At 65.2% G+C, this 57,051-nt stretch carries 49 protein-coding genes (1 of these 49 running past the window's edge); 25 read left to right on the forward strand and 24 right to left on the reverse strand.

Translation table 11 applies throughout. From position 1 onward, the window contains the following. Window positions 1–119 precede the first annotated feature (119 nt). From M8J71_RS18905 to M8J71_RS18920, 4 genes are all read right to left on the reverse strand, one after another. Window positions 120–2,672, reverse strand: coding sequence for a rhamnogalacturonan lyase (locus M8J71_RS18905; protein WP_256249346.1), 2,553 nt, complete (start codon window positions 2,670–2,672; stop codon window positions 120–122). A 156-nt stretch (window positions 2,673–2,828) separates the two neighbouring features. Further along, entirely contained in the window at window positions 2,829–3,857 is a 1,029-nt protein-coding gene (locus tag M8J71_RS18910) for an NAD-dependent epimerase/dehydratase family protein (RefSeq protein WP_256249347.1), read from the reverse strand. Continuing rightward, window positions 3,851–4,822, reverse strand: coding sequence for an aldo/keto reductase (locus tag M8J71_RS18915; RefSeq protein ID WP_256249348.1), 972 nt, complete (start codon window positions 4,820–4,822; stop codon window positions 3,851–3,853). The genes M8J71_RS18910 and M8J71_RS18915 overlap by 7 nt, the downstream gene beginning before the upstream one ends. Before the next feature lie 68 nt (window positions 4,823–4,890). After that, window positions 4,891–5,712 carry an aldo/keto reductase gene (locus tag M8J71_RS18920; protein WP_256249349.1) on the reverse strand — a complete coding sequence of 274 codons (822 nt, stop codon included), beginning with the start codon at window positions 5,710–5,712 and terminating at the stop codon, window positions 4,891–4,893. A gap of 196 nt (window positions 5,713–5,908) precedes the next feature. On the opposite strand from M8J71_RS18920, the gene M8J71_RS18925 reads away from it, so the two are divergent. Both M8J71_RS18925 and M8J71_RS18930 read left to right on the forward strand, forming a co-directional pair. Beyond that, window positions 5,909–6,814, forward strand: coding sequence for a helix-turn-helix domain-containing protein (locus tag M8J71_RS18925; RefSeq protein ID WP_256249350.1), 906 nt, complete (start codon window positions 5,909–5,911; stop codon window positions 6,812–6,814). A gap of 133 nt (window positions 6,815–6,947) precedes the next feature. Next, window positions 6,948–7,166, forward strand: a complete 219-nt coding sequence (locus M8J71_RS18930) for a hypothetical protein (protein WP_163161497.1) — start codon at window positions 6,948–6,950, stop codon at window positions 7,164–7,166. A 78-nt stretch (window positions 7,167–7,244) separates the two neighbouring features. On the opposite strand, the gene M8J71_RS18935 is transcribed toward M8J71_RS18930, so the two are convergent. From M8J71_RS18935 to M8J71_RS18960, 6 genes are all read right to left on the reverse strand, one after another. Beyond that, window positions 7,245–7,457 carry a dodecin gene (locus tag M8J71_RS18935; RefSeq protein WP_256249351.1) on the reverse strand — a complete coding sequence of 71 codons (213 nt, stop codon included), beginning with the start codon at window positions 7,455–7,457 and terminating at the stop codon, window positions 7,245–7,247. Window positions 7,458–7,541: 84 nt separating this feature from the next. Next, window positions 7,542–9,005 (reverse strand): pectinesterase family protein, encoded by a 1,464-nt coding sequence (locus M8J71_RS18940; protein WP_256249352.1) that lies wholly within the window; start codon window positions 9,003–9,005, stop codon window positions 7,542–7,544. A gap of 19 nt (window positions 9,006–9,024) precedes the next feature. Then, complete coding sequence (locus tag M8J71_RS18945; protein ID WP_256249353.1) at window positions 9,025–11,040, reverse strand: pectinesterase family protein; 2,016 nt, start codon at window positions 11,038–11,040, stop codon at window positions 9,025–9,027. A 148-nt stretch (window positions 11,041–11,188) separates the two neighbouring features. After that, a complete protein-coding gene (locus M8J71_RS18950; protein WP_163161505.1) occupies window positions 11,189–12,085 on the reverse strand; it encodes a carbohydrate ABC transporter permease in 897 nt (298 codons plus the stop codon). A gap of 9 nt (window positions 12,086–12,094) precedes the next feature. Next, complete coding sequence (locus M8J71_RS18955; protein ID WP_256249354.1) at window positions 12,095–13,045, reverse strand: carbohydrate ABC transporter permease; 951 nt, start codon at window positions 13,043–13,045, stop codon at window positions 12,095–12,097. Between the two features lie 46 nt (window positions 13,046–13,091). After that, window positions 13,092–14,402 (reverse strand): ABC transporter substrate-binding protein, encoded by a 1,311-nt coding sequence (locus M8J71_RS18960; protein WP_256249355.1) that lies wholly within the window; start codon window positions 14,400–14,402, stop codon window positions 13,092–13,094. A 316-nt stretch (window positions 14,403–14,718) separates the two neighbouring features. Here M8J71_RS18960 and M8J71_RS18965 point away from each other — a divergent pair, with 316 nt between their 5' ends. The 3 genes from M8J71_RS18965 to M8J71_RS18975 are packed head-to-tail and all read left to right on the forward strand — an operon-like array spanning window position 14,719 to window position 18,214. Continuing rightward, window positions 14,719–15,606, forward strand: a complete 888-nt coding sequence (locus M8J71_RS18965; protein WP_256249356.1) for a DUF6807 family protein — start codon at window positions 14,719–14,721, stop codon at window positions 15,604–15,606. Then, window positions 15,603–17,180, forward strand: a complete 1,578-nt coding sequence (locus M8J71_RS18970; protein WP_256249357.1) for a glycoside hydrolase family 43 protein — start codon at window positions 15,603–15,605, stop codon at window positions 17,178–17,180. The genes M8J71_RS18965 and M8J71_RS18970 overlap by 4 nt, the downstream gene beginning before the upstream one ends. A gap of 17 nt (window positions 17,181–17,197) precedes the next feature. Continuing rightward, window positions 17,198–18,214 carry a LacI family DNA-binding transcriptional regulator gene (locus M8J71_RS18975; protein WP_256249358.1) on the forward strand — a complete coding sequence of 339 codons (1,017 nt, stop codon included), beginning with the start codon at window positions 17,198–17,200 and terminating at the stop codon, window positions 18,212–18,214. Between the two features lie 20 nt (window positions 18,215–18,234). Here M8J71_RS18975 and M8J71_RS18980 read toward each other — a convergent pair whose 3' ends face one another. After that, on the reverse strand, window positions 18,235–18,939 hold the full coding sequence (locus M8J71_RS18980; protein WP_256249359.1) for a FadR/GntR family transcriptional regulator: 705 nt from the start codon (window positions 18,937–18,939) through the stop codon (window positions 18,235–18,237). Window positions 18,940–19,096: 157 nt separating this feature from the next. On the opposite strand from M8J71_RS18980, the gene M8J71_RS18985 reads away from it, so the two are divergent. From M8J71_RS18985 to M8J71_RS19015, 7 genes are all read left to right on the forward strand, one after another. Then, window positions 19,097–20,602: a four-carbon acid sugar kinase family protein gene (locus tag M8J71_RS18985; protein WP_256249360.1), complete on the forward strand. Its 1,506-nt coding sequence runs from the start codon at window positions 19,097–19,099 to the stop codon at window positions 20,600–20,602. A 42-nt stretch (window positions 20,603–20,644) separates the two neighbouring features. Beyond that, on the forward strand, window positions 20,645–21,544 hold the full coding sequence (locus M8J71_RS18990; RefSeq protein WP_256249361.1) for an NAD(P)-dependent oxidoreductase: 900 nt from the start codon (window positions 20,645–20,647) through the stop codon (window positions 21,542–21,544). A gap of 106 nt (window positions 21,545–21,650) precedes the next feature. Beyond that, the gene (locus M8J71_RS18995; protein ID WP_256249362.1) at window positions 21,651–23,069 is read left to right on the forward strand and encodes a GntP family transporter; all 1,419 of its coding nucleotides are present in this window, start codon (window positions 21,651–21,653) and stop codon (window positions 23,067–23,069) included. Continuing rightward, entirely contained in the window at window positions 23,069–23,920 is an 852-nt protein-coding gene (locus tag M8J71_RS19000; RefSeq protein ID WP_256249363.1) for a class II fructose-bisphosphate aldolase, read from the forward strand. Before M8J71_RS18995 ends, M8J71_RS19000 begins: the two co-directional genes overlap by 1 nt. Before the next feature lie 102 nt (window positions 23,921–24,022). Further along, on the forward strand, window positions 24,023–24,169 hold the full coding sequence (locus tag M8J71_RS19005; protein WP_256249365.1) for a hypothetical protein: 147 nt from the start codon (window positions 24,023–24,025) through the stop codon (window positions 24,167–24,169). A gap of 125 nt (window positions 24,170–24,294) precedes the next feature. Further along, complete coding sequence (locus M8J71_RS19010; RefSeq protein WP_256249366.1) at window positions 24,295–24,648, forward strand: GNAT family N-acetyltransferase; 354 nt, start codon at window positions 24,295–24,297, stop codon at window positions 24,646–24,648. A 170-nt stretch (window positions 24,649–24,818) separates the two neighbouring features. Further along, window positions 24,819–25,781, forward strand: coding sequence for an NAD(P)/FAD-dependent oxidoreductase (locus M8J71_RS19015; protein WP_256249367.1), 963 nt, complete (start codon window positions 24,819–24,821; stop codon window positions 25,779–25,781). Between the two features lie 135 nt (window positions 25,782–25,916). Here M8J71_RS19015 and M8J71_RS19020 read toward each other — a convergent pair whose 3' ends face one another. Beyond that, window positions 25,917–26,228: a hypothetical protein gene (locus M8J71_RS19020; protein WP_256249368.1), complete on the reverse strand. Its 312-nt coding sequence runs from the start codon at window positions 26,226–26,228 to the stop codon at window positions 25,917–25,919. Window positions 26,229–26,453: 225 nt separating this feature from the next. Next, window positions 26,454–26,795, reverse strand: coding sequence for a hypothetical protein (locus tag M8J71_RS19025; protein ID WP_256249369.1), 342 nt, complete (start codon window positions 26,793–26,795; stop codon window positions 26,454–26,456). A 300-nt stretch (window positions 26,796–27,095) separates the two neighbouring features. On the opposite strand from M8J71_RS19025, the gene M8J71_RS19030 reads away from it, so the two are divergent. From M8J71_RS19030 to M8J71_RS19050, 5 genes are all read left to right on the forward strand, one after another. Further along, on the forward strand, window positions 27,096–28,658 hold the full coding sequence (locus tag M8J71_RS19030) for a pyridoxal phosphate-dependent decarboxylase family protein (RefSeq protein WP_308292968.1): 1,563 nt from the start codon (window positions 27,096–27,098) through the stop codon (window positions 28,656–28,658). Further along, the gene (locus M8J71_RS19035; RefSeq protein WP_256249370.1) at window positions 28,655–30,019 is read left to right on the forward strand and encodes a lysine N(6)-hydroxylase/L-ornithine N(5)-oxygenase family protein; all 1,365 of its coding nucleotides are present in this window, start codon (window positions 28,655–28,657) and stop codon (window positions 30,017–30,019) included. Before M8J71_RS19030 ends, M8J71_RS19035 begins: the two co-directional genes overlap by 4 nt. After that, window positions 30,016–30,585, forward strand: a complete 570-nt coding sequence (locus M8J71_RS19040; RefSeq protein ID WP_256249371.1) for a GNAT family N-acetyltransferase — start codon at window positions 30,016–30,018, stop codon at window positions 30,583–30,585. Before M8J71_RS19035 ends, M8J71_RS19040 begins: the two co-directional genes overlap by 4 nt. A gap of 47 nt (window positions 30,586–30,632) precedes the next feature. Next, window positions 30,633–32,492: an IucA/IucC family protein gene (locus tag M8J71_RS19045; RefSeq protein WP_256249621.1), complete on the forward strand. Its 1,860-nt coding sequence runs from the start codon at window positions 30,633–30,635 to the stop codon at window positions 32,490–32,492. 92 nt (window positions 32,493–32,584) lie between these two features. Continuing rightward, window positions 32,585–33,358, forward strand: coding sequence for an SDR family NAD(P)-dependent oxidoreductase (locus tag M8J71_RS19050; protein WP_256249372.1), 774 nt, complete (start codon window positions 32,585–32,587; stop codon window positions 33,356–33,358). Here the strand turns inward: M8J71_RS19050 and M8J71_RS19055 are convergent. Both M8J71_RS19055 and M8J71_RS19060 read right to left on the reverse strand, forming a co-directional pair. Beyond that, the gene (locus M8J71_RS19055; protein WP_256249373.1) at window positions 33,326–34,453 is read right to left on the reverse strand and encodes an FUSC family protein; all 1,128 of its coding nucleotides are present in this window, start codon (window positions 34,451–34,453) and stop codon (window positions 33,326–33,328) included. The two genes, M8J71_RS19050 and M8J71_RS19055, sit on opposite strands and share 33 nt — an antisense overlap. Window positions 34,454–34,700: 247 nt before the next feature. Next, the gene (locus M8J71_RS19060; RefSeq protein WP_256249374.1) at window positions 34,701–36,311 is read right to left on the reverse strand and encodes an MFS transporter; all 1,611 of its coding nucleotides are present in this window, start codon (window positions 36,309–36,311) and stop codon (window positions 34,701–34,703) included. 528 nt (window positions 36,312–36,839) lie between these two features. On the opposite strand from M8J71_RS19060, the gene M8J71_RS19065 reads away from it, so the two are divergent. Next, window positions 36,840–37,097 carry a hypothetical protein gene (locus M8J71_RS19065; RefSeq protein WP_256249375.1) on the forward strand — a complete coding sequence of 86 codons (258 nt, stop codon included), beginning with the start codon at window positions 36,840–36,842 and terminating at the stop codon, window positions 37,095–37,097. Window positions 37,098–37,225: 128 nt separating this feature from the next. Here the strand turns inward: M8J71_RS19065 and M8J71_RS19070 are convergent, their stop codons facing one another. The 3 genes from M8J71_RS19070 to M8J71_RS19080 form a co-directional block, all read right to left on the reverse strand. Next, window positions 37,226–38,473: an RNA polymerase sigma factor gene (locus M8J71_RS19070; RefSeq protein WP_256249376.1), complete on the reverse strand. Its 1,248-nt coding sequence runs from the start codon at window positions 38,471–38,473 to the stop codon at window positions 37,226–37,228. 4 nt (window positions 38,474–38,477) lie between these two features. Further along, a complete protein-coding gene (locus M8J71_RS19075; RefSeq protein ID WP_256249377.1) occupies window positions 38,478–38,903 on the reverse strand; it encodes a YciI family protein in 426 nt (141 codons plus the stop codon). A gap of 140 nt (window positions 38,904–39,043) precedes the next feature. Continuing rightward, complete coding sequence (locus M8J71_RS19080) at window positions 39,044–40,078, reverse strand: LacI family DNA-binding transcriptional regulator (RefSeq protein WP_256249378.1); 1,035 nt, start codon at window positions 40,076–40,078, stop codon at window positions 39,044–39,046. Between the two features lie 179 nt (window positions 40,079–40,257). Between M8J71_RS19080 and M8J71_RS19085 the strand changes: the two genes are divergently transcribed. Continuing rightward, entirely contained in the window at window positions 40,258–41,199 is a 942-nt protein-coding gene (locus M8J71_RS19085) for a dihydrodipicolinate synthase family protein (protein ID WP_256249379.1), read from the forward strand. A gap of 125 nt (window positions 41,200–41,324) precedes the next feature. Continuing rightward, window positions 41,325–42,623 (forward strand): Nramp family divalent metal transporter, encoded by a 1,299-nt coding sequence (locus M8J71_RS19090; protein ID WP_256249380.1) that lies wholly within the window; start codon window positions 41,325–41,327, stop codon window positions 42,621–42,623. Between the two features lie 66 nt (window positions 42,624–42,689). Here M8J71_RS19090 and M8J71_RS19095 read toward each other — a convergent pair whose 3' ends face one another. After that, on the reverse strand, window positions 42,690–45,257 hold the full coding sequence (locus tag M8J71_RS19095) for an ATP-dependent DNA ligase (RefSeq protein WP_256249381.1): 2,568 nt from the start codon (window positions 45,255–45,257) through the stop codon (window positions 42,690–42,692). Window positions 45,258–45,297: 40 nt separating this feature from the next. Between M8J71_RS19095 and ku the strand changes: the two genes are divergently transcribed. After that, the gene (gene ku / locus M8J71_RS19100; protein ID WP_256249382.1) at window positions 45,298–46,446 is read left to right on the forward strand and encodes a non-homologous end joining protein Ku; all 1,149 of its coding nucleotides are present in this window, start codon (window positions 45,298–45,300) and stop codon (window positions 46,444–46,446) included. Window positions 46,447–46,700: 254 nt separating this feature from the next. Beyond that, complete coding sequence (locus M8J71_RS19105) at window positions 46,701–47,558, forward strand: class I SAM-dependent methyltransferase (protein WP_256249383.1); 858 nt, start codon at window positions 46,701–46,703, stop codon at window positions 47,556–47,558. A 221-nt stretch (window positions 47,559–47,779) separates the two neighbouring features. On the opposite strand, the gene M8J71_RS19110 is transcribed toward M8J71_RS19105, so the two are convergent. From M8J71_RS19110 to M8J71_RS19130, 5 genes are all read right to left on the reverse strand, one after another. Next, a complete protein-coding gene (locus tag M8J71_RS19110; protein WP_013599585.1) occupies window positions 47,780–48,058 on the reverse strand; it encodes an HPr family phosphocarrier protein in 279 nt (92 codons plus the stop codon). Between the two features lie 63 nt (window positions 48,059–48,121). After that, window positions 48,122–50,197: a PTS fructose transporter subunit IIABC gene (locus M8J71_RS19115; RefSeq protein WP_256249384.1), complete on the reverse strand. Its 2,076-nt coding sequence runs from the start codon at window positions 50,195–50,197 to the stop codon at window positions 48,122–48,124. Between the two features lie 2 nt (window positions 50,198–50,199). Further along, a complete protein-coding gene (locus M8J71_RS19120; protein ID WP_256249385.1) occupies window positions 50,200–51,195 on the reverse strand; it encodes a 1-phosphofructokinase family hexose kinase in 996 nt (331 codons plus the stop codon). Then, window positions 51,192–51,998, reverse strand: coding sequence for a DeoR/GlpR family DNA-binding transcription regulator (locus M8J71_RS19125; protein ID WP_256249386.1), 807 nt, complete (start codon window positions 51,996–51,998; stop codon window positions 51,192–51,194). Before M8J71_RS19125 ends, M8J71_RS19120 begins: the two co-directional genes overlap by 4 nt. 307 nt (window positions 51,999–52,305) lie before the next feature. After that, entirely contained in the window at window positions 52,306–52,563 is a 258-nt protein-coding gene (locus tag M8J71_RS19130) for a DUF6458 family protein (RefSeq protein ID WP_256249387.1), read from the reverse strand. Window positions 52,564–52,778: 215 nt separating this feature from the next. On the opposite strand from M8J71_RS19130, the gene M8J71_RS19135 reads away from it, so the two are divergent. The 3 genes from M8J71_RS19135 to M8J71_RS19145 form a co-directional block, all read left to right on the forward strand. Further along, window positions 52,779–53,417: an alpha/beta hydrolase gene (locus tag M8J71_RS19135; RefSeq protein WP_256249388.1), complete on the forward strand. Its 639-nt coding sequence runs from the start codon at window positions 52,779–52,781 to the stop codon at window positions 53,415–53,417. Between the two features lie 420 nt (window positions 53,418–53,837). Then, window positions 53,838–54,587 carry an HAD family hydrolase gene (locus M8J71_RS19140; protein ID WP_256249389.1) on the forward strand — a complete coding sequence of 250 codons (750 nt, stop codon included), beginning with the start codon at window positions 53,838–53,840 and terminating at the stop codon, window positions 54,585–54,587. 156 nt (window positions 54,588–54,743) lie between these two features. Next, window positions 54,744–57,051, forward strand: partial view of a glycoside hydrolase family 65 protein gene (locus M8J71_RS19145; protein ID WP_256249390.1) — the 5' portion only. The gene runs 35 nt beyond the window's last position; only the first 2,308 of its 2,343 coding nucleotides appear in the window; the start codon lies at window positions 54,744–54,746; the stop codon falls past the right edge of the window.

Genomic DNA, 57,051 nt, shown 5'->3' on the forward strand with positions numbered 1-57,051 from the left:
CCGGCGTCCACCGCGGCAGACACCTCCATGATCTGCCCAAAACCTCATCCTCGGCCAGAGCCCGGGGCGAGGCAACCGCATACTTTCTCCCACCACGGCGCGTCAGCGACGCTGGACCGCTAGTCCCCAAACGCCCGCAGAATGTTTTCGGCGTTGTAGGTCAGGGCCACGCGGGCGGTGTCCGATACCTTGTCCGGGCCCTTCTGCTGACCCAGGAAGTCCGTAAAGCGCTGCAGTGCCTGGGCGGCCCTGGCTTCGTCGCCGTCCTCGACTGCCTTCGCCGCCTGCTGGATGCTCGCCGCCAGCTGGCTTCCTACCGGCCCTGCGACGTCCCCTGACTCGACCAGGTCTTCCAGGACGTGCTGCAGCGCCTTCACGCTGCCCGGCAGCCATGCCGCCCGCAGGGGCACGTCAGCGAAGTCCATGTCGGAGGCGAGGTAGAAGTCCGTGTAGGCCGGCTGGTTGTAGGCGGTGTTCTGCCGGGCAACCTCCGCGCGGTACTGGGGATCGTGCATCAGCGTGTGGAGCTTGTGGTTTGTCACTTCGGTGCTGAGGTACATCCGCAGGGCGGAGCTGTCCGCGGTCCTCACCAGCAGTTCTTCCCGCCAGTCACCCACCACGTCCGCCACCAGGCTCGGGTTGCCCTTGGTGGTGTTGTTGGTGCGGGTTCCCGTGGCCGTGAGGAGCCGGCCGCGCTTCCAGTCATCGATGGTTGGTGTCTGCTCGCCGGAACCGTTGACGAGCTGTGTGGTCATGTCCGCGGCCCACTTGATGCTCATGTTGGTGCCAGGTCCGGTGGAGGAGAGCTTGCGGCCATCGGCTGACTGCATGCCGATCGCCCAGTTCTCGATGCCTGGGACAGTCTTATCCACGTCACCGATCATGCCGCGGCCGGTGTCCCTGCCGGAGTAGGCGCCGAACAGCACCTCGCCGGTAGCGGCGTCGCGCATGGCGTAGCCGTAGGGGGCAAAGGTGCCGCCCTCGTGCACGCTGAAGATCTCCTTGCCCGGACGTGCGGGGTCAATGTCGGTGACGTGCATGGCGTCGCCGTGGCCCAGGCGGGCTTCCTCGCCGGGGGTGGCGCTGCCGGCCGGCATGGTGTCGAAGGAGCTGTAGAGAAGGGACCCGTCGTCGTCGATCGTGGCGGAGCCGTAGACGATCTCCTGCTTGCCGTCACCGTCCACGTCCGAGGCACTCAGGGAGTGGAAGCCCTGCGTAGTGAGCTTCCCGAACTCCGGATCGGTCCCGTCGCGGCCGTGGGGCGAATCGTTGAACGGGTTGGTCATAGGGGCCCAGCCTGAGTCCACATTCCACACGGGGGAGAGGTTGGAGCCGTCCCAGGTGTAGGCAGCCAGCGTGCTGCGTGTGTAGTAGCCGCGGGCGAACACGGCTGCCGGCTTCGTGCCGTCCAGGTAGGCGACGCCGGCGAGGAACCGGTCCACGCGGTTGCCGGGTTCAATGCGGGCCATGGCGTAATCGCCCCACATCAGGCCGTCGTCGTGCCTGCCGGGCTCGTAGGCTACCGTCTTCAGCTCCTTGCCCGTGGCGCCCTCAAAGACGGTGAGGTACTCCGGCCCGGAGAGAATGAAGCCCTCGAAGGCGCGCAGGTTGTTCCGGGCGCTGCGCGCCGGGGCGTAGACGTCCATGAAGTAGTCGGTCAGCGCTTGGGCGTCGGCCTGGGACAGAGGGTACTGGTACTTCGGGGCGATCCCAAACGCTTCCTCCAGGGTGGCTGGCCAGTTGCCGGCCTTCACTTCCGGATGTTCGGTCCAGCCCTGGAACGTCTTCACCATGTGCTGGTAGTAATCAGCGGCGCTCATCCGGTAGTCGTCAGAATTGGCGTAGCCGGCGTTGATATCCGATTGCAGCAGTGTGATGAAGCTTTCCGAGGCAATGCTGCCGTCGGCATTGAAGTTGGTGCTCTTGGTTCCCGGGGCGGTCTTCATCATCATCTCCGCACGGCCGTCGCCGTCGAAGTCGTTGACCAGGAGCTGGGTGTAGTGGGCGCCAGAGCGGATGTTCACGCCGAGGTCGATCCGGTGGAGGAGGGTGCCGTCCGCCTTGTAGGTGTCCACGTAGGTGTTGCCCGTGTAGCCCACCTGGGAGACGTCCTTGGAGTTGTTCGGGTCCCACTTGACGATGAACTCGTACTGGCCGTCGCCGTCCACATCCCCGATGGACGCGTCGTTCGCGGCGTATGTGTACGCCTGGCCCGTGGGGGTAACCCCGTCAGCGGGCTTCTTGAGCGGGATGTCCTTGAAATTGCCGCCCCAGGAGCTGGCGGTGGCGCTGCGGTCCAGTTCAACGCCGCCGACGACGGCCCGTACCTGGTATTCCGACGCGGTTGTCCCAGCGGGGTCGAGGAAGTTGGTGCTGTCCGTGACCGTGGCCAGCTTCTGGCCGTCGCGGTAGACGTTGAAGTCCGTGCCGGTCAGGCCCGTAGCGGATGATCCAGTAGCTTCGTGGCCCAGGAGGCGCCAGCTCAGGAAGACACCCTCGGAGGTTTTGGCGGCCACGAGGCCCCGGTCAAGGTAGTCCAGCTGGACGCCGGGGGTGCCGGGCTTAGGGGAACGTTCGACGGCGGATGCCGGGGCGGCAAGGCAGCCAAAGGTGAGGGCAAGGCCCAAGGCACCTGCTGAAAGGAGGCGGGCAGAGTTCCTGCTCGGATTCATCGGTGAATCCTTTCAATTTGAGATTGGGAAAACGCTTCCCCAGTAACCTAGTGGTGGGTGGTGGGTTAAACAAGCCCTTGCGGCGCGCTCGGAATGCGGCTATTTAGAACGTTGTAGAGGCCCCGCCCGGAAAAGCCGGGCGAGGCTCATTGAGGGTCAGGCGCCGCGGCGGGCCCAGCCGGTCAACCGGTCACTGAGGTCCATAAACTGCTGGTCAACAACCTGCAGTCCGGGATTGGCGTCGTACCAGTCCACAATTTCCCTGGCTCCGTCAGCAAACGGGATGGTGGCGCAGTAGTCCGGCACCAGGGACTTGATCTTGGTGTTGTCGAAAACCACTGAGTGGGAGCGGTCGCCCAGCAGGTTGGGTCCAAGTTCGTCACTGTGCGCGGCAATGGTTTCAGAAGCTACGTGCACCAGCTCCGGCTCCGGCACGCCTGCCGCCCGGGCAAACAGCTGGTAGATCTGGTTCCAGGGCAGGTATTCATCAGAGGTGATGGTGTAGCTCTCGCCAATCGCCTGGGGCCGGCCCAGCAGCCCTACGAAGGCCTTCGCGAAGTCCTTGCTGTGTGTAAGGGTCCAGAGGGACGTGCCGTCCCCATGCACCATGACGGGAAACCCGGCCCGCATTCGGTGGATGTCTGTCCAGCCGCCCACCATGGCAATCTTGGTGCGGTCGTAGGTATGCGAGGGGCGCACCACGGTGAGCGGGAAGTCCTGTTCCCGGTACGCCTGGTAGAACAGCTCCTCGCAGGCGATCTTGTCCCGGGAGTACTGCCAGAACGGATTCTTCAGCGGCGTGGACTCGCGGATCGGCAGCCGGGTTGGTGGCTTCTGGTACGCGGACGCGGAGCTGATGAACACATACTGGCCGGTATGTCCGGCGAACAGTTCCAGGCTGGCCTTGGCCTGGTCGGGCTTGTAGGTGATGAAGTCTGCGACAGCATCGAACTCGCGTCCCGCCAGCGCTTCCCGGACTGCGGAGACGTCCCGAACGTCCGCGCGCAAAGTCTCCACCCCTTCCGGGACCGGCCTCGTGGACCGGCCCCGGTTGAGGATTGTCAGCCGGCGCCCCATCGCGACGGCGCGTTCCGCCGCTGTCGCGCTGATGACCCCGGTGCCGCCGATGAAGAGGATGCTCCTCGGCGCCACCGTGTCGGCTTCGCGAACGAGTGGGTTTACCACGCGTAGTCTTCCGGCGCCGTCCGGTGGCCGGGGAAGATGTCGTCGAGGCGCTTAAGCGCATCGGCGTCCAGCGTGACGTCCGAAGCGCGGATGGCGGCGTCGAGCTGTTCCTGGGTCCTCGGCCCGATGATGGGCGCCGTAACGGCGGGCTGGTGCAGCAGCCAGGCGAGGGCGACGTCGCCGGGCTCCTGGCCCAGCTCCTCGGCGAAGTCCTCGTACTGCTGGATCTGGTCCTGGTGCTTCTTCAGGGTCTCGGCTGCCCGGCCCTCGGTCCGGCGGACGCCCTGCCGTTCCTTCTTTAGCACCCCGCCCAGGAGTCCGCCCTGCAGCGGCGACCAAGGGATGAGCCCCAGCCCGTACTGCTGGGCCGCCGGAATGACTTCCAGCTCCACCTGGCGCATAAAGAGGTTGTAGATGGACTGCTCGCTGACCAGCCCTGTGTAGTTGCGCCGCCGCGCGGCCTCCTGCGCCTGGGCGATGTGCCAGCCAGCGAAGTTGCTGCTGCCGGAATACAGGATCTTGCCCTGCTGGACAGCCACCTCGATGGCCTGCCAGATCTCGTCCCAGGGGGTGTCCCGGTCAATGTGGTGGAACTGGTAGATGTCGATGTAGTCCGTCTGCAGGCGCTTCAGGCTCGCATCCAGGGCGCGGCGGATGTTCAGCGCGGACAGCTTTGATTCGTTGGGCCGGTCCGTCATGGTTCCGTAAAGCTTGGTGGCCAGCACCGTGTGCTCGCGGCGCTCGCCGCCCTTAGCGAACCAGCGGCCGATGATCTCCTCGGTCCAGCCGCGGTGCCCGGCGCCGCCATACACGTTGGCAGTGTCAAAGAAGTTGATGCCGTGGTCCAGTGCGGAGTCCATGATGCTGTGGGCGTCGGACTCCTCCGTCTGCGGGCCGAAGTTCATGGTGCCCAGGCAGAGCCGGGAAACCTTCAGGCCGGAGCGGCCCAGATGGGTGTACTGCATTGGTGGATCCTTTCGTGGCAGAGCCTGTCGGGGACCTGGCTCAGCTGGGTGGGCTACAGCTGGATGGACTACATCTGGGTGAAGGAGGCGACGGCGGGATCCGAGCCCTGCCGCGCTCCGGACTCAAGCGCGGTGACGGCCGCAAGCTCGTCATCTGAAAGGTTAAGGGCCGAAGCTGCGAAGTTTTCCCGGATCCGGGCAGGCTGGCTGGACTTGGGGATCACGATGTTTCCGGCCGCCAGGTGCCAGGCGAGCACCACCTGGGCGGTGGTGGCGTTGTGGGCGTTGGCGATGGCTGTCACGGCATTGCCGTTCAGGTCGGCGCCCCGTCCAAGCGGGCTGTAGGCTTCCACCGCGATGCCCAGGCGCCGGCACTTGTCCGCCAGTTCCGCCTGCTGGTAGCTGGGGTGGAGTTCGATCTGGTTCACGGCCGGGACAATTTCGGCGGACTCCAGCAGGTCGTCCAGGTGGCCGGCAAGGAAGTTGGAGACTCCGATGGCACGGATCTGGTTGTTTTCGTACAGCCGCTCCATCTCCTTCCAGGCCTGGACGTACAGGCCCTGCGACGGGACCGGCCAGTGGATGAGGTACAGGTCGACGTAGTCCAGGCCAAGTGCCAAACGGCTGTTCTGGAATGCTTCCTGTGCCCGGTCCTGCTCGCCGTTCCGGAGCTTGGTGGTCACAAAGATGTCCTCGCGGGGGATGCCGGTGGCCGCGATCGCTGCTCCCACGCCGGCCTCGTTGCGGTATGCGGCAGCAGTGTCAATGTGGCGGTAGCCGGCCTCTAGCGCGTCCTCCACAGTCCGCTGTGTTTCTTCCGGCGGTACCTGGAAAACACCGAAACCAAGCTGGGTGATGGTGACGCCGTTGTTCAGTGTCAGCTCTGACATAGTGGGGCTCCTTGAAAGGTGCGGGTTTGGGTGCCGGTGGCTCGACGCGGAGAAAGCGGTTTCCGCTGGCTCGTTATTGAGCCTATGCACTTTTGGCTCCGATGTCAGTAAGCAAGGCTGATCTTGTTTTTCCTAGGACTGCCAGTCCTACCTTCGTTGTAGAAGATGCCGGACAGCGCGGGTCACAATGGTTTGCATGGGTCAAAGCGCCGAGTTCGGTAAATTCCTCAAAGCCATGCGGTCCCGGCTGAGCCCCGAGGACGCCGGGGCAGGGCCCACCTCCGGGGCCCGCAGGGTGCCCGGACTTCGGCGCGAGGAAGTGGCAAGGCTGGCGGGAGTCAGTACCGATTACTACGTCCGCCTCGAACAGGGCCGGAACATCCACCCCTCGCGCACAGTGTTGGACGCCGTGTCCCGGGCGCTCCGCCTCAGCAGCAGCGAGCAGGCGCACATGATGGATCTGCTGGAGAACTGCGCTGCGAATCCGCGCTCAGCCGGGCAAGCGGCGCAGGCGGTCCGCCCGGCCCTTCGCCACCTCCTGGAGGCCGTGGGGGACGTGCCGGCGATGGTGTTGGGGCGCCGGAGCGACGTACTGGCCGGGAACCGTTTGGCGTTCCTGCTCTTCACCGATTTTCCGGCGCTCCCGGTGGCGGAAAGGAACCTGACCCGCTGGCTCATCCTCGACCCCGCAGCCCGGGAGCTGTTCCGGGACTGGAAGACGGTGGCTGCAGAAGCCGCCGGAGCCCTTCGCCTTGACGTTGGCCGGCACCCCAACGACGCCCAGGCCAACCAGCTCGTGGGTGAACTGGCGGTCAACAGCGAGCACTTCCGGCAATGGTGGGCGGGGCATCGCGTGGCGTCCAGGTCCGCAGGGGCCGTCCGTCTGCACCATCCCGCGGTCGGGGACCTGGAACTGAACTTTGAGAACCTTGTCCTCCCGGAGGACCCCGACCAGACGCTCAGGGTCTATTCCGCCCGGCCCGGGTCGCCGTCGGCCGATGCCCTTGCCTTGCTCGGCAGCCTCGGCGCGGTGGCGAATCCGGAGCAGCCCCGCAGTTCGGTGCCGGACGCCCCTGCAACCGTTGCCGAAAGCGGCGACTAGCTGCTGCCTGTACCGCGGCCGCTGTACGTTTGGCCAGCCGTACGGACGGATTCTGGCCACGAGCCCATTTGGCAGGACAGGAAGCCTTCCTAGGCTGGAGGAACAAGTTCTTACTCCAAGGATGGTCTCAAAGATGAAACGCATCGCCCTGCTTAAGGAACGCCAGGCTGCTGCAGCCGTCGGTGCTCCCTCTACCGCTACCGGTTCGCACTGCCCGGTGTCCGGCCTCTGGAGCCCGGACCAGGACCCGCACACGGTCCTGTCCTTCTTCGAAGGCCACGTGTTCCCGGCGTTCGACGGCGTCCCCACCGTGTGGCGGCGGCGCTCGGCAGGTGCCGTTTCAGCAAATTAGCCTTTGCGTTAAAGCCGAACTGGCCCGCAGTTAACGTCCCCGAAAACGGGTGTTATCTGCGGGCCAGTTGTGCTTGGACTAGTGGTCTTCGAGCCGGAAACCGAGCTTGATGGTCACCTGCCAGTCAGCGATTTTGCCCTCTTCCAGGTGGCCACGGATCTCCTTGACCTCGAACCAGTCAAGGTTCCTCAGGGTCTGGGATGCCTTGGCGATTCCGTTCCGGACGGCGTCGTCCACTCCCTGATCCGACGTGCCGACAATTTCAGAAATGCTGTACGTGTGGTTGGACAACTTCGCTCCTCGTGATTGCCTTGGGGCTCCCGGTTGCGGGCCGTTCTTGAAGACTAGTAGGACTTCAAGAACGTTGACCAGCCCTTATCCGGATGTTCCGTTGAGAACCGCCACGTTCGAATAGCTGACGTTCCTTCCTGTGGTTCGCAGGACGGTGCTGTTCTGTGGGGTGTCGGATGTGACCGTGAGGTCCTTCACTGTTGAACCGTCGGCCGCCACCAGCAAGGTCAGGCCCTCGCTGTTCGTCAGCACCACATCTTCAGCCTTTCCGGTAGCCCCCGCCAGAGTAATGTTCCGCCGGTCGCTCCAGATGACGGCGGGTTCGCGGTACGTGCCCGGCTGGACCAGCACAGTGACGGGGCCGGGGTTGTTGGTGGGAATCGCCCCTACCGCCGCCCTGATGCTGGCGAAGTCTCCCGTGCCGTCCAGTGCCACCGTAATGACCCTCCGTGCAGCAGGTTCCGTGCCGCCCAGGGGCCCGCCGAACGCCCGGACAAGTGCCGGTACTGCAGCGGTGGGCGTCAGTTCATAGTTGTACGCCTCGGCGGGATCAAACGACTGTCCCCGCTCCTGGCCGGTGTTGCCGGTGCACTCCTCGAATATGTTGCCGCGGGCCACCAGCCCACCGCCCGGTCCCTGATGGTGCAGTGGGTTCCGGACGCCGCGGAAGTAGTTGCCCTCCACCACCAGCAAGGCAGCGTTCCGCCCGAGCATCCCGTAGCTGGAAATGTTCTCCAGGTAGTTGTTGTAGACGTGCGATGCTGCTGTGTTGTCCAAGCTTGCATTGCGCTGGTGGGTGTTCCGGATCCAGTTGTGGTGCAGGGTGAGCCGGGTGACCACGTTCGAGGTCCAGCCTTCGCCGAGCGCCTTGTTGTGGTCCGAGAAGACGTTCCAGGACAGGGTGACGTTGTCGCAGTCCTTGCGGATGTCCACCAGGCCGTCGCCCAGCCGGGTGAAGTGCATGTGGTCCACCCAGATGTGGGTGCAGGTGTCCATCTGGATACCGTCCCTGTCGTTGTCCGGGCGCTTCCCCTCGAAATCGCCCGGAATGTAGGAGTCCCGGACGGTGAAATTGCGAAACACCACGTTGGAGACGTTGATGAGCTTAAATCCTGCATTGACCACCGCAGCTCCTTCGCCCGCCCCGAGGAAGGACTTGTTGGCGCTGACAACCAGCTTCTCGTAGTGCGGGAACACCAGTTCGCCGTGCAGGATCACCACCAGAGGTTCGGGGCTCTTGGCAAAGCCGCGGAGCTGGTCCGGGGTGACCGCATGGACGACGTCACCGCCGGCCCCTCCGGTGGTGCCGGCGCGGCCGTGGGCTGCCACCCCGGCAAAACCTGTGGGCTTGTCACTCCAGGCGTTGCCGCCCAGGGTGCGGTTCACCGGCAGGCCGGCTTCGGCAAAGCCGTGGGAGCCGGCGGCGGCGTCCCGGCTGCCCGGTATCGCCGCAGTCGCCGCCGTCGCGCCCGGGGCAAGAAGGCCGGAAGCCGCCAGGCCAGTTGCGGTGAGGCCGGCTGCCAGGAGGGTCCGGCGTCGGACGTTCACCCCAGGTGTGTGGGCCATCTCAACCACGTCCCGCCGGGGTCCAGTCACCGAGGAAGGCAGCCTTGGTGAACTTGTTGGCCTCTTCGGGGGTGAGTTGGGGGTGGAACTCGTTGACGTGGGCACCGGGTCCGCTGTTGTTGTACTCGGCGAACCGGCCCTCGGTCCAGGAGTGGCCGCTCATATCCGCCCAGCCGCGGACTGCGATGTGGCTGCCCAAAACGGAGTCCCGGATCACGGCCATAGGATGCGCGTCAGGATCACTACTGGCGAACCAGGGGCGTCCCAGGCTGACCGTTCCCGCAGCGGCGTTGGAGGTGAGGTTGCTGTCCACGATCAGGATGCCGTACGGATTGGAGTTCTTGGTGCTCGGAGCCACGATGTAGCCGTTGTTGGTTGCGCTGCCGCGGTCCAGGGAATGGATGGTGCAGCCGTCCAACACTGCAGTTCCGCGGCCATAGATGAAGTCCACGTCGCCTTCGATGTAGCAGTTCTTGAGGTAGGTGCGCGCGGTGGCATCGCGTCCGGTGGTGTCCGCCAGGTAGGTGTCCTGGTTGCCAAGGAAGCGGGTGCCGTCGAAGATCACCTTGTCCGCCACGCTCCGGACAGCGAGCGCCTGGCTGCCTCCGTTGGCGGCCTCATCGTAGGTGTTCTCCACCGTCAGGTTCCGCACGGTGGTTCCCTCGGCGAGGACGTTGAGGGTGGCACTTCCGCCTGCGCCCCAGGTACCGCCGAAGAACTTCACGCCGTTGGCCGGCAGGTCGTAGCTGACGACGACGTCGGCCGGGTTGGCAGTTGCACCCTGGATGGTGAGGTTGGGGCGGTCCGCCCAGACGTTCACCGATTCGCGGTAGGTGCCGGGTTTGACGGTGATGGTGCGCGGTAGCGTGCTTCCGCTGGGGATGGATCCGATCGCTGCCTGGAGGCTGCCGAAATCGCCGGTGCCGTCCAGCGCAACAGTGATTTCTGTTGATTTGTTCGGGGCGTTGTCCTCCCGTGGGCCTGCGCCGGCGGCAACGATGTCCGGAACGCGGGCGGCGTCGTCCTTCTGGTAGGCGTAGTTCTGTGCGGGGTCGAAGGCGGAGCCTATGTTGTCCCTGCGGCCGCGGGTGTCATTGAAGATGTTGTCCCGGTTGACCACCTCGGTGCCGGGATCCTTGGCGACGATGGGGTCCTGCACGGTGCTGAAGCTGTTGCCCTCCAGGACCACCTTGGCAGCGTTGCGGCCCATCATGCCGTACTGGCCGATGTCCTGCAGGTAGTTGTTGTAGACGTGCGCCGCGGCAGTGTTATCAAGGCTGAAATTCCGCTGTGTGGTGTTGCGGATCCAGTTGTGGTGGATGGTCATCCGGGTCACCGCGTTGGAGGTCCAGCCGACGCCCAGGGCTTTGTTGTTGTCCGCGAAGACGTTCCAGGAATAGGTGATGAGGTCCGAGTCCTTGCGGGTGTCGATCAGGCCGTCGCCCATGCGCTGGATCTTCATGTGGTCAACCCAGACGTGGTGGGTGGTGTCCAGCTGGATGCCGTCGCGGTCGTTGTCCGGGCGCTTGCCGTCCCAGTCGCCGGGGATGTAGGAGTCCCGGATGGTGAAGTTCCGGAAGATCACGTTGGAGACGTTGATGAGCTTGAAGCCTGCGTTTATCACTTCTGAGCCGGCACCCGCCCCGATGAAGCTTTTGTTGGCGGCGACCGGGATCTTGATGTAGTCCCTGGCTGTCAGGCTGCCGCGGATGAAGATGACCAGCGGTTCGGCCGCTGCTGCATAGTTGGCCAGTTCCTCGATGGTGGACGCGGTGACGATGCGGCCGGCCTGGCCACCGGTGGTTCCGGACAGGCCGTAGCCTGGCAGCGCCGCAAAGCCATCGGGCGTTTGCTTCCACATCGCTTCGGTGGTGGCATCGGCAGCCGGTATCAGGGTGGCGGGCAGGGCGGCGGACGGTTGCGGGGCTCCGGCAGGGGAGGCGGCGGCAGGAACCGCCGTCAGGCTTCCCAGCATCACGACGGCGGTGGCCGCGCAGAGCAGGCGTCGCAGACTCATACAAAACTCCTTTGTTTTTGTGCCCGGGCAGCCTCCAGCCCGGGCACGGGTAATCAGGGATGTTCAGTGATGATGCGTACGGAGAAGGTGGTGGGGCTGCTGTTTCCAGCCCTGGGCTACTTCAGCCCGGTTCTACTTCAGCTCTGTCCTACTTCAGCCCGGTGGTGGCGATTCCGTTGATGAGGTATTTCTGGCCGGCGATGAAGAAACCGATGATGGGTGCGATGGACACAACGGACATGGCGAACATTGGCCCCCACATGCTTTGGCCTTCGGAATCCATAAAGGCCCGCAGTGCCAGCGGCACGGTGTAGAGGTCCTGGTTCTGGATGTAGAGCAGGGGGCCAAAGAACTCGTTCCAGGTGGAGATAAACGTAAAGATGGCCGTGGTGGCCATCGCCGGAACACACAGCGGCAGGATGACGCGCAGGAACGTCCGGAAGGGGCCGCACCCGTCGATCTGGGCGGCGTCGTCCAGCTCCTTGGGGAGCGCCTTCATGAACTGGACCATAAGGAAGATGAAGAATGCGTTCGTTGCCATGAAATTCGGCACGATCAGGGGCAGGTAGGTATCCAGCCATCCCAGTTGCGAGAAGATGATGTACTGCGGCACCAGGAGCACGTGGCCCGGCAGCATCAGGGTTCCCAACATCAGGGCGAAAAAGAGCTTCCGGCCGGTGAACTCCATCCGGGCGAAGGCGTAGGCCGCCAGAGCACAGGAGAAGATGTTGCCCACGATGGAGAAGACCACCACAATCAGGGAGTTGATCAGGTAGACGTGGAAGGGCTGGTTCAGCGCCGTCCAGCCCTGCTCGTAGTTGCTGAAGTCCCAGTTTTCCGGCCATAGTCCGAGCTGCCGGAAGATGTCGTTGCTGGGCTTGAACGAGCTGGAGACGAGCCATAACAGCGGGTACAGCATCACCAGGCCAACCAGGCACAGGATCAGGTGCCGTGAGAAGCGTGTGCCGGTGGTCCCGGTGAGCGCGTCCTCTGCGGGAACGTCCTTCTTTTGCTTGTTCTTGAGGGGTAGTTCGAGGAGAGCCATAGCGGTGCCTTAATTGTCGTAGAAGACCCAGAACTTGGATGCGATGAAGTTGATGGCCGTGAAAATCGCAATGATCATCAACAGCAGCCATGCCATGGCCGAGGCATACCCCATCTCGAACTCCGTGAAGCCCTTCTGGTACAGGTACAGGTTGTAGAACAGCGTGGAATCCGCCGGTCCGCCGGTGCCGCCGCTCATCACGTAGCCCTGGGTGAAGGTCTGGAAGGATCCGATCAGCTGCATGATGAGGTTGAAGAAGATGATGGGGCTGATCAACGGCAGGGTGATGCTCCGGAACTGCCGCCACCGGGACGCTCCGTCGATGGAGGCGGCCTCGTAGTACATGGACGGCACCTGTCGCAGGCCGGCGAGGAAAATTACCATCGGCGAACCAAAGGTCCACACGTTCAGGACGATCAGGGTGCTCAACGCGAACTCAGGGTCCGTGACCCATGCCGGGCCCTGGATCCCGAAGAGACCCAGGAAGCCGTTGACGATTCCGTCGTTGCCGAAGATGTAGCGCCAGAGCATCACAATCGCGACGCTTCCACCGAGCAGGGACGGCAGGTAGTAGACGGAGCGGTAAATCGCCAGGCCTTGCAGGCCGCGGTTCAGTACCAGGGCTATCAGGAGGGCCACGGCCAGGGAGATGGGCACGGAAACGAAGGTGTAGATGAATGTGACCTTCAGCGACTGCAGGAGCCTCGGGTCCTCGAACATCGCCTGGAAGTTTGCCAGTCCCACGAAGTTCGGCTCTGTGAAGAGGTTGTAGTCCGTAAACGCCAGGTAGAGGGAGGCGAAGAACGGGATGATCGTAAACAGCATGCCGATGAACCACGGCAGCAGGAAGAGGTAACCGGAACGCTGATTGGTGCGCTTTCCGCGTGCCCGGCTGGGTTTCCTTCCCGGCGCGGCCAGGGAGGCGGCCGCGCCGGAGGCTTGCTTGGTCAGCACTGACATGCGTCAGGCTCCTATCTGCGTAACGGGATTTCTGGACGTGGGCCGGCTACTTGTTGATGGCGGCATTGCTCTTCTCGAGGAAGGTTTTTGCTGCCTCGGCAGGGGTGACGCGGCCAAACTCGACTTCTGTCGCCAGCTGCTTGAGGGTGTCCGCGACAACACTTGCACCCTTGGGGTAGACGTAGGCCGGTGCGAGGTCGTCCTTCTGGATGTCGGCGACCATCTGCACAAACTTCGTGTCATCCTCGCCGAGCTTGGGCATAATGGCCTTTGTTACTTCGGGGTTGATGGGAACGCCGCGCTGGGTCAGCGTCTCCGCAGCGCCGTCGACATCGTTAATCAGGAAGTTCAGCAGCTTCGCCGCTTCCTTCGGGTGCTTCGACTTCGCGGCAATGGACCACAGCATGCTGGGATCGGCCGAGTATCCGCGGCGCTTTTCCGTGGTTTCGCCCGGCATACGCAGCAGGACCACGTTTCCGCCGGCGGCCTCGTTATAGGCCTTGAAGTTGTTGATCGGGATGATCTGGGAGGCGACGGTGCCCTTGGCCAGGTACGACTGGGCAGGGGAGCCGCCAATCTGTTCGAAGAAGCCCGCGGGCGGGTAGCCTCCCGCAGCACGCAGATCAACGCTGTACTGGAACCAGTCGCGCATGGTCCCTTCGCTGACGCCGAGCTTGTTGTCCTTGGTGTAGAAGTCCTCGCCCCGTTGCCTTGCGAAGAGGATGGGGCCCGTTTCGGTGGCTACGTCATAGCCTGCGCCGTAGATTTTGCCGCCGGTTTTCTGCGTGATCTCGGTGGCGAACTTTGCATAGTCTTCCCAGCTCCAGGTTTTGTCATCCGGAATGGTGACCCCGGCCTGGTCGGTAATGGTTTTGTTCACCACCATGCCGATGAGGTTGACTCCGGTTGCCAGGCCGTAAAGTTTTCCGTCAACCTCGCCGCGGCTTTGGATTGTGGCGGGGATGTTCTTGAGGTCGATCTCCGGGAAGGACTTCAGGTCGGCGAGGGTGCCCCGCTGTGCGTACTCAAGGAGCGTACGGTTGGCCATGTTCAGGACGTCAGGCGGGTTTCCGCCGGCGAAGCGGGTAGCCAGTTTGTCGGCGTAGGGGCCGCTGTCCTGGTATTCGCTCTTGACAGTGATGCCGGGGTTCTTCTCCTCGAAGATCTTGATTGCCGCGTCCGTCATCTTGGCCCGGTTGGAGTCACCCCAATAGACAAAGTTCAACTCCACGTTGCCGCCGCCACCGGCAGCAGGCGCCGAACCTCCGCCACAGCCGCTCAGCGCCAAGCCTGCGGCCGTAACGGCTGCGCCCAGGACCAACCTGCGGGAGATGGGGGTGCTGACAGTCTTCATCATTGAATGACGCCTCTCTAGGGTTGCCCACTGCTAGTGCGCGGGCCGCTAATCGTGAAAATAGTTCAGAAAGTTTCTGTGTCGGGTATGGCAGCGGTTCTCGGCAAAGGACCAGCCGAAACAGCCAAAGCAACGAAAACCAAAACTCGGTAAACGATTTCTAGCAAAGACCGGCTGTGACTGTCAACACAATTTTGAAAACCGCAATTGAAGAGATAGCGGAAAGTTTCCATACTTCTTGCCGACTCTTTCTGATCTGGCTATGCTGAACCCCACATCCCTTGAACTGCCCCTACTGGAGGTCGGCTTGGCCCATTGCATGCAACCCGCTGAAGCGCCGGGTCCACCCCGGCGGGAGCACCCTCACGCCGCCCACAACACCGCTCTTCAACAGCCGGCCAACCTTGCGCCCCGGCCCTATCTGCACCCGGTACGTTCCGTGGCGGGCGCGGTTGTCACCGATGCTGAACCGGCTGACCACCGGCCCCGCCCGGGGCTTTCCATCGCCTTCTCGGACGTCAACGGAACCAATTTCTGGGGCGGGTCAACCTATACGGCGGGCAATGGACCCATGCTCCTGGCCAACCACGGAAGGCAGCTGCCGCAAGCCTGGCAGTCAACGCCGGAGGAAGCGTCCGGCAGCGTCTCCTGGTTGTCCAAGGACGGTGGGGAACTCGCCGTCGAGCAGCGTCGCATCCGGTACTTTCCCCACACAGGCCCCGGGACGTGGGGCCTTTCGTTGTCCTCGGTGATTGTCCCCGCGGCAGGCGTGCAGCGGCTGGAGGTAACGTCGTCGGCCGTGAAAGGGCGGAAGGGTGCTGGCTACGGCGGCATTTTCTGGCGCTTTCCCTACGGCAGCAGCGAGCCGCTTGTCCTGTCCAGCGCCGGCAGCGGTGCCGATGCTGCCCACGGTTCACTCTCGCCCTGGCTTTCGATCGGCATGGTGATCGATGGCGGACCTGTCAGTGTGGTACTCGCACAGGAGCCCGGCCAGCTGCTTCCGTGGTTCATTCGGGCCGAAGGCTACCTTGGCGCCGGACCGGCCGTGGCATGGGCGGAACCTGCCGTCGTGGACCACAGCAACCCGCTCAAGCTTTCCCTGCACGCCGTTATCCATGACGGCCAGGTGTCCACCGCCGCCCATGCCTTGGGCCTCCTAAGCCAGCACCCCCTCGTAAGCCGCAGCTCTCCCGACAGGACGTCATGACTACCCGGATCCCCGCCCCCGCCTACCGCAACCCGATCCTTAACGCCGACTGGCCGGATCCGGATGCGGTGCAGGTGGACGGCGTCTACTACCTCATCGCCTCCAGCTTCAACCGCGTCCCCGGCCTGCCGGTCCTTCGCTCGCGGAACCTCGTGGATTGGGAGCATGCCGGTCACGCGCTCACCGAGCTCCCCCAGACCAGCCACTACTCGCTGGTGCGCCACGGCAGCGGCGTCTGGGCTCCCTCACTCCGGTACCACGACGGGCGCTTCTGGATCTTCTATCCTGATCCGGATCATGGCATCTTCGTGTTGAGCGCCGAAAAGGCTGAGGGCCCGTGGACCACCCCGCATCTCCTGTACGCCGGCCGCGGGCTCATCGATCCCTGCCCCTTGTGGGACGACGACGGCCAGGCCTATCTGGTGCATGGCTGGGCCCAGAGCCGGGTGGGCGTGAAGAACCGGCTCACGGTCCACCGCATGAGCCCGGACGCCGGCAGGCTTCTGGACCACGGCACGCATGTGATCAACGGGGCCGACCTCCCGGGGTACACCACCCTGGAAGGCCCGAAGTTCTACAAGAGGGACGGCTGGTACTGGATCTTCGCCCCGGCGGGCGGAGTGGCCACCGGCTGGCAGTCGGTATTCCGGTCCAGGTCCCCGTTCGGGCCCTACGAGGAGCGGCGCGTCCTCGAACAGGGAAATACCGAGGTCAACGGACCCCACCAGGGCGCCTGGGTCACCAGTCCCCGGGGCGAGGACTGGTTCCTGCACTTCCAGGACCGCGGACCCTACGGCCGGGTGGTGCACCTGCAGCCCATGGGGTGGAGCGAGGACGGCTGGCCCTGGATGGCAGTCCGGAATCCCGACGGCGGATCGGGAACCCCCGTGATGACCCATCCCTACCCGGTGGGTACTGCCGCCGAAAACATCGCACCGCCGGCCAGCGACGACTTCTCGTCACCACGGCTGGGGCCGCAGTGGCATTGGCAAGCGAATCCGCAGGATGACTGGGCGCACCAGTGCGGGGTTGGGCACCTCGTCCTCAAGCCCAAGGCCAACGATCCGGTGAACCTCCGCGAGCTCCCGAACCTGCTCGGGCAAATCCTGCCCGGAACGCCATCCACGTTCACCACGTCGCTTGAGCTGCAGGACGTCCCGGTGGGAACCCGCGCAGGCGTGGTGGTGCTGGGGCTGAGATACGCCTGGCTGGGCATCGTCAGGACAACTGAAGGCTATGTCCTGGGCGATGGCACCGGGGGAGAGGGGCCCCACGAGCAGCGGCTGGGCAGGCAACGTGTCCTGCCGGGTTCCCGGATTGAACTGCAGATCCGAACCGACGGCACACCCCGGTCCACCTTTGCCTGGCGCTCCGGACCCGGGGAACCGTGGGAAGTCCAGGGCTGGAACTTCGACGTAGTGAAAGGCCAGTGGATCGGCGCGGAGCTGGGCCTCTTCGCGGCCTCACCACTGGGCTCGGAGGAGCGCGGCAATGTTATCGTGGGACCGGTCCGGGTGGACGTTGCGCCGGCCCGGCGTCCCACCGCCCCGCAATACGCCGCCGTAACTACATGACTCCGAGGACCGCCCCTGTGACCGCCACTCCGCGTCCCAAAATTGCTGACGTCGCGGCCGCAGCAGGCGTCTCCGTGCCTACGGTGTCCAAGGTGCTCAACGGCCGGACCCACGTCTCCGAGGCCACCCGCGCCAGGGTTCAGCAGGCACTCGAGGAGCTTGACTACTCGAAGCGCGCCGCGTCGGCCACCCAGCCGGGAGTCCTGCAGCTTGTGGTGAACAACTTCGACTCTCCCTGGGTCCTGGAGACCATGGCGGGAGTGGAGGCGGCCGCGGACCGGCTGGGCTATGCCGTCGCCTACGCGCGCGCTGAGCATGCGACGGCGGAGCGCTGGCGGAAGCTGCGCGAGCCGTCCGTCAACCGGCTCGACGGCGTGCTGCTGCTGGCGCCGCGGAAGGATTCGCGCCTCGTTACTACGCTTCGGACGCTGAAGATTCCCGCCGTCGCCATCGACCCCGAAGGAACCGAAGGGCTGGCAATCCCCAGCGTCAGCCCGGCGTCGTTCTCCGGCGCCCTGGCCGCAGTAAGCCACCTGCTGGGCCAGGGCCATCGCAGGATCGGCATCATCACCGGCCGCAAGCACAGTCCCGGGCACGGCCGTGCCCGCTACGCCGCCTACGCAGCTGCGCTTCATGAGGCCGGGCTGCCCGTCCTGCCGGAGCTGGTGCAGGACGGCGACTTCAGTATTGAGTCGGGAATGCGGCTGGGCGGGGAACTGCTGGACCTGCCCCAGCCGCCCACCGCCATCTTCACGGGCAGCGACCTGCAGGCCCTGGGCGTGATGAACGCGGCCGGCCAGCGCTCGCTCCACGTCCCCGAAGACCTGAGCATTGTGGGCTTTGACGATATTGCGCAGGCCGCGTTGACGTCGCCGCCGCTCACCACGGTGCGGCAGCCGCTGGCACAGCTTGCTTCCATGGCGGTGGGAATGTTGACGGAGCAGCAGGACCAGTCCGGCACCGCCGTTCCCACAGCCCTCGAAGTAGCGACCGAACTCGTGGTCCGGGGAACAACGGCCCCGCCGGCGCGCTGACAATCCAGGGGCGCTCGGGTTTACTTTGCCTCGAGCACCAGGTTTTTGAGGTCGTCCAGGGTCTGCTGCATGTGTGCGTCCATTGCCTCCCGGGAGCGTGCAGCATCACGGGATTCCAGTGCTTCGGCGATGTTCTGGTGATGACCGATGGCGTGCACCTGAATCTCGCGCACCGCTGACGTTTCGGTCCGCCGCTTTTCCAGGACCCGGTGGAGCGGTTCGAAAAGGACGGCCACAAAAACGTTCTCGGAGGAATGCAGGATCAGGTCGTGGAATGCGAGGTCCGCTTCCACGAAGGCGGCGACGTCGTTCACCTCGTGGGCGGCCCGCATGGCGGCCACGTGGCCGTAGAGCGTTTGGATGTCCGCGTCGCTGATGCGCCCCGCGGCGAGTTCGCAGGCGCCGGTCTCCAGCATGCGGCGGAGTTCGATGAGCTGGACGGAGGCCTCCGCTTCGTTCTTGCCCTCGGAGGCCGCGCGCAGCACTGCCTCCAGCGAGGCCCACCGGTTGAGTGGGTTCACAAAGGTGCCGCGCCCGCGCTCGACGCTGAGGATGCGCTGCGCCTCAAGCGTTTTCATTGCCTCGCGGACAGTCATCCGGCTGACTTCATGGGCCGCGCTCAGTTCGTGCTCGCCCGGAACAGTGGCGCCGGGGGGAAATTCGCCCGCGATGATGCGGTCCAGGAGTTCGTCCGCCACCTGCCCTACCAGTGACTTCCTTGCCATGCTGCCCCCGTCAGTGCCCCTCGTGAATATGTCAGACAAATCTACTTGCGCGTCTTTATGTCCTATGCCACACTAGCATCAGATGCAAGATGTCAGACATCTTACAGGTCCCTTTTACATCAGGATCCGCCAGGATTCATACACAACGGAGCCCCCTGTGACGCTTGAAGCAGACGTTCTGGCCGCCTACCCGGCCGAGGTCCGGATTCCCGCCGAACTGGTGGCCAGCACGCTGGCCGCCTCCAACGCGGAGACACCGCGTGTCCTGGTGGTGCTCGACGACGACCCCACCGGAACGCAGTCCGTGGCAGATTTGCCCGTGCTCACCCGGTGGGAAGTGGAGGACTTCATCTGGGCCTTCGGCCAGGCCAAGCCCGCCGTCTACGTCCTCACCAACACCCGCAGCCTGGACCCCGCCGAGGCAGCCGCCCGCAATGAGGAAGTGGTCCGCAACGCCCTCGCCGCTGCCGGCTCGCCGGACGGCGGTGTTGGTTCCAGTCTCCGACTGGGCTTCGTCAGCCGCAGCGATTCCACCCTCCGCGGCCACTACCCCCTGGAGCCGGACGTCATTGCCGCCACGGTTGCGGACGTCAGCGGCGAACAGACCGACGGCGTGGTGCTGGTCCCTGCCTTCCCGGACGCCGGGCGGGTCACCATCGGCGGTGTCCACTACATGCGCGGCACGGGTGATGCTGCCGGCACCCTCACCCCGGTGTCCGACACCGAATTCGCGAAGGATGCCACCTTCGGCTTCACGACGTCCGTGATGGCCGACTACGTCCAGGAGAAATCCCGGGGCCGCTTCGCTGCGGATTCAGTGATCGTCCTGGACCTCAACATCATCCGCGCCGGGGCTTCGGCCGCAGATGCGTCAGACGGTGCGCAGATCAGCGCCAACGCCATCGCCGACGCCATCGACGCGGCCACTGACTCCACGCCGATTGTGGCCGACATTGTCACGGAGAATGACCTTCGGGCGCTGTCCCTCGGCCTGGAGGAAGCCGAGCGGCGGGGCAAGAAACTGCTCTACCGCGTGGGCCCGCCGTTCGGCCGTGCCAGGATCGGCCAGGAGATCCGCACCGAACTCACCGGAGCTGAAGCCTACGCCGACAACACCCCGTCCGAGGCCGGCGGGCTCATCGTCGTCGGCTCCCACGTGGGCGTCACCACCCGCCAGCTCAAGGCCCTGACCGAACAGCACAGCGCGGCCCGGATCGTTGAGATCGACGTCGAAAAGCTCCTTGGCGCCCACGCTGACGGCCACCTGGACCAGACCGTGGACACCGTCGTCGAAGCCCTCCGCAGCGGCGACGTCATCGTCCACACCAGCCGGCTGCTGATCAAGACGGATGATCCCGCTGAAAGCCTGCGGATTGCACGCACCGTCTCGGCCGCCGTCGTAGCGGTGGTCAACCGGACGCTCAAGACCTTCCCGCCGCGGTTCGTCATCGCCAAGGGCGGAATCACCTCCTCGGACGTGGCTGCCCACGGCCTGGAGATCCGCCATGCCATCGTCCGGGGTCCCATGCTCCCCGGCATCGTGAGCCTTTGGGAGCCCGTGGACGGCCCCGCCAAGGGCATCCCGTACATCGTCTTCGCCGGCAACGTGGGCGACGACCAGTCCCTGGCCGACGTCACCCGCAAGCTCAGCAGCACTTTCTAATCCCCACCGGCTCCCCGCAGCACACATTCAATGGAGAACACCATGACCAGCAACTACACCGTCACCGTCCTGGGCCTCGGAGCCATGGGCCTGCCCATGGCCACCCGGCTGGCCTCACAACTGACCGTCCACGGTTTTGACATCGCCGAACCCCGCCTCAAGCTCGCCGAAGAAGCAGGCATCGCCACCTTCGCCTCAGCCCGCGAAGCCGCCAAGGGCGCCGACGCAGTGCTCCTGGCCGTCCGGAACGGCGAGCAGCTCAACGATGTCCTCTTCGGCGAGAATGGCGTGGCCTCCGTGCTGGAAGCCGGCGCCGTGGTCATCCTCGGCAGCACCGTGGGCACCGAAGCCATCCCGGCCACCGTCGAGAAGTTGGCCGAATACGGCGTCGAGCTTGTGGATGCCCCGCTTTCCGGCGGGCCCAAGCGCGCCGGCGAAGGCGACCTGCTGATCGTCGTCGGGGCTTCCCCGGAAGCACGCGAAAAGGCGGCTCCGGCCCTGGAACTGTTGGCCTCCACCCTGACGGTTGTGGGCGACAAGCCCGGTGACGGCCAGGCGCTCAAAACCGTCAACCAGCTGCTCTGCGGCGTCCACATCGCCGCCGCCGCCGAGGCTATGGCCCTGGCCGACGCCCTCGGACTGGATCAGGCCAAGACCCTTGCCGCCCTCGAAGCCGGTGCCGCCGGCTCGTTTATGCTCTCCAACCGCGGCCCCCGAATCCTCGAGGCCTACAACGAGGAAGGCGCCGAGGTCCTTAGCCGCCTGGACATCTTCGTCAAGGACATGGGCATCGTGGGCAAAGCCACCCGCGCGGCAGGACTGGCAGCTCCGGTTGCCGCCGCTGCCGAGCAGCTCTACCTCCTGGGCCAGGCCCAGGGCCTCGCCGCCGCCGATGACTCCGCCGTCATCAAGGTTGTTGCCCCCACCAAGCGCACCAAGTAACAAGCCCTCCCCCCAATGAACGTACGACGGCGGCGGTCCCCCCTCCGCCGTCGTCGTACCCACCCAGCTCGCTAGGCTTAACTAGCGACGTCAAAGGAGACACACGATGAGCGCATTAGCTCTTCTGGCTATAGCAGTGGCGGGCGTCGCCCTGCTGCTCGTGGCCGTCATCAAGTTCAAAATTCCGGCTTTCCTTGCCTTGCTCGTGGTCAGTGTTTCCGTGGCGCTCGTGGCGGGGATCCCGCTGCCGGACGTCATCAAAACCGTTACCGAAGGCATGGGCGGAACCCTTGGCTCCGTAGCCATCCTGGTTGGCCTGGGCGCCATGCTGGGCAAAATGATCGAGATCTCCGGCGGCGCACAAGCCCTCGCCGGCAAGTTCACCCAGCTGCTTGGCCCCCGCAGGGTCATCGCCGCCTTGACCTCCGCAGCCTTCCTGCTGGCCATCCCGGTCTTCTTTGACGTCGGATTCATCATCCTGATTCCCATCATCTATGGATTTGCCAAAGCTGCCGGGGTCAACCCGGTCAAGATCGGCCTGCCCGTTGGCGGCATCATGCTGGCCATCCACGTCGTTGTCCCGCCGCACCCCGGCGTCGTCGGCGGCGCCGGAATCCTCGGCGCGGACATCGGCTGGACCACCATCATCGGCCTTGCCCTCTGCATTCCCGTCGGTGTCCTGGGTTACTTTGTTGCCCGCCGGCTCAACCGCCGCGACTTCGCCATGCTGCCCGCCACCGCCGAGCAGTTCCGCCTCTTTGGGACCGGCACATCACAGGTCGAGCAGGAAGCTGCCCAGGGCACTTCCGGCGTCGCGGTCAAGAGCGAGGTCAAGACTGCTCCCAGCCCGGCGATGATCATCACCCTGATTGTCCTTCCGATCCTCATGATCATGGTGGGAACTGTCGGCGCGGTCATCCTGCCCAAGGACACCTTAGCTTCCCAACTGGCTGCCTTCATCGGCGCCCCGCTGATTGCGCTCCTCACGGCCCTGGGCCTGGCCTACTACTTCCTGGGGATCCGCCGCGGCTGGTCTTCGCAGCACACAGGCGAAGTCATGGACTCCGCACTGGCCCCTACCGCCATCGTTATCCTGGTCACCGGCGCCGGCGGCGTCTTCGGCAAGGTGCTCACCGTATCCGGCATCGGCAAGGCGCTCGCCGAAGGACTGCAGACAGCCGGCCTCCCGGTCATCGTCATGGCCTTCGTCCTCGCAGCCATCCTCCGGGCATCCCAAGGCTCCGCAACAGTTGCGATCATCACCACTTCCGGCCTGCTTGCAGCCTCCGTGGCCGACGGCGGCTTCTCACCGTTCCAGACGGCACTCATCCTCGTAGCCATGGGCTTCGGCGCGCTTGGCCTCAGCCACGTCAATGACTCCGGCTTCTGGATCGTTACCCGCTTCCTGGGCCTCTCGGTGGCGGACGGACTCAGGACGTGGACTGTGCTCACCACCATCCTGGGCCTCGCAGGGTTCGCGCTCACGTTCCTGGTCTGGATCCTTACCGGCGGACTCACCGTCTGATGCGCACCCGACTCGACCACCTGGTCACCTCCGCCCTTCAGCAGGGGTCCGCCGTCCCGGCCTTCACCTGCTACGACTTCACCACTGCACTGGCCGTGGTGGGCGCTGCAGAGGAGTCCGGCCGCGGCGTCATCCTCCTCGTGGCACCCAAGACCGCCGCCACCTCCAACGGCCTGCGCCTCCTCGGGGCCCTCCGGGGGCTGGCTGACGCAGCTTCAGTGCCCGTCGCCGTGCAGCTTGACCACGCTGCGGACCTTCAGGTGATGGCCGACGCCGTGGCGGCAGGGGCGGATTCCGTCCTCGCCGACGGTTCGTCGCTTCCTTATGAGGACAACATCGCGCTGGTTGTGGCTGCGCGTAAGTTGCTGGGGACCGACGTCGTGCTGGAAGCCGAGCTGGGCGGACTCGCCGGTGATGAGGACCGTGCCTTTGGCGCCGACCGGTCCGGCGTGGCCGTCGCCGGGCTGACGGATTCGGCGCAGGTGGAGGACTTTGTGTCCCGGACCGGCGCGGAACTGCTGGCGGTCGCCGTCGGGAATGTCCATGGCAAGTACAAGGGCGAGCCGCAGCTGCGCTGGGACGTGCTGCAGGACATCGCGGTGCGGACGCATATTCCGCTGGTCCTGCACGGAGCTTCCGGGATCCCTGCCGAGGAGCTGGTGAAGGCCGCGTCCATGAACGTTGGCAAGGTCAACTTCAACACCGAGCTCCGCACCGGCGTCCTCGCTACCCTGCAGGAGCAGCTGCCCGGGCACCGTTCCGACGGTGAGAACCTGCAGGGGCTCCTGGGCCACTGGAACCCGTCCGCGGGCAGCTTCGCCACAACGGCCCTCGGTATGCTCACGCGCTGACGTTCCCTGGAGTTTTTGTCCAGCTATGCAGGGTTGAACCCGCCCCGCAGGAGGCCTGCATATGTGGACAAAAACTCCGGGAGGGGAGGCTAGGATCAGGCAATGATCCTGGCCTCCCTTCTTTTTGCCTTCCTGGCAGCCGCAGTTGTCCTGGCCCTGACTGGGCGCAAGTACCTCAAGGCCGCCGCAACCCAGGGTGCTGCGCCGCTGCCCGCCGTCGTGCTGGGTCTCATCGCCCTGGCGGTCTAGCTCCCGCGGGTTCTCCTGACGCTGGAACTGCCGGGAACCGGCGGTGTGCTTTGCCGTTGCCCTAGTGATGGTGAAGGGTAAGCAGGGGCATTGCCAGCGGGCTGAAGTAGTGCCAGTGTCGAAGCATGACCGAGAACACGATGTCCACCGAGGATAGGTTCACCCCCGATGTCACGCTGAGGCGCAACGACGCGCAGCACCGCTATGAACTGCTCGTGGGCGGCAAGTTGGCCGTCCAGTCCTTCTACCAGGACCTGCCCGGCCATATCGACTTCAGCCACACCGAGACGTCGCCGGACTTTGAGGGCCAGGGCCTGGGCAAGGTACTGGCCCACTTCGCCCTCGATGATGTGGTGGCAACGGGAAAACGCATCGTCCCGCACTGCCCCTTCATTGCAGGGTACCTGCGGAAGCACGAGGGGTACGAACAGTTCGTCGACTGGCCCGACAGCCCGGCTGCTAACGGTTCGGGAGCCTGACGAACCGGCACTGCTCCGAGACGCAATAGAACTGCTTTTCCCGGAGCCCGGGCTGCGCGTTATTGTGCCGCAGCGCCGGGTACCTCTCCTGAGCGCGGTCTTGCAGAGGGCGCACGCAGTTGAACGCGCCCCCTTTCCGGGAGCAGCGCACACCGGGGACAGGATCCTGGATGAATCACCAAGAACAGCTATTCGACGTTGCCGTCATCGGCGGGGGACCGGCAGGGTTGAGCGCCGGCGTTGCCCTGGCCAGGGCGCTGCGCTCCGTGGTGGTAATCGATGCCGGCGGGCAGCGAAACCTGCGCGCGGAAGGAGTGCATGGCTTCCTGACCCGCGAGGGCATCAGCCCCAGCGAGCTTCTTGCTGCCGGACGAGCGGAACTTGCAGACTACGGCGGGCAGAACATCACCGGTTTTGTTAAGTCCGCCAGGCGGGACGGCGACAACTTCGTGCTCTCGCTTGAAGACGGCAGCACCTGCGCGGCCCGGCGGCTGCTGATTACCTCGGGAATCGAAGACGAGCTGCCCGACCTTCCGGGTGTGGCCGAGCGCTGGGGCAGGGATGTGCTTTACTGCCCCTACTGCCACGGCTGGGAGATCAGGAACCAACAGGTAGGGGTGCTCGCTTCTGATGCCCACGCTGTCTTGCAGGCCCTGACCTTCCGGCAGTGGAGCCCGGACGTGACCCTCCTGCTCAACGACAAACTGGCCCTGAGCCCGGGCCAAGCGGAACAGCTGGGAGCGCGGTCCGTCAAAGTAGTGGATGGCCGGGTCCGCGGATTGGTGGTCCAGGACGACAAGCTGACGGGGGTCACGCTCGACGACGGATCAGCGGTACCGCTCGAAGTGCTGGTGGTCAGCCCAGCCACGGTCAGCAAAGCCAACATGCTCCAGAACCTCGGGCTGGAATTGGATGGCCTGGAAGAGGGGCCGGGGACGCGGCTGGCCACCGATGAGTCGGGGCTGACGTCCTGCCCGGGGGTTTGGGCCGCCGGCAACGCCACGGACGTCTCGGCCCAGGTGATGACGGCCGCAGCCGCCGGACTGAAAGCGGCCGCGGCCATCAACGCGGATTTGGTACTGGAAGATACGCGGCGGGCAGTGGAGGCCGCAAGGACTGCTGCAGTGCATTAGCCTGCTGCTTAGCTGACTGGCCGGCTGTTTGGCCGGCTTGCTTGCTGGTTTACGGTGCCCGCTTACCGGCCAGGTGCCCGGCAATACAGCCCGCTGCGAAACAGCAGGAGGTTCCGGCCAGCCGTTCTCCAGTGGTCAGCTGGCCAGCGCGTGCATGCTGGCAGCCGGGACATCAATGGTGAAACCGCAGGCACAGCGGTAGGTTTCCACACTGGCGGGCGCGGAGCCGGCGCCAACGGGAATGACCGTTGCTCCGTCAACGTGAACGGGCAGGTGCAGGGACAGTGCGTCCGGATCCACACGCTGCATCGGGGCACGGCAGTGCATCCTTGAATTCAGGGTGACCAACAGTCCCAGGTCAACGGGGAGGGTGGAGCTCAAAGGCGCTTCGGTTCCTGTTTCGGGCTCCGCGGGAGCCACTGGCTGATCTTCTGTAACGATGGTCATGATGTTCGTCCTTGGGCTTCTTCACGGTACTGCCGGCGTTGGCAGCCCCGCCGCGACTGCTTGCGGAGGTTCAATTACCCCATAACCTAAGCATGCTTACTAATAGTTGGGCAAATCCGCTTGTGATCCAGGGCACCCCTGGAGCCGGGCAACCCTGTCAGGCCGCAACGGGGTTCTGGCCGGGCCGGCGCTGCGGGTTTCAGTCATCCACGGCCCGCCCCGACTCTAGCCGCGCCGGCGCTGCCACTGGAATGCGTGCCAGAACAGCAGGCAGATGGCAGCAGCAAGCCCTGCGACGATCGCATAAGGGGCAAAGGTGAACATCAGGAAAGACGCCGGCATCCCTGAAGTCGTCGGGCCCACCATCGTATTCGCATTGAGGAAGATCAAGGCTCCACCTACGATGAGCAGGATGGCGAGAAGCCACAGAACCACAATGAACGGGTTGACTGCGGGCGCGGGACTGCCGGCAGAGTTTTCCCCGGCCCCGTACCGGAAAGCCTCCGGTATCTGGTTTCCGTCCTGGTCCACTTCCCGGAATTCGATCGCTCTTCCTGGCTGCTCCATGTTTCCCCCCTGTGATTTCTGCGCTGCAGGGCTGCCGGTATGCGCCAACCCTGGCCCGGGAGCGCCGCTTTGCCATGCGCAGCCGTCCCGGAGGGGCCATTCTGCAGGACGCGTAGCTCGCGCCGCCAGTCAATGACGCGGTCAGCAGTGAAAAAACGGCAAATCGCAGAGCCTGGGGGCAAATACATCACAAAAGTTTGCTTAAAAGGCTGCCCTAAGTAAGTCTTACCTTTGCAACACGCCGAAACGCCGACCGAAGGAAGACCAGTGCCGCTTACGCCCCGCCTTGACGAGTTACGAGTGGATGACCCGCGCCATCAACAACAGGCCCGCGGCCAGGACTTCGGGTCCCGCGTGGAGCTCGCCCTGGGCGCCACAAACCATCTCTTCAACGCCCGGAACTCGCCCCGCTATGTGGCGCAGGTGCTGCAGGGCGTCACGGCCGTGGCCACCAAACTGGAGCGCACCACCCGGCCGTTCACCGGCGTCGGGCCTTCGCAGATGAAAGCCCGGGTTGACGCGGTGGACCTTGAAACGCCCCTTCAGGACACGGCGGCGGCACTCCAGGAACTCGAAGACGTGTACCTGCGCGACGCCATCTACTTCCACGACCCGAAGTACGCAGCACACCTCAACTGCCCCGTGGTCATTCCGGCGCTGGTGGGAGAAGCCATCCTGTCTGCCGTGAACTCATCGCTGGATACCTGGGACCAGAGCGCCGGTGCCACCATGATCGAACGCCGCCTCATCGACTGGGCAGCAGAGCGGCTGCACCTCGGGGATAACGCGGACGGAATCTTCACCTCCGGCGGCAGCCAGTCCAACCTCCAGGCCCTGCTGATCGCCCGCAACCACGCCGTGGCCGGCCTCCGCCAGGACCCGTCCCGAAGCAACCTCCGCCTTCCGGCGCTCCTGGACACGCTGCGGATCTTCACGTCCGAGGACAGCCATTTCAGTATCCAGAAGTCAGCCTCCATGCTGGGCCTGGGCTTCGACGCCGTCGTCACCGTTCCCTGCACCCCCGACCACCGCATGGATCCCGCTGCCCTTGCCGAGGCCATGGCGGAAGCGCGCGACGCCGGCCTGTCACCCATGGCAGTTGTCGCCACCGCCGGAACCACCGACTTCGGCGCGGTTGACCCGCTCGCAGACCTCGCCGCCCTGGCCCGGGCCTACGGCGCCTGGTTCCACATCGATGCAGCATACGGCGGCGGCCTGATGGTGTCCGGCCGCTACCGCCACCTGCTGGACGGAACCCGCCTCGCGGACTCCGTCACCGTCGACTTCCACAAAACCTTCTTCCAGCCGGTCAGCTCGAGCGCCCTCCTGGTCCGGGAGTCCGCAATGCTGCGCCACATCACCTACTACGCCGACTACCTGAACCCGGAAAGCGCGGCGCTCGCCGAGATCCCCAACCAGGTGGACAAGAGCATCCAGACCACCCGCCGGTTCGACGCATTGAAGCTGTGGCTCACCCTGCGGATCATGGGTGCGGACGCGATCGGCGCCCTGTTCGATGAAGCCATCGACCTTGCCGCCCGTGTGGGCTCCGTCCTCGCCACCGAGGACGACTTCGAACTCGCCGCGCCGCCGCAGCTCAGCACCCTGGTGTTCCGGTACCGGCCACGCCTGGAAGGCGGGAAGCGCCTCGCCGAGGACGTTGCCGACGCGCTGAACCCTGCCATCCGTGCCGCCGTCTTCGCCTCAGGCGAAGCAGTGGTTGCCGGGACCAAAGTGGGCGGCCGGCACTACCTGAAGTTCACCCTCCTCAATGCCGAGGCCACGCTGGAGGACATCGCCGGCATCATCGACCTCCTGCGCCGCACCGGCGCGGGGCTGCTGCAGAGTGAGGTATCCGCATGAGCACCCCGGACAACCGCAGGATTTACGACTTTGCTGCCGTCGGCGTCGGGCCTTTCAACCTGGGGCTGGCCGCACTCAGCGAGCCGGTGGAGGGGGTGGACGGGATCTTCCTGGAACGCCGGGAGTCCTTTGACTGGCACCCCGGGATGATGCTCGAACCGGCCCACCTTCAGGTTCCCTTTATGGCCGACCTCGTCACCCTGGCAGACCCGACCTCCCCCTATTCGTTCCTGAACTTCCTCAAGCAGACGGGCAGGTTGTACCGCTTCTACATCCGGGAGAACTTCTACCCCCTGCGCGCCGAGTACAACCAGTACTGCCAGTGGGTGGCAGGGCAGCTGCCTTCCGTACGTTTTGGCACAGCTGTGCTGGACGTAACGCACGACGACGGCGTGTACCGGCTGTCCGTGTCCGGTCCCGAAGGGCCGGAGGTGCTGCTGGCCCGGCGGCTGGTGCTGGGCACCGGCACCTCCCCGTACGTGCCGGAGGCCGCGGCGGACATCGTTGCCGATGCAGCAGCAGGACGCGGCGGCGTGGCCTTCCACAACGCGGACTACCTGGCGCGGAAGGCGGAACTGCAGCAGCAACGCAGCATCACCATCCTGGGCAGTGGCCAGAGCGCAGCCGAGATCTACTATGAGCTGCTCCAGGAATCGGAGGCGCACGGCTACCAGCTGAACTGGGTCACCCGCTCCGGCCGGTTCTTCCCGCTGGAATACACCAAACTGACCCTCGAGATGACCTCTCCCGAGTACGTCGACTACTTCCACAGCCTCCCTCAGCACCAGCGCGACCACCTCAACAAGACCCAGAAGAACCTCTACAAGGGCATCAACTCCGATCTCATCGACGCCATCTACGACCTGCTCTACACCAGGAGCATCTCCGGAATGGTGGACACACAGCTGCTGACCCACTCGTCACTGACCGCTGCCCAATGGGATCCGGAAGCCGGTATCCACACCCTGCACCTGCAGCACGGCGAGCAAGGGACGTCCTACACGCTGGACAGCGAAGCCGTGGTGCTCGCCACCGGCTACGGCTACCAGGAACCCGGCTTCCTGGCCGGCATCCAGGACCGCATCGCCCGGGATAGCGCAGGAAGGTTCGCCGTGGACCGCACCTACAGCACCGGCGTCGAACCGGGGGAGATTTTCGTCCAGAACGCCGAACTCCACACGCACGGATTCGTCACCCCGGACCTGGGAATGGGCGCGTACCGCAACTCCTGCATCCTCCGGGAAATCACCGGGCGCGAGGTCTACCCGGTGGAGCGCAGTATCGCCTTCCAGCAGTTCGGGTCACCCGCCGGCATGGGCGCACAGTCCGACGTCGAAAACAGGACGTGGGTGCCGGCATGAGGTTTACTTTCCGCTGCCTCGACGCCAAGGCCGACGCACCACTCCTCCACGGCTGGGTGACCCAGCCGTACGCCTCGTTCTGGGGGATGCTGTCCGCCAGCGTGGACGACGTGGTGGAGGAATACGCCAAAATCCAGGCCAGCGGCCACCACCACGCGCTGCTGGGGCTCGACGGCGGCGTCCCCGCCTTCCTGATGGAGGAGTACCGTCCCGCGTCCTCGCCGCTGGCGGCGGTCTATCCCGTCCTGCCCGGCGACCTGGGGATGCACCTGCTGGTGGCGCCGCCGTCGTCAGGGCCCCGGCCTGGTTACACCGCCGCCGTGATGGACGCCGTCCTTGACCGGCTCTTTGCCAGGCCCGGAGTGGACCGCATCGTGGTGGAACCGGATGCACGGAACACCAAGATCCACGCCCTGAACGAACGGCTGGGCTTCCAGCCTGCCGGCGTGGTGACCCTTCCCGACAAGGACGCGCTGCTGAGCTTCTGCAGCCGCGACGACTACCTGGCCGCCCGCACGGCACCCGACACTCTTTCCAAACACGTCCCACAGGGAGCCTCACTGTGACCATCCATCTCGACCCCGCCGCCCCCGCTGTCAGCGCCGCCCAACCCTTGCCCGCGAATGCTGCCGGCACCAACACTGGCGTACCGCACCTCACCGGAGAACGCTGGGACAAGGCCAACCGGCATGTCCTGCGCAAGGCGCTCGCCGAGTTTTCCCACGAACGTATCCTCGCCCCGGAGCGGTGTCCCGACGCCGACGCCAACGGGGGTGCCGGCGCTGCTGCCGGGACCGGCAGCTACCGGGTGCGCAGCGACGACGGCACGAAGGAGTACCGGTTCACCGCCAGGGTCCTCGAACTCGACCACTGGTCCATCGACGCCGCTTCCATCCGCTGCTTCCACGACGGCACCGAAATGCCGCTGGACGTACTGGACTTCATCACGGCTTTCCACCGCACCCTGGGCATCAACCTCCAGATGCTCCCGGTGTACCTCGAGGAGGTCAGCAGCACTTTGGCAAGCCACGCCTACAAGCAGTGGGCCGGCCAGCCGTCGGCCGACGAACTCGCGGCCGGAGTTACCTGCGGCGTGGACCGGGCCGCCGACTTCCAGGCCATTGAGCGGAGCATGACCGAGGGGCATCCGTGCTTTGTTGCCAACAACGGACGCCTTGGCTTCGGGATCACCGACTACCGTGCGTTCGCTCCCGAAACCGGCGCCCCGGTCCAGCTGGAATGGATCGCCGTCCACCGCAGCCACGCCGTTTTCACTTCCTCGGCCGGGCTGGACTACCGGGCCCACCTGGACGCCGAGCTCGGGCCCTTGTTGGGCAGTTTTGACGCCGAACTGCAGGTTCAGGGACTGGACCCGGACCAGTACTTCCTGATGCCCGTGCATCCGTGGCAATGGGAGAACAAGCTCACTGTCACTTTCGCGGCGGAAATCGCCCGGCAGCGCATCGTCCACCTGGGCACCGGCGCGGACATCTACCAGGCGCAGCAATCCATCCGGACGTTCTTCAACACCACCGCTCCGGCGCGCCACTACGTCAAGACCGCCATGTCCGTACTGAACATGGGGTTTATGCGCGGCCTGTCGCCGCAGTACATGAAGGCCACGCCGGCCATCAACGACTGGCTGCGGAACCTGATCGAGTCGGACGGTGCGCTCCAGGCACGCGGTTTCACCATGATCGGTGAAACCGCCGCCATCGGTTACCACAACAGGAACTACGAGGCCGGGTCCGCGAACGGTTCGCCCTACCGCAAGATGCTGTCGGCGCTGTGGCGCGAGAGCCCGCTGCCGCTCCTGAAGGACGGGCAACAGCTGGCCACCATGGCGTCCCTCCTGCACGTGGATGCCGGGGGCCGGCCGATGGTCTCAGCCCTCATCGCGCGTTCCGGACTGGCCGCGCAGGACTGGTTGCGGCACTACTTCGAGGCCTACCTGGTTCCGCTGGTGCACTGCCTGTACCAGTACGAACTGGCGTTTATGCCGCACGGCGAGAACGTGATCCTTGTCCTCGAAGACGGGGTGCCGGTCCGCGCCATCATGAAGGACATCGCCGAGGAAATTGTGGTGATGGGGGACAGGCTGGACCTGCCCGGAGAGGTGTCGCGGATCAAGGCGGCCATCCCGGACGGCGAGAAGGTGCTGGCCATCTTCACGGACATCTTCGACTGCATCTTCCGCTTCCTGGCTGCACTCCTCGAGGAGGACGGCAAGCTTGAGCAAGAGGAGTTCTGGCGGACGGCCGCCGCCGCCATCCAGGACTACCAGGCCCAGCACCCCGGGCTCGCAGACCAGTTCGCCCGGCATGACCTCTTCGCGCCGGATTTTGAACTGTCCTGCCTCAACAGGCTCCAGTTGCGCAACAACCAGCAGATGCTGGACCTCGCGGATCCCTCCGGAGGCCTGCAGATGGCCGGGCGCCTGGCGAACCCGCTGGCGAAGTTCGCCGGAAAATAGCACCGGAGACAGCAAGGCCGCCAGACTGCAGCCGGGACGCCGCAACCGGACAGTGCAGCCACAAGCCATCAGGTGATCGTTAGGCTTGCAGCATGACTGCAGACTCCTCCGGAACGACAGCCCTGATCACCGGTGCCAGTGCAGGGCTGGGCTCCGAATTCGCCCGACAGCTTGCCGCCCAGGGCTGCAACCTGGTGCTGGTGGCGCGGAACCGGGCCCGCCTCGAGGAAACCGCGGCGGGCCTGGAACGGCGTTACGGGATCACGGCTGAGGTGCTGCCCGCCGACCTGACCGACGACGCCGGCGTGGCAGCCGTCGTCGCACGCCTCTCCGATCCGCAGCGGCCGGTGGGCATCCTGGTCAACAACGCCGGGATCGGGTTGCTGCACAACTTCGAGGACAACCCCATCTCGGAGGAGAAAAAGCACCTGAAGCTGCACGGCGAGACGGCCATGGAGCTCACCCACGCTGCGCTGAAAGGCATGCTGGAACGCGGCGGTGGCCGGATCATCAACGTGGCCAGCATCGCCGCTTTCCTCCCGCGTGGAACCTACTCCGCGGCCAAGGCGTGGCTGGTCAGCTTCAGCCGGTGGGCAAACCTCGCCTACCGCCAGCGGGGCATTAAGGTCACCGCCGTATGCCCTGGCTTTACCCATACGGAGTTCCACGACCGGATGGGCATGGACAAGTCCGTAGCGCCGTCGTGGGCGTGGCTGCAGGCAGACCGGGTGGTGCGGGACGGCCTGGCGGACAATGAGCGGGGCAAGGCGGTTTCCATCCCGTCCAAGCGGTACAAGGTAGTGGCGGCCGTTGCGCGGGTGGCGCCACCCAAACTAGTGGCGGGCCCTCCGCGGAAGCCCAAATAGCGGCCCGAGCCCAAATAGCGGCGCGAGCCCAAGCAATGCCCGCGGGCTGCGGGTCCCGGACCGGCGGACGGCCACAACCACCGCGATGCCCACCAGTGCACCGACCAGCGTCTCGACGCCGCGCTCCAGGATCAGCACCGCGGGGTCGATGGGTGCGGCGAGCTGGGTAATCAGCAGGATTACCGGGGTAAACGACACCATGGCCAGGCCGTAGTGGCGGGCCATAAACAGCTCGGTAGTGAACTGGAAGAGGATCACCAGGAGGGCAAGCATCACGGCCTGCCGGCCCGGGAACAGCCCGGCCAGGGACCAGGGGCCGGGAAGGATAACGACGGCGGTGACCGCCAGGCCGAGGAATGTCCCCACGATGCGGTGGATCCCACGGCGGACGCTGCTGGGGAGGTCGGCCCCGGCAAGGGCTACCGCAGCGGCGGCCATCGCCCAGTGCGGGTGGCCGCTGCCGGACAGGACGCCTGCGGTGCCGGCAGCTCCCACGGCCAGAACGTAGCGGGCGGCGTGCACCAACAATTCAGTGCGTCCGGCCGGCTGCATGGCGGGAACGCTACGGACGGCTCCGCGCTGCCAGGACCTGCTGCGGAGCCAGCCCCCGAAACCCACCAGAATGGAGAAGGCGGCGGACCCTGCGGCGATCAGCATGGCCACCTGCCAGGGAACCGCCGGAGGTACCGAGGCGCATGCCCCCAGCGCGAGGATGCCAAAGAAGGGCCCGTTGGGTTTCAGCCGCACGCGGTCCGCGAAAACCGACCCCACACCGGCCAGCACCGCTTCAATGGCGACGAGCCACCAGGAGTGGAGGTGGTTGACGGACAGGAACAGGCCTGCCGCAACGCCGCCGAGCAGGACCACCGCGGCCTGGGACTGGTGCCGGAGGCGGAGCTGGTGCGGCTCGGAGCGCCCGTACATCCCTGTCAGCGCACCGAAGACGGCGTACATGATGAGGTCTGTGCGGCCGGCGGCCAGGAGCAGAAGCGAGGGAACTGCAACACTGAGGGCTACGCGCAGGGCTGCGAGATGGTCACGGTTGGCAGGTTCCAGCCGGTGAAGGGCGCGCACCTGCTCCATCAGAAGCTTCATGCCGCACCTTTCCTGCTTGTTTCGGACCCCTTCTTCGGGCCCTTCGGAACGTATCACCGGCTGCGCGGATCAAGCCATTTCTCTGGGCGTCAGGGGACATAAAACGACATCGGGGCAGGCGTGGCACGGCGAGGGCCCGCCCCGCGCAGCTTCCGGGGAAGCTGTGCAGGACGGGCCCTGGAGCGTTGCTGCAAGCCCTGCCCCTGGGGGAGTGGCTGGGTGCCATCGCCTGCCGGTTGCCGGCGTGCTAAACCCGGGCGGGAACCTTGTCGGCTGCACTCGAATCCGTGATGTCCTGGGTTTCGAACGGGAGCTCGTCCAGGTCGATCAGCGGGTTCTCGTCCTGCGTGGCCACCAGTTCGCGGGCCTCCGCCTGGGTATCCACGCTTGGCATGGAACCCGGCAGCGGGCGCTGGGCCGATTCCTTCAGGAAGTAGATGGCAACGGCGCCCACCAGGGAGGTTCCCATCAGGTAGTAGGCCGGCATCATGTCGTTGCCCGTGGCGCTGATCAGGGCTGCCACGATGAAGGGCGTCGTTCCGCCGAAGATGGCCACCGAGAAGTTGTACGCGATGCCCATGGCGCCGTACCGGCTGGAGGTGGGGAACTGGGCCGGCAGCGCGGAGGCGAGGTTGGCCACGTAGAACGTCACCGGGAAGGCGATCAGGGAAAGCCCGGCCAGCGTGGACCAGATTTCGCCGATGCCGATCAGCAGGAAGGCCGGGGTCGCCAGGACTACTGTGCTCAGCGCACCGATCCACAGCACGGGGCGGCGGCCGATCCGGTCGGACAGCTTGCCCGTGAGCGGGATGCAGAGGCTCATGACTACCAGCACGGGGATGGTCAGCAGGGTACCGTGCACCTCGTCGTAGCCCTTGGACTCCGTGAGGTAGGTGGGCATGTAGGAGGTCAGGGCGTAACCCGCGGTGTTGGCGGCTGCAACCAGGATCATCGCCACAATGATGGAGCGCCAGTAGGCCTTGACGATTCCCACCGGGCCCTTAGCCGTGGCTTCATCCGAGGCAGCGGCGTGCTTGGCGAGGTCTTCCTGGGCGTCCAGGGTGGCCTGGAACTGAGGCGATTCCTCAATCTTGCTGCGGAAGTAGACGGCAACCAGGCCCAGCGGACCGGCCACCAGGAACGGGATCCGCCAGCCCCACTCCTCCATGGCCGCCTGGCCAAGGGTGAGCTGCAGGCCGGACACCAGTGCCGCGCCGAGGGCGAAGCCAAGGTAGCTGCCCATATCCAGGAAGCTTGCGAAGAAGCCGCGGCGCTTGTCCGGGGCGTACTCGCTGACGAAGGTGGTGGCGCCGGCGTATTCGCCGCCGGTGGAGAAGCCCTGCACGATCTTCAGCAGTACCAGCAGGCCTGCTGCCCACAGCCCGATCTGGGCGTAGCCGGGAAGGAGTCCAATGGCGAACGTGCTTGCCGCCATGATCATCAGCGTGGCGGCGAGGATCTTCTGCCGGCCCATCTTGTCGCCCATCCAGCCGAAGATGACGCCGCCCAGGGGGCGGGCGATGAACGTGGCGGCAAAGGTACCCAGCAGAAAGAGGGTCTGGGTGGTGGGGTCGGACTCCGGCAGGAAGACCGGACCCATGGTGGTGATGAGGTAGCCGAACACGCCGACGTCGTACCACTCCATGGTGTTGCCCACGATGGTTCCGCCCAGGGCTTTCTTCAGCATGGGCTGGTTAACAACGTTGACGTCCGACTCCTTGAGCCGGCGGCGCTTCAAAATTTTTGGCTTGCGTCCCTTGGCAGCCGCGGGTGGGGTGCCTGGGGGTGTAGCTTGGTTGGTTCCGGCGGCGTTGTATGCGCCTGCGGAAGAGTCGGTGATGCTTCGGTCTGTGGGCATTTGGGCGACTCCCGTGGAGGTCATTTGCTTGCGACTTGTAGCTGCCCCGCTCCGGGCAGGCCTTCAATTTTACGCGAATGCCGTAGCGCCTGCTCGCTTTATGCCGTAGGATCACCCCTTTTCGGGGCTTTTCGTGCCGGTTCGTTAAGATTTCTTTCCCGGCTTTTCCCGCGCCGTTATGGGGATCTGCGGGGTCAGGCGCCCTTGTCACCGAATTTTTTTCGCTGTGGGCTCCCCTTGCCGCCATTTCGGACGCTTCAGACGCGAAAAAGTGATGCCGGCCACGGCTTCCGCAGCCCTCCTCCAGAACCCGGCAGGGCCGCCGTCGTCCTTTTCTGCCCACCTCTTCGAGGAGGGGTTCACAGGTGCCCGGCGCTTCCCTAAGGTTGTGCCATGGGAACACTTTCTTTCAGGTAGGCAGACGCCTGCGGCCAGGCATGGCCGGCCGCTCCGACAGTCACAAAAAGGCCCTAACTGGCCTCGATTGATAGCACTTCATTTCATTGCGTTGCGGGAAAGGAAGAACAAATGGCTGACGAAAAAAACAAGCACATCGCGCCGGAGCTGGCGAGCCACCTGGCGGAGGCAATGGACGCCCCCGACATGCCTGGCGCGGCGGCCCCGCTGTCTCCCTTGGGAGCAGGCGGGCAGCAAAGGTGGCCCGACGGCAACGGGAAGCGGCGGCATCCCAAGGAACGCGGTTCCGGCCATGGCCGGATGGGGCAGGGGGCTGCCGTTACGGCGGTCCACCGCACCAGCCGGCCACAGATGCCGCACTCGTCCTGAGGACGCCGCGACAAAACGGAGGACACTGACGTCGTAGGGACCGTAAGGAATGGGGACACCGGAATCCGGTGTCCCCATTCTTGTGCCGGCCGTGGGGCAGCCTCGGCTCCGAATGAGCTCCCCAGGGGTCAGAGGGCGGCCGCCTTGGCGAGCAGCACAGCCTTTTGTTGTTCGTTGGCCGTGAGTGCGGCTGCCTGAAGCAGTTCTGATTTGGCCTCGTCGGTTCTCCCGAGCTTCGTGAGCAGCTCTCCCCGGATGCTGGGCAGCAGGTGTGAGCGGTGGAGGGCGCCCCCGGCAACGAGGCGGTCCACGATCCTCAGGGCGGCGGCAGGTCCGGTGGCCATGGAAACCGCTACGGCGTGGTTGAGTTCGACGACGGGGCTGGGTGCCAGGCGTCCCAGGGCTTCATAGAGCAGCACAATCCTGTTCCAGTCGGTTTCTTCAAAACTGCCGGCGGTGGCGTGGCATTGGGCGATGGCAGCCTGCAGGCAGTAGTTCCCCCTTCCGCGGCCGAGCGCATCGGCACGGGCCAGGGAGGTAAGGCCACGGCCGATCTGCGCCCGGTCCCAGCGCGACCTGTCCTGGTCAGCGAGCAGGATTGGGCTGCCGTCGCGGTTGACGCGCGCGGCGAACCGGGACGCCTGGAACTCCATCAGCGCTACGAGGCCGTGGACTTCAGGCTCCCGCGGCAACAGGCCGGCGAGCACGCGGCCAAGGCGCAGGGCTTCATTGGCCACCTCGGTCCGGATCCACCGGTCACCCGTTGTGGCGGCATAGCCTTCGGTGAAGATGAGGTACAGCACGGCCAGTACCGCGCCCAGGCGCGCGTTCCACTCGTTCGGGTCGGGGGTGTCAAAGGGCACCTGGGCGGCCGATAGGGTTTTCTTTGCCCGTACGATGCGCTGCTGGACGGTGGCGATGGGGACAAGAAGCATCCGTGCGATCTCCTCGGTGGTCAGGCCACCGACCGTTCGCAGCGTCAAGGCGACCTGCCCCTCACGGGAGAGCACGGGATGGCAGGCGATGAAGACGAGCCGAAGCACGTCATCGGGGATCGGCTGCCACTGGTCCTCGGTCATCTCCCTGAGGTCGTGGGCAATTGTGCGGTAGCGTTCGTCGAGCCGCTCCCGGCGGCGCCAGGCATCTATGGCCTTGCGTTTGGCCACGGCCGTGAGCCAGGCGCCCGGGTTATCCGGGACGCCCGACCCGGGCCATTGTGTCAGGGCATCGATTAGGGCTTCCTGGGCAAGGTCTTCTGCCAGGCCGACGTCGCCAGTCACCTTGGCAAGCGTTGCGACGATCCGCGCGCTTTCGATCCGCCACACGGCGTCCAGGGTGCGCTGGATCGCCGGCGTGGGCAGGTCCTTGTCTGCCACGTGGCTAGGGCTGGTTCAGTTCTTCGCGCCAGCCGGCTTCCTTTTGCAGGAACTCGTTGTCCGAGAAGCCCTCGAAGTCGCTCATATCGGTCACGCGGCGGACTTCGAGTTTGTTGCCCGGGCCCAAGGGGCAGCGGCTGGCCCACTGGACCGCCTCTTCCTTGCTGGCAGCCTGGATGATCCAGAATCCGTTGAACAGTTCATGGGTTTCCCCGTACGGGCCATCGGTAACAATGGGGTTCTCGCCCGAAAAGTCCACAACGAAAGCTTCGCTCATATCATCGGCGAGCCCCTCACCAGCGAGTAGGACCCCGGCCTTCATAAGGGACTCGTTGTAGGCGCCCATGGCGTTGATGATCTGTTCGATGTCCGCCTTTTCGTAGGCCTTCTTTGCCTCATCCGTAGCGCGCATAATCAGCATGAACTTCATGGTTCTTCTCCTTCTGGCTGAGGACGCCTCGTGCGTCCTTCTACTATCGCGTCGAACGGGCGGGCATGGGATCGACAAGGACCAGGAAAATTCTTATGCAGGAATGCCGCATGTCCAAAGTATTTCTGCGCGGGAGCCTTTTAAGGCGCCTGCGGTGCTGAGTATCGGGGCGAACCGCTCGACTGGCGGGGCATGAGAGTGGGCAGGGATTTCCGGATCCTGGGTTCCTTGCCGGGGTTCACGATGAGGTCTATCGCATTGGCTGCGATCTGGTCCAGGGGCACCCGCACCGAAGTGAGCGGGGTTGAAAGACGGGAGGCGAGGGGTATGTCGTTGTAGCCGACCAGGGCCAGGTCTTGTCCCACGGTGATGCCGAGACGGTGGGCGGCGGCGATAACCCCCATGGCCAGGTTGTCGTTGGCGGCAAACACCGCGCTGGGACGTTTTTCTGAGTCGCCGGACAGTAAAGATTCCGCTGCGGAGAACCCACTTTCGATGCCATAGCCGGCGGCAACCAGCCAGTCTTCCCGGGCCTGAATGCCGGCACCCTCCAGGGCTTTGCGGGCGCCGGCGAGGCGGGCTGTCCCGGTAGAGGTAAAGGACGGTCCGGTCACTACCCCGATGTCACGGTGCCCAAGATCGATCAGGTGGCGGACCGCCAGGTATCCGCCCACCTCGTCGTCGCCAAGCGCCGAGGGGCTGACCCCGTCAGTGCGAAGGACCAGAGCGTGCGCCACACCCCGTTCACGCAGATGCTTGGGCAAGTCGTCGTCGATTCGGGCCGTGGCCAGGATCAGCCCGTCCACATTGCGGTCCAGGAGGGTTTCCGCTGCCCGGCGTTCGTCGTCGGGATCATCGCCGCTGGTTGCAACCATGGCGAAGTATCCGCGGTCCGACGCCGCCCGCTCGAGTTCCTCAAACATCAGGGCCATTACGGTGTCGCTGAGCCGCGGCACGAGCACCCCGAGGGTCCGGGTCTCACCCCGGCGCAGGTTGGATGCGAAGGAGTTGCGGCGATAGCCAAGCTCCTCGGCTATTTTCCTGACATGCGCGGCTGTTGCCGAACGCGACGTCGTACGTTCATCCAGGGCGCGGCTGGCGGTGGAGATGCTCACGCCGCTGGCCGCAGCAACGTCCTTGAGGGTGACGATCGTGCCGGGAGCCGCCGGTTCCATGCTGGTTCTCCTCTTCGAAAGGGGCGTACCAGACACTCTATTCCCCCTTTTTGCAAACGTTCCCTTGACAGTGAGGTGGAACACGTTGCAAGATTGAAAACGTTCCCGCAAACGTTCTCACCCAAGAAGAAACCGTAGCGGGACTGCCGACCATCAATGAAGACAAGAAGGTAGCTGTAATGACACTCGATCTCCGCGGACTCAGCCCCGCACCTGTCACCCCGTTCACCGAAGATGGCGCTGTCGACTTCGCTGCAATCCAGCGGCTGGGTTCGTGGCTCGGATCCATTGAGGGCGTGAAGAGCCTCGTCGTCCTGGGGCACGCCGGCGAAGGCACGTTCCTCACCGAAGAGGAGCAGCTGGACGTTATCCGAGCGTTCGTGGCGTCCACCGACGGCCGTGTACCGGTCGTGGCGGGCATCACGAAGGAAGGCAACAAGACAGCGGCCCTCGAGGCCAAGAAGGCCGTCGAGGCCGGCGCGTCAGCTGGTCTCGTCTACCCCTCGCACGGATGGCTGCGCTTCGGATACCAGGAGGGCGCTCCGCAGTCGCGTTACCAGGAGATCTATGAAGAGTCCGGTCTGCCGCTGATCCTCTTCCAGTACCCCGACAACACCAAGGCGACCTACGACCTCGACACTCAGCTGGAGATCGCCGGCCAGGAAGGCGTCTTTGCCACGAAGAACGGTGTCCGGAACATGCGCCGGTGGTACACCGAGATCCCCGCGCTGCGCGCAGCGTACCCCGAGTTGCAGGTGCTGTCCTGCCATGACGAGTACCTGCTGCCGACAATGTTCGATGTCGACGGTCTGCTCGTCGGCTACGGCAACATCGCCCCCGAACTGCTCGTCGAACTGATCGAGGCCGGGAAGGCGCAGGACTACAAGCGTGCCCACGCAATTCATGAGCGGCTGCTGCCGGTGACCAAGAACGTTTACCACCGCGGGTCCCACATGGAGGGCACCGTCGCCTTGAAGTGGGGCCTCGTGAACCGCGGCATTCTGGACCACGCCACAGTCCGCACCCCGCTCCTGCCCCTGCCGGAAGGCGCCGAAACCGAAATTGCGGAAGCCTTCGCCGCCGCAAACATCGGCAAGGTCACCGCCACCGCTGCCGTCTGACTCCACCCATCACGGGTCCTTCCGGATGGCGGGCCTGCTGGCCCGCCGCCCGTTCCAAGCTTCAAACTCTCCATCCCGGTCGATGACCGTCCCCAGCAATGTCGCTGTATAAGGAGGACTCGCCGATGCGCGAGCAGAATAAGACCATCACCCGTCCCGGACACAGGGAAGACCAGATGGCAACCCAGCAAGGAAACCCGGCCCAAGGCACCACAAAGAAGCACCGTACTTTCCTCGGCTACCTTGCCTTGATGGGGCCGGCCTTCGTCGTCGGAGCCTGGCAGTTCGGCCCCGGTAACCTGACCACCGCCGTCCAGGCCGGCAGCCGCTTCGACTACAGCCTTGTGTGGGTCATCGCCGTCTCCACCATCCTGATGATCTTCTTTACCGATATGAGCGTCAGGCTCGGCATCGCCACACCCACGTCCCTGATCACGTCCATCAAGGACCACCTCGGCAAGTGGGTGGGCGTCCTGGCAGGCTTCGGCGTCTTCGGCATCACACTGATGTTCTCCGTCGGCAACGCTGTCGGCTCCGGGCTGGGACTTTCCCTTATTTTCGGCGGATCACCGGTGCTGTGGACCGTCGTCTGCACGGTCGCCGTCGGCTTCGTCCTTGCCTTCAGGAACGTCTACGGAATCGTCGAAAAAGCCCTCCTGGTCATCGTGGTCCTCATGGGCATCGCCTTCATCGCCAGCACCGTCGTCGCCCAGCCCGACTGGTACCGGTCCATGGAAGGCATGGTCCCGCAACTTCCCGCCGGGAGCGAGATCCTCATTGTCGCGCTCGTGGGCACCAACTTCTCCATCAACGCCGCCTTCTACACCTCCTACGGCATCAAGGAACACCGCCGCACCCGGGCCGACTACCGCGACATCACCCTCGTCGACACCATCCCCGGCATCGTCGCCCCCGGCATCATGACGGCCCTGGTCATCATGGTCGCCGCAGCAGTCCTCGGCAAAACCGGAGCCGAGGCCGGAACCATCAACGCCCTCGCGTCCATTTTCACGCCCCTGGCAGGCCCCGTCGGCGCGATGCTCTTTGCCCTCGGCCTCTCCGGTGCAGCCTTTTCATCCATGATCGCCAATGCCACTGCCGGCGGCACCATGCTCTCCGACGCCATGGGCCGCGGCGCCAAAGCAGGATCACCCGCTGCACGCATCGTCACCAGCATGATCCTTGCCTTCGGCCTGATCATCACCCTGTCATTCCAGTCCTCACCCGTGGCCCTGATCGTGATCGCCCAATCCCTCACAGTCCTCATCGCACCACTGCTGGGCGTCCTGATCGTCATCATGGCCAACAGGCGCACCGTCATGGGGGATCTCCGCAACAAGTGGTGGCACAATCTCTTCGGAGCCATCGGCCTCATCGCGATCATCGCCTCATCCATCAGGCTCATCACCACCCTGCTTGGCTAAGCACCCCGCGCCGAGCCGCAACATAAGGAGCGCCCCCTGCGCAAGCAGGGGGCGCTCCTTCGACTGTCAGGCTTCGTCCACCACGTCCGCCGGGTCCTTGTCCAGCCGCCAACCGCGCCACACCGGATGCCGAAGCCGGCCCGTCCCGGTCCATTCGCTGTACGTCACTTCACCCACCAGCTGAGGTGCTACCCAGTGCGCATCCGCCGCATCCTCACGGGGGACGTCCTGGAACGGGGAGGTTTTCCTGGCGAGCCGTTCCACGGTCTGCCGGAGTTCCGTCAGTTCTCGGAAACTGAAGCCGCTGCCCACCCTGCCCACATAGCGCAGGTCGCCTCCCTCCGGGATGCCCACCAGCAGCGAACCCACTGAGTCCCGGCGGGCGCCCTTGCCCGGCCGCCAGCCGCCCACCACCACCTCCTGGGTCTGGTCGAGCTTGAGCTTGATCCAGGTCCGCGTCCGCTGCCCGCTGACGTAGCGGCTGTCCGTGCGCTTCGCCATCACGCCCTCAAGGCCCAGTTCCTGCGCGCTTTCCAGGATGTGCTCCACCCGGTCTTCGAGCACAGTGGAAATATCCACCGGGCAGTCCGACGGGCTGAAGAACTCCTCCAGCCGGTGGCGCCGCGTGGCGAGGGGCAGCCTGCGAAGGTCCGTGCCGGCGTCGTACAGCAGGTCAAAAAGCATCAGCCGGACGGGGATGGCCTTGCGCGCTTTGGCGACGTCGCCGGGCCGGGTGAGTTTCATGCGCCCCTGAAGCAGTCCGAAGTCCGGCCTGCCTGAGGGCCCGACGGCGATGATCTCGCCGTCCGCGACGAACGGCTGGGGCGGCCAGCAGTTCCTGTCCGTGAATTCGGGGTAGGTCTTGGTGACGTCGTTTCCGTTGCGGCTGAAGATCCGCACTTCATCCTCGTCCGCAACGAGGATGGCGCGGACCCCGTCCCACTTGAGCTCGAACTGCCAGCTGCTGCCCTGCAGATCTGCTGTTGTCCCCGAGGTAGCCATCATGGGGCTGTAATCCTCGGGTGATGCGGAAGCGGCGGCTGAAGGGGGCGAAGAGGTTTCTTCGGCGTCTTGGTTGTCCTGCTCTTGGGAATCCTCCGGCTCCTCTGCCTGGACCGGCCTTGCGGCGGCAGGCGCCTCCTCGCCCACCTCCCCAGCCTCGTCTTCAGTTTCTTCGGGCCCGTCGTCCCGCGCCGGGGCATGGCGGTGCCGGCTGCTGCCATGGTCCTTGTCCATGAGGTGGATCAGCCACTGGCCTTCGGAGTCCCTGCCCTGCCCCCGGCCCGTATGGATCAGCGCGAACTTCCGGGTGCCGCCCAGGCCGCCGCCCTCCGAACCGGTGAGCGTCACGATGACTTCCCTGCCGTTGATCCACTTATGCAGTTCATAGGTGCCGGTGTCCCAGATGGTCATCTCACCGGCGCCATACTCCCCTTTGGGAATGGTGCCCTGGAAAGTGAGGTAGTCCAGCGGGTGGTCCTCTGTCTGGACGGCCAGGTGGTTTTTGCCGCCGGATTCCGGCACGCCCTTGGGCAGGGCCCAGGACACCAGGACGCCGTCGTGCTCGAGGCGGAGGTCGAAGTGAAGCCGGCTGGCGTGGTGCTCCTGGATAACGAAGGCGTCGCCGCTGCCGGCAGCGCCGGAGAAGGGCTCCGGCGTCTTCTGCGGGTCCCGCATGGAGCGGTACTTGCCCAGGCGGGGGTCGCCGTCGTGATGTTCGTTGCGTACCTCGGGGTCGCTGTCGGAGGCACCCACGACGGCGGCAAAGGGGTCCGTGCCCTCCTGCACCCGCTGCAGCACCTCCTGGTAGTCCAGGTGCGTCAGGCCCGGGGAGCCGATCTCCTGCCAGGTCCGGGGCGCGGCAACCATCGGGGTGGGACGGCCGCGGAGCGAGTAGGGCACGATGGTGGTTTTCGCCGCGTTGTTCTGGCTCCAGTCCACCAGCACCTTGCCCTTGCGCAGGGTCTTTTTCATGTCGCTGACCGCAAGATCCGGATGGTCGGCTTCCAGGGCGCGTGCCAGTTCGCGGGCAAAGGCCGAGATCTGATCCGAGGTCTGGCTCCGGTCCAGGGGTGCGTAGAGATGGATGCCTTTGCTGCCGCTGGTTACGGGGACGGGATCCAGGCCCACGTCCTCGAGGATTGAGCGGGCCAGGAGGGCCACTTCCACGCACTCCTCCAGGCCGGCGCCTTCACCGGGATCCAGGTCCAGGACAAGCCGGTCCGGATTCAGCTGGTTGCCGTGGGAGTCCACCTGCCACTGGGGAACGTGGATTTCCAGCGAGTTGATCTGGCCGAACCAGGTGAGTGTCGCGGGGTCGTTGACCATCGGATAGTGGATGGTCCGGTCCTTGTGGGTAATGGCGGCGCGCGGCAGCCAGCCGGGGGCGGAGTCCTCAAGGTTCTTTTGGAAGAACACCTCGCCGGGCTTCCCCGCGGTACCGACGCCATTAACCCACCGCTTCCTGGTGGCCGGCCTGTTGGCGGCAGCCGGGATCAGGACGTGTGCCACCGCCGCGTAGTAGGCGAGCACGTCCGCCTTGGTGGTGCCGGTCTCCGGGTAGATGACTTTGCCCAGGTTGGTGAGGGTCAATTCCCTGCCGGCAACCCGGACACGCTCCTTAGCTGCGGCCATGGGGCTTCACCTCCGGGGCTGCGTGATGTTGACTTAGGGAATGAGAGCCATCTGGAAAGGCGCTATCGCGTTCGGCCTGGTCAACGTGCCGGTGAAGGTCTATAGCGCAACCGAAGATCATGACATCAGTCTGCACCAGGTCCACAATGCCGACGGCGGCCGGATCCGCTACCAGCGCAGGTGCGAAGTGTGCAGCCAGGTCATCGATTATTCGGACATTGAAAAGGCCTTCGAGGAGGACGGCCGGACGGTGATCCTGTCCAAGGACGAGCTCAAGGCCATCCCGGCAGAGAACAGCCACGAGATCGAAGTGGTGCAGTTCGTCCCGTCCGAGCAGATTGAACCCATGATGTTCGAGAAGAGCTATTACCTGGAACCGGACTCCAAGTCGCCCAAGGCCTACGTGCTGCTGCGCCGGGCGCTGGAGGACACGGACCGGGTGGCCATCGTCCAGTTCGCCCTGCGGGAAAAGACGCGGCTGGGTGCCCTGCGGATCAAGGACGACGTCCTGGTGCTCCAATCCCTGCTCTGGCCGGACGAGGTGCGCGAAGCCAACTTCCCTTCCCTGGACGCCTCCATCAAGATCTCCGCGCAGGAACGCGACATGTCCGCGGCGCTCGTGGAGTCCATGGCGGCCGACTTTGATCCTGCGCACTTCACCGATGACTACCAGGTGCAGCTGCGCCAGCTCATTGAGGCCAAACTGGAGCAGGGCGACTCCCTGGATACCGAGGAAACCTTCGGCGTGGAAGCAGGCGAAGGCGGCAAGGGCGAAGTCATCGACCTGATGGAAGCCCTGAAGCGGAGCCTGGACCGGAAACGCGGGGGCGGGGCTGATGCCGCCGCCGATGCGGGTGGCGGGGACTCGGGCGATGAAGCCTCCGGTGATGACGAAGAGGCCAACAAGCCGGCGCGCAAGAGGGCCACCGCCAGCAAGTCCGCTGATTCCTCGTCGGGTGAGGGCAAGTCCGGCGCTGCGAAATCGACGGCCGCGAAGACCAGCACGGCGAAGACCAGCACAGCGAAGGCGAGTACGGCAAAATCCAACGCAGCCAAGGCCGGCACAGCAAAGTCCACGGCGGACAAATCCACGGCGGCGAAGTCCACGGCGGCCAAGTCCACTGCCAAACCGGCCGCCAAAACCACCACCAGCAAGGCAACGGGCACCAGGGCGCGCAAGCCGGCGTGAGGGTCCGTGGCCGGCGGCGTCTGTTCCCGGGGTTAATGCCATGACTACGAAACTACTAAGCTTGCTTGCTTTTCGGTAGCCGGCACCGGTTCATCAGCGGTCTGCCTGCGCGGCCTTGCGCAGATGGCTGCCCTACGGTTGCTCTCTTTACAGCCGGGTTCGGCGAGTTCACAATGAGTCGCATCGCAGCCTCCGCTGTGGCCGCAGCGCGCTGTTCACTCACTGACGAACCATCACAGTAGAGAGGCACAGTCATGGACGACCAAACAGATGTCCTCGAGGCGGACCGGGCGCTCAAGCAGAAGCATCGCGCCATGTGGGCGTCGGGAGACTATCCCGCGCTGGCGAGCGAGCTGCTCCTCGAGCTCGGCGCCATCCTGGTGGAAGCGTGCGGCGTCACGTCCCGCCAGCGGGTCCTTGACATCGCCACCGGAGCCGGAAACGCTGCCATCCCCGCCGCCATGATGGGTGCGAAGGTTGTGGCGAGCGATCTCACCCCGGAACTGTTCGACGCCGGCCGCCACCAGGCTGCGGACCGCGGCGTGGAGCTGGAATGGAAAGAAGGGGACGCGGAGGCGCTGCCTTTCGCTGACGACGAGTTCGATACGGTGATGTCCTGCCTCGGCGTGATGTTCGCGCCCCATCACCAGCTGGCAGCCGACGAGCTCCTGCGGGTGTGCAAGCCGGGTGGCACCATCGGACTTCTCAGCTGGACACCTGAAGGCTTCATCGGCAGGATGTTCGCCGCCCTGAAGCCGTTTGCCCCGCCACCGCCACCGGGTGCCCAGCCGGCACCCCTGTGGGGGAGCGAGGACCACCTCCGCCAACTCTTTGGTGACAGGATCGCCGAAACCAACGCCAGGAAAAAGACTTTGGCGGTGCACAGTTTCCACCAGCCGGAGGACTTCGTGCGCTACTTCAAGTCCCACTACGGCCCCACCATCTCGGTGTACAAGTTCATCGCCGAGGACGCGGACAAGGTCAAGGAGTTGGACAAGGCGCTGACGGACCTGGCCGAGTCCTTTGGCGACGCCCATGGTGACACCCCATTCCAGATGGAGTGGGAGTACCTGCTGTTTACCGCCAAAAAGGCCAAGGGTAATGCCGGGTGATTATGTCGCCACGTCCTCGGTGACTGTCGAAGCGCCGCCCGCCAGGGTGTGGGTGTCACCCACGCAACCAGGTAGCGCTGAGTGTCGTTATGGGCACCCAAAACGACAGTTAGCGCTACCTGCTTGGGTAGGAGAGGGGAGCGCTTAAACGCAACAGCCGCCGTCGGGCTTCCCCCAGGGAGGGAAAGTCCGACGGCGGCCGCTGCTTAGCTGCGGTGCTGCTACTCGGCGTCGTGATCCGTTTCGAGGATCTGCACCAGGTGGTCCAGGGCGGTGTCAGCGCCGTCGCCTTCGGCGCGGAGGACCACCACGTCCCCGTGTGAGGCGCCCAGGCTCATGAGGGAGAGGATGCTGGCGGCATCCATGGCCTCATCGGCCGGTTCGCCTTCGCGGGCGATGGTGATGTCCAGGTCGTATTCTCCTGCTGCCTCGGCAAAGATGGCGGCGGGGCGGGCGTGCAGGCCCACACGGCTGGCGACGGTTGCTGTGCGTTCTGGCATTTTTGCTCCTTTGTCTTCCGGGCGGCTGGCGTTCAGCGCCGGACAGGTAGTGGGTGAGGCAGGTCAGACCGTTGCTGGAACGGTCTCCACCGTAGCAGCGCTCTTGGGGGCAGCCCAACGCTTCAGGGCCACCACGGCCAGCGCGCTGACAATGGTTCCGGCGATGATCGAGAGGACGAACATCAGCACGTTGCCGATGGCGAAGAACACGAAGATACCGCCATGGGGTGCCTGCGACGTGACTCCGAAGGCCATGCTTAGCGCGCCGGTGAGGGCACCGCCCAGCATGCTTGCAGGGATGACGCGCAGCGGGTCGGCTGCGGCGAACGGGATGGCACCTTCGGAGATGAAAGACGCACCGAGCAGCCACGCCGCTTTGCCGTTTTCACGCTCGGCCAGGCTGAAGAGCTTCTTGTCCAGGACTGTCGCCAGGGCCATCGCCAGTGGCGGGACCATACCCGCTGCCATAACGGTTGCCATGATCTGCCACGGCGCCTGGTTGGTGGCGCTGCCGGCGCCAAGGCCTGCGACAGCGAAGGCGTAAGCCACCTTGTTGACCGGGCCGCCCAGGTCGAAGCACATCATCAGGCCGAGGATAATTCCCAGGACGACGGCGGACGCACCGGTCATACCGGAAAGCCAGCCGTTGAGGGCCAGCGTCAGGCCGGCGATGGGGCCGCCCAGGAACAGGAACATGGCACCAGAAGCAACGATGGAAGCAAGCAGCGGGATGATGACGACGGGCATCAGGCCGCGCAACCACCGCGGGACGCTCCAACTGCCGATCACGTGGGCGATGTAACCGGCCAGCAAACCACCCACGATGCCGCCGAGGAAGCCGGCGCCCATGAAGCCAGCAACCGCGCCGGCGACAAAGCCGGGTGCGATGCCAGGACGGTCCGCGATGGCGTAGGCGATGTAACCTGCCAGTGCGGGGACCAGGAAGCCCATGGACAGTGCGCCGATCTTGAACAGGACCGTGCCCAAATACAGAGCCAGGTTTCCGTCGGGAAGGTTGAAGAGGGTGTTAGCCGCCAATATGTCATTGGCTTTCGTGCCCAGTGCAATGTCGAATCCCGCCAGCAGGAAGCCGAGGGCGATCAGCAGGCCGCCGCCGGCAACAAACGGAATCATGTAGCTGACGCCGGTGAGGAGTGCGCGCTTCAGCTTCTGGCCGATGTGCTCGCCCTTTTCCTCGGCGTCGTGCTCGGCCTGTTCCTCGGCACCGAAGTGCGGGACGCGGCGGGCGTGCGGGTTGTCCGCGGCGGCCAGAGCTTCCTGGACCATCTTGGCGGGCTCGTCGATGCCGCGCTTGACCGGAGCGTTGATGACCGGCTTGCCGGCAAAGCGTTCCTTGCCGCGCACGTCCACGTCCACCGCGAAGATGACGGCGTCGGCTGCGGCGATAACGGCGGGATCCAGTGGCTTGGCGCCGGAGGAACCCTGGGTTTCCACCTGCAGGTCAACGCCGGCTTCCTGGGCAGCGGCGACGAGGGAGTCGGCTGCCATGTAGGTGTGGGCGATGCCGGTGGGGCAAGCTGTTACGGCGACAAGGCGCTTGGGTCCCCGGGCGGCGGAGCCGTCTGAACCTGCCCCGGCTACTGCGGAGGCTCCGGACTGCCCGGAAGCGTTCAGGGTACCGCCCGCAGAAACGCCTGCCGAAACCGGCGCTGCATGGGCGGCCGGCTTGTCAGCGAGCGCGCCGTCCACCAGTTCCACGATCTCCTCGCGCGAGGAGGCGTTGCGCAGGGCGGCGGTGAAGTCCTTCTTGATCAGGGACCGGGCGAGCTTGGACAGCAGCTTGAGGTGCTCCTGGTCCGCGCCGTCCGGGGCTGCGATGAAGAAGATCAGGTCCGCCGGGCCGTCCTTGGCGCCGAAGTCCACCTTGGGGTTGAGGCGGGCCATGGCCAGGGTCGGTTCCGTTACTGCGGCGGAGCGGCAGTGCGGGATGGCAATCCCGCCGGGGATGCCCGTGGCGGTTTTCTGCTCGCGGGCGTAGGCATCGGCGAAGAGGCCTTCAACTTCTGTTGCGCGTCCGGCGGCAGCTACCTTGCTTGCCAGGTGCCGGATCACCGCCTCGGGCGCGTTGCCCAGGTTCTGGTCGAGCTCGACCAGTTCCGTGGTGATGAGCTGGGTCACTGTCAATCCTTTCGAAGGGCCGTGATGGTTACGGCATCCGGGGTGGTTTGGTGAACTGCCGGAACTGTGGAACCGGGCAGGGAGGCGGCAGCGGCACCATGGGCCACGGCCTGACGAAGGCAATCGGCCGGGGCAGCGCCCTGGCCATGGGCGAGCAGGTAGCCGGCCAGGGCTGAATCGCCCGCACCGACCGTACTGACCGCGGCGACCGGCGGGTGCGTGGCCAGCCACGCGCCGTCGGCCGTTACCAGGACAGCTCCCTTGGATCCGAGAGTTGCCAGCACAGCACCCACACCGGAACGTACGACGGCGGCGGCTGCTGCTGCGGCAGCAGCCGGGTCCGCTTCCAGTTCGTTAGCGGTGGCCGGGGAGGCGAAGCCGGCTGCAGCAGCCAGTTCCGCGAGTTCTTCGGCGTTGGGTTTAAGGAGGTCCGGTTTTCCCGAACCATCGCCTGCCGCGTCGCTGGAGACGGCGGCGGCAAGAGGGGCGCCGGAGGAGTCCACGGCGATCTGCGGGGCGTTTCCGTTTTCCGCGGAGCGGAGCCGGCGGGCCACGGTGGCGTAGAAGTCTGCGGGGAACCCCGGCGGAAGCGAGCCGGCAAGGACCACCCAGCTGGCACCGCGGGAGCTCTCGAGCAGCAGCTTCATCAGGGCTTCCTGCTGGTCGGCGTCGAGCAGCGGTCCGGGCTCGTTGATCTTGGTGGTGACTCCGCCGGGTTCAGTGAGCGCAACGTTGGTGCGGAGCGGCTCATTGATGGGGAGGGAAACGAAGGGGACTCCGCTTTCGCGCAGGCCGGCCAGGACGGGGTCGCTGTCCGCGCCGGGCAGGACGGCCACGGATTCCAGGCCGGAGGCCACCAGTGCGCGGGAAACGTTGACGCCCTTGCCGCCGGATTCCTGGCTGACGGAGACTGCGCGCTGCACTTCGCCCCGTTCGAGGGGGCCGGGGAGCGCCACGGTCCGGTCGAGGCTGGGATTGGCTGTGAAGGTGACGATCATGCGATCACCACATCTACGCCGGCTTCTTCCAGGGCGGCTGCGAGTTCCGGGCCGGGTTCGCTGTCTGTAATCAAGGTGTCCAGATCTTTCAGGGTGGCGAACTGGACCAGGGTTTCCGTGTCCAGCTTGGAGGAATCGGCCAGCACCACAATGCGGCGGGCCGAACGGACAAAAGCTGCCTTGACGGCCGCTTCTTCGGGATCGGGCGTGCTGAGGCCGAATTCCGGGTGGATGCCGTTGGTGCCAATGAAGGCGATGTCCGGCCGGAGCCTGCCGGCCGCGTCCACAGTTGCCTGGCCCACGGCAACCTGGGTGATGCCGCGCACGCGGCCGCCAAGGATCTCCAGGGCGATGCCGGGAACGCTGGAAAGCTTGCCGGCGATGGGGACCGCATGGGTGATGGCCACCAGTTCCGCCCGCGGTTCTGCGCCGTCAGCACGCTCGACGGCGGTTCGCCGGGAGAGCAGGTCCGCCAGCACTTCGGTGGTGGTGCCGCCGTCGATGAGGACGCTGCCGGGGGAGTTGCGGGGGATCAATGCCAGGGCAGCCTCGGCGATCCGGATCTTTTGGTCGGGCCGCTGGATGGCCCGTTCGTTGACGCTTTCCTCCGTGGTGCTGAAGCGGTCTGCCGCCACGGCCCCGCCGTGCACGCGCCGGACGGTACCGGCGTTTTCCAGGGTGGCAAGGTCCCGGCGGACGGTTTCGGTGGTGATGCGGAAGCGTTCGGCCAGGAGGGTCACGCTGACGCGGCCGGTGCCGGCTACAAGCTCGGCGATCTTTTGCTGGCGCTCCTCGGCGAACACATACCCTCCGTTGCGTAAGGCTTGATTTAATCGGCTGTTGATGGTGCTGCTTCTCATGATTGGGAGCGCCCGCTGCTGCGTGACTGGCATCACATGATGTTGTGTTACTTGACTTTATCTTTGCTTGTGTTGGTTTGTCAATGGAAATCCACATGAAACAAAATGCTCCAGGATTTCAGCTCTCCCGCTGCAGCGTCCCGCCGTCCCGGCCCTGCAGTTGGACAAGAACGCAGGGGACAAGAAAGCCGGGCCGGACCGCAATGGTCCGGCCCGGCTTTAGCGGGTCACGATGCTTCCTTCTGCCCGGCTACAGTCCGCCGTCGCGGCTTTCATTCCGGGTGATGCGCTCTCCGGTGTTGGGGTCCACCACCGAGCGGCTCTCGCTGATGCGCCGGCTGCGGCCGGGGGACGCGAGTATGAGTGAGGCGATGAGGCCGATCACGCCGACGGCCATCAGGATGTAACCGACCAGCACCTGGTCGACGGCGGGTATAAGGCCTGGAGCGACCGCCCACGCGAGGATGGCGCCGAGGGCGATGAGGAAGATGGAGGATCCGATTCTCATGACGTGCTCCTTGTGGTGGCTGGCGGGCCTGTTCATGGCCCGTTGAGGGTTGCTAAGCATGCTTCCCGTTAAGCGTCACGCTACAGCCCCACGTTGCGGTATTCAATGACTGGGGTGGGGTAGTTGGTGGTGGCGTGACGCGGGGCAGGTGTGACGCAAGTGATTAGGGGTTCCGGTTGCGGCTGGTTCCTAACCTGCCTCGTTAGGCTGATTTGATGGAAACAGTTGTGTGGTCCAAGCCGGAGGACGAGCGGGCGGGTACTCCGTTGCTGGTGATGATGCATGGCTACGGCACGGACGAGTCCCGTATGGTCCGGCTCTTCGAGTACCTGCCGGCGGAATTTACCTGCGCGGCCCTGCGGGCCCCGATGCCCATCGGCGACCACTTTGGCTGGTTCCTGTTGGACTACTTCCTGGCCAATGACTTCGCCGACGTCATCAAAGCCTCCAGTGCCGTCCAGGCGTGGATCAACAGCGTCAAGGGCCAGCACAGCAGCGTCAGCCTGCTGGGCTACTCACAGGGCATGGCGATGGCCAGCACGCTGCTGCGCCTCCACCCCAAGGACTATGTGGCCGTGGTGGGGCTTTCCGGTTTTGTGCTCGAGAATGAGTTGCTGTCCCTCACCGAATCGTTTGATACCAGGCCGCCATTCTTCTGGGGACGGGACAAGGCCGACCTCGTCATCAACGAAGACGCCATCGCGTACACCGAGGAGTGGCTCCGGAACAACACCCTCCTTACCGCCAGGACCTACCCGGGCATGGGGCATGCGATGTCCAAGACGGAGATGGTGGACGTGAGTGCCTTCCTGCGCCATTACGTGCTGAGGCCCAAAGCGGCCGTTGGAGCGTAGGCAGGCTGGGTTATGCCCAGCGCGCCAACCCCGCTGGGCCGTGAAGCGCGTCACAGTTTGACGGAACGAAAAAACAGTTGCCAGCCAAATTTGTAAGCGCTTACACTCGTCTTCGGCCGTTATTGCGGCCTTGAACTGGGCGGACAAGGAGATCAACGCGGTGCGGACGGTTTGCTGTGGCCTCAAACGGTCAGCTGCCCTGACTTTCGCAGTCCCGGTTGAATGCTCCAACGGTTTGTGCAATGGCGCATTTCACGTTCATGATGGAATACAACGATCAGCTAGCTTACGGGCCCCGGCAATCTCCATGCCGGCAGTCGCCTGCCGCTCCTGCGGATCGTCCGGGCATCGAGGCCTCCACACTCCCAAAGCATCCTGCCTTCGAGGCTGCCCGCGTCCGGAAAGGACAACCCACCGCTGATGACTGAAAACATGGCTGCAGAACAAGTAACCGCGGAACTCTCTGCCTGGACCGGCGCCTCTGCCATCCTCTTCGACCTGGACGGGGTGCTGACCCCCACGGCCACCGTCCATGAGCGGGCGTGGCAGGAACTGTTCGAAAGCTACCTCGCGTCGCAGCCGCGGGTCGCCGGCTACAGCGAAAGCGACTACTTCGACCACATTGACGGTAAGCCGCGCTTCGATGGCGTCCGGGACTTCCTGGCCTCGCGCGGGATCGTGCTTCCGGAAGGGCCCACCGACGACGACCCCGCCAACATCACGGTGCAGGGCCTGGGCAACCGGAAGAACCGGATCTTCAACGACATCGTCAGCGCCGGCGTCGAGCCCTTCGAGGGCTCCGTGCGGTTCCTCCAGGCCGCGCTTGACCGCGGACTGAAGGTCGCCGTCGTCTCTTCCTCCCGCAACGCTCCCGCTGTCCTGGCGGCCGCCGGACTCAGCCGCCACTTCGAGGTGGTGGTGGACGGCGTGGTGGCAGCCAGGGAAGGCCTGCCCGGCAAACCCAGCCCCGCCACCTACCAGTACGCCGCCCGCCTGCTGGACCTGCCCTCCCGCGAATGCGTGGTGGTCGAGGATGCAGTCTCCGGTGTACAGGCCGGAAACGCCGGCACATTCCACTCTGTTGTGGGAGTGGACCGCGGCGCCGGACGGCAGACGCTTCTCGAGGCCGGGGCCACCGTGGTGGTCAATGACCTCGACGAGCTCCTCTAGCCGCACCGTGCCGGGTGGCGTCCCCCAATCCCGCCGCCGGAACACAACGAATCACCTAAGCAAGCAATAAGCAGCACCCCCAGCTGCCACACTCCCCATCGGCACGCCTGCCCGGCCCACCCGGCAGCACGGCCACAGCACAAGGACCCCAACATCATGGCTCTGATCTCCGCGGACCGCGAAAGGTTCCCGAACACACCCTGGCAGCTCGTGGAAACACGCCATGAACAGGGCCGCGAAGGGACGCTGGAAACACTCTTCGCCCTTGGTAACGGGCATCTGGGAATCCGTGGTGCCCACTGGGCGGCAGCCGATTCTGACCTGCCGGGCAGCTTCATCAACGGCCTGCACGAGATCTGGGACATCAAGCATGCCGAAAACGCCTTCGGCTTCGCCCGCACGGGCCAGCGCATCCTGTACATCCCGGACGTCAACAACTTCGCCGTTATTGTCGACGGCGAAGCCCTCAGCCTGGCCGAATCCGAGGTGCTGGACTACCGGCGCTCCGTTGATTTCTCCAAAGGCGTCTACGAATGCCGGATCACCTGGCAGTGCCGCTCCGGCGCCGCCGTCACCACAACCGAGCGGCGTGCCGTCGGATTCGCTTCCCGGGGAACGCTTGGCATCTCGCTGGACGTGGCCACGGACCGCGACGTGTCCCTGGACGTCACCTCCTCAGTGATCAACCGCCAGGACCAGCCGGTGGAAGACCATTCCGCCCACGATCCGCGGCGGGCGGGCCGCCACGCCGGACGCGTGCTGCTGCCCGTGCGGCTGGACGGCGGGGACGGTTCCCTCCGGCTGGCCTGGGAGGCCGCCGAATCCAAGCAACGGATCGGCGTCGCGGTAGACCACTGGACGTCCGCGGGGCATCAACCGTTCGACACCCTGGTGGACCAGGATGACAGCAGCGTCCGCTACGTCCTGGCCGTCAGCGCCGATGAGCCGTTCCGGCTGGAAAAGAGCGTCAGCTACGCGGCCGGCCCCGCCGTCCAGGACCCCGCAATTGACGCCGCCGGCGTAGCAGAGGGAAACCTGCGTCCGGTCCAGGACATCTTCGCCGAAAGCGAAGCGCACTATCGGGACTATTGGGCCACCGCGGACATCGTGGTGGCAGGCCAGCCCGAATTGCAGCAGGCCATCAGGTGGAACCAGTTCCAGCTTGTGCAGGCAACGGCCCGTGCGGATGTTGCCGGGATTCCCGCGAAGGGAGTCACGGGGTCAGGCTACGAGGGCCACTATTTCTGGGACCAGGAGGTCTACCTCCTGCCGTACCTGACCTACACCAATCCGGACGGCGCCCGCCAGGTCCTGGAGTACCGCCACGCCATCCTCCCCGAGGCCAAGATCCGCGCCAAGGAACTCAGCGTGGACGGCGCGCTGTTCCCGTGGCGCACCATCAACGGACTCGAGGCCAGCGCCTACTATGCCGCCGGTACGGCCCAGTTCCACATTGCCGCCGCCATCGCCTTTGCCACGAATAGGTACGTCTGGGCCACGGGGGACACCGCGTTCGGTGACGGGATGGGCGCTGAATTGCTCATTGAAACCGCACGCATGTGGATCTCGCTGGGCTTCTTCGGCAAGGACGGGCTCTTCCATATCCACGGCGTTACCGGGCCGGACGAATACACGGCCGTGGTCAACGACAACCTCTACACAAACGTCATGGCGCGCTTCAACCTGCGTGCTGCTGCTGCCTTGGAACATGCCGGCATCAGCCTGGAAGAGCGGCAGCTGTGGGAGGCGGCGGCCAACCGCATGCAGCTGCCGTTCGACGACCGCATGCAGGTCCATTCGCAGGACAACGACTTCATGACCCTGGAGCCCTGGGACTGGACCACGCCCCGGTCCAAGTACCCCCTGCTGCTGCATTTCCACCCGCTGGTGATCTACCGCCACCAGGTCCTGAAGCAGGCGGACACCGTCCTGGCGATGTTCCTGCAGTGGCAGGATTTCACCGCAGAGGAAAAGCAGCGTGCCTTCGACTTCTACGATCCGCTGACGACGGGCGATTCGACACTTTCCGCCTGCGTCCAGGGCATCATGGCGGCCGAGGTGGGGTACTCCCGCGAAGCTCTTGAGCACTTCACCAACGCCGTGTTCATCGACCTTGATGACACGCACGGCAACACCATCGACGGTGTGCATATCGCCTCCACCGGCGGCGTCTGGAGCTCGCTCGTCTGCGGGTTCGCCGGCCTCCGGGACCAGGGCCCGGTCCCGTACTTCGATCCCCGGCTGCCCGCTGAGTGGGAAGGCCTGACGTTCCACCTTAAAATCCGCGGCCGCCTGCTGCTGGTTGAGCTCGTCGCCGGTGCCATCACCCTGACGGTCGAGGAAGGCGAGGCACTGGAGGTGGACGTCCGCGGCCAGCGGCTCAGCGTGGGTGCGGAGCCGGTGCGGGTAGCGCTCGAACCGGTGCCGGAACCCGAACCCACCGTGTTCCCCAGCGGACATCCGA

It is taken from the genome of Pseudarthrobacter sp. R1, from assembly GCF_024494415.1.
In the GTDB taxonomy this organism is placed as follows: Bacteria; Actinomycetota; Actinomycetes; order Actinomycetales; family Micrococcaceae; genus Arthrobacter.

Coding starts and splice junctions, on each gene's coding strand:
- M8J71_RS18905 (WP_256249346.1), bottom strand. CDS start 2,672: ATGAATCCGAGCAGGAACTCTGCCCGCCTCCTTTCAGCAGGTGCCTTG.
- M8J71_RS18915 (WP_256249348.1), bottom strand. CDS start 4,822: ATGCAGTACACCCATCTGGGCCGCTCCGGCCTGAAGGTTTCCCGGCTC.
- M8J71_RS18920 (WP_256249349.1), bottom strand. CDS start 5,712: ATGTCAGAGCTGACACTGAACAACGGCGTCACCATCACCCAGCTTGGT.
- M8J71_RS18925 (WP_256249350.1), top strand. CDS start 5,909: ATGGGTCAAAGCGCCGAGTTCGGTAAATTCCTCAAAGCCATGCGGTCC.
- M8J71_RS18930 (WP_163161497.1), top strand. CDS start 6,948: ATGAAACGCATCGCCCTGCTTAAGGAACGCCAGGCTGCTGCAGCCGTC.
- M8J71_RS18945 (WP_256249353.1), bottom strand. CDS start 11,040: ATGAGTCTGCGACGCCTGCTCTGCGCGGCCACCGCCGTCGTGATGCTG.
- M8J71_RS18950 (WP_163161505.1), bottom strand. CDS start 12,085: ATGGCTCTCCTCGAACTACCCCTCAAGAACAAGCAAAAGAAGGACGTT.
- M8J71_RS18955 (WP_256249354.1), bottom strand. CDS start 13,045: ATGTCAGTGCTGACCAAGCAAGCCTCCGGCGCGGCCGCCTCCCTGGCC.
- M8J71_RS18960 (WP_256249355.1), bottom strand. CDS start 14,402: ATGATGAAGACTGTCAGCACCCCCATCTCCCGCAGGTTGGTCCTGGGC.
- M8J71_RS18965 (WP_256249356.1), top strand. CDS start 14,719: ATGCAACCCGCTGAAGCGCCGGGTCCACCCCGGCGGGAGCACCCTCAC.
- M8J71_RS18970 (WP_256249357.1), top strand. CDS start 15,603: ATGACTACCCGGATCCCCGCCCCCGCCTACCGCAACCCGATCCTTAAC.
- M8J71_RS18980 (WP_256249359.1), bottom strand. CDS start 18,939: ATGGCAAGGAAGTCACTGGTAGGGCAGGTGGCGGACGAACTCCTGGAC.
- M8J71_RS18990 (WP_256249361.1), top strand. CDS start 20,645: ATGACCAGCAACTACACCGTCACCGTCCTGGGCCTCGGAGCCATGGGC.
- M8J71_RS18995 (WP_256249362.1), top strand. CDS start 21,651: ATGAGCGCATTAGCTCTTCTGGCTATAGCAGTGGCGGGCGTCGCCCTG.
- M8J71_RS19000 (WP_256249363.1), top strand. CDS start 23,069: ATGCGCACCCGACTCGACCACCTGGTCACCTCCGCCCTTCAGCAGGGG.
- M8J71_RS19005 (WP_256249365.1), top strand. CDS start 24,023: ATGATCCTGGCCTCCCTTCTTTTTGCCTTCCTGGCAGCCGCAGTTGTC.
- M8J71_RS19010 (WP_256249366.1), top strand. CDS start 24,295: ATGACCGAGAACACGATGTCCACCGAGGATAGGTTCACCCCCGATGTC.
- M8J71_RS19015 (WP_256249367.1), top strand. CDS start 24,819: ATGAATCACCAAGAACAGCTATTCGACGTTGCCGTCATCGGCGGGGGA.
- M8J71_RS19020 (WP_256249368.1), bottom strand. CDS start 26,228: ATGACCATCGTTACAGAAGATCAGCCAGTGGCTCCCGCGGAGCCCGAA.
- M8J71_RS19025 (WP_256249369.1), bottom strand. CDS start 26,795: ATGGAGCAGCCAGGAAGAGCGATCGAATTCCGGGAAGTGGACCAGGAC.
- M8J71_RS19035 (WP_256249370.1), top strand. CDS start 28,655: ATGAGCACCCCGGACAACCGCAGGATTTACGACTTTGCTGCCGTCGGC.
- M8J71_RS19040 (WP_256249371.1), top strand. CDS start 30,016: ATGAGGTTTACTTTCCGCTGCCTCGACGCCAAGGCCGACGCACCACTC.
- M8J71_RS19050 (WP_256249372.1), top strand. CDS start 32,585: ATGACTGCAGACTCCTCCGGAACGACAGCCCTGATCACCGGTGCCAGT.
- M8J71_RS19055 (WP_256249373.1), bottom strand. CDS start 34,453: ATGAAGCTTCTGATGGAGCAGGTGCGCGCCCTTCACCGGCTGGAACCT.
- M8J71_RS19060 (WP_256249374.1), bottom strand. CDS start 36,311: ATGCCCACAGACCGAAGCATCACCGACTCTTCCGCAGGCGCATACAAC.
- M8J71_RS19065 (WP_256249375.1), top strand. CDS start 36,840: ATGGCTGACGAAAAAAACAAGCACATCGCGCCGGAGCTGGCGAGCCAC.
- M8J71_RS19075 (WP_256249377.1), bottom strand. CDS start 38,903: ATGAAGTTCATGCTGATTATGCGCGCTACGGATGAGGCAAAGAAGGCC.
- M8J71_RS19080 (WP_256249378.1), bottom strand. CDS start 40,078: ATGGAACCGGCGGCTCCCGGCACGATCGTCACCCTCAAGGACGTTGCT.
- M8J71_RS19085 (WP_256249379.1), top strand. CDS start 40,258: ATGACACTCGATCTCCGCGGACTCAGCCCCGCACCTGTCACCCCGTTC.
- M8J71_RS19090 (WP_256249380.1), top strand. CDS start 41,325: ATGCGCGAGCAGAATAAGACCATCACCCGTCCCGGACACAGGGAAGAC.
- M8J71_RS19095 (WP_256249381.1), bottom strand. CDS start 45,257: ATGGCCGCAGCTAAGGAGCGTGTCCGGGTTGCCGGCAGGGAATTGACC.
- ku (WP_256249382.1), top strand. CDS start 45,298: ATGAGAGCCATCTGGAAAGGCGCTATCGCGTTCGGCCTGGTCAACGTG.
- M8J71_RS19105 (WP_256249383.1), top strand. CDS start 46,701: ATGGACGACCAAACAGATGTCCTCGAGGCGGACCGGGCGCTCAAGCAG.
- M8J71_RS19110 (WP_013599585.1), bottom strand. CDS start 48,058: ATGCCAGAACGCACAGCAACCGTCGCCAGCCGTGTGGGCCTGCACGCC.
- M8J71_RS19120 (WP_256249385.1), bottom strand. CDS start 51,195: ATGATCGTCACCTTCACAGCCAATCCCAGCCTCGACCGGACCGTGGCG.
- M8J71_RS19130 (WP_256249387.1), bottom strand. CDS start 52,563: ATGAGAATCGGATCCTCCATCTTCCTCATCGCCCTCGGCGCCATCCTC.
- M8J71_RS19135 (WP_256249388.1), top strand. CDS start 52,779: ATGGAAACAGTTGTGTGGTCCAAGCCGGAGGACGAGCGGGCGGGTACT.
- M8J71_RS19140 (WP_256249389.1), top strand. CDS start 53,838: ATGACTGAAAACATGGCTGCAGAACAAGTAACCGCGGAACTCTCTGCC.